Here is a 56,579-nt window from a genome sequence, read left to right on the forward strand (position 1 = left end):
CCCACCCCCTAGATATACACCACAAATACCGGCGGCTGGTTATTTTTTTTAAATTACACCGCTGCTGACGCCCTGCGTGGCGGCCCCCGGGGGGGGGCGGGGGGGCCTCGACCTACTGCTTCACCACGTCACTGTGGGACCGGGGGTCCCACCAGAGGACGCAGGTTCTAGTCGATGTTGGTGCTGACGGGCCCGTTGACGCAGTCGCCCGTGGTCTGCGGCGACAGGATCGGGATGTTGGCACCCACCAGGCCCACGGCCAGCTCGGTGTTGCAGAGCTGAACGGGGACCAGCTGCAGGTTCTGGTTGAACTGCTGGTCACCCCCGTGCGAACCGTGCGAGCCGGCGGAGGCCGGGGAGGCCGCGAGCATGGCGCCCAGGGCGATTCCGGCGATGGCCGTGGCAGTCGCGAACTTACGCAGCATGCTGGCCCCCTGCTAGTCGATGTTGGTGCTGATCGGGCCGTTGACGCAGTCGCCCGTGGTCTGCGGCGACAGGATCGGCACGTTGACGCCCGCCAGGAGACCGACGGCCAGCTCGGTGTTGCAGAGCTGAACGGGGATGGCCTGAAGGTTCTGGTTGTACTGCTGGTCGCCACCGTGCGAACCGTGCGAACCGTGCGAACCGTGCGAGCCGGCGGAGGCCGGGGAGGCCGCGAGCATGGCGCCCAGGGCGATTCCGGCGATGGCCGTGGCAGTCGTGATCTTGCGCAGCATGTCAGGAATCTCCTAGTCGATGTTGGTGCTGATCGGGCCGTTGACGCAGTCGCCCGTGGTCTGCGGCGACAGGATCGGCACGTTGACGCCGACCAGGCCGACGGCAGCGCTGGTGTTGCAGAGCTGAACCGGGACCAGCTGGAGGTTCTGGTTGTACTGCTGGTCGCCACCGTGCGAGCCGTGGGAACCGGAGGCGGAGGCCGGGGAACCGGTGAGGACGACACCGAGAGCCGCACCAGCGATGAGACCGGCAACGCCGAGCTTACGCAGCATTGAATTACCCTTCATTGGAATGTGGAAAATCGTCGCGAGCGGACGAATTACCGGAACTAGCTGATGTTGGTGCCGACAGGGCCGTTCACGCAGTCGCCCGTGGTCTGCGGCGACAGGATCGGCACGGTCACGGCGACCAGACCAACGCTGCCGGTCAGGTTGCAGGACTGGATCGGGACCAGCTGGAGGTTCTGGTTGAACTGCTGGTCACCGCCGTGCGAGGCGTGAGCGGGAGCCCCCATGAGGAGAACGCCCATCGCGGCACCGGCGACCAGGCCAGCAGCGGCCAACTTCTTGATCATGTTTCCCCCGGGAAATCAAACGAGGTGCTGACAGAAAAAGACTCAGGCGCTTGTTGCACCTGTGTCGCGGTGGACTGGGGCAATCATCATCCGGCCCCTGTTTTTTGTCAACGCCGAAACCCCGAAAGCACTTTGTCCATATTGTCGCGAGAATTCTTTTTGTTTCGTTCGCGAATATATCTATTGGCACCTTTTTTGTGCGACACGCACAAACCCCTGACACCCGGACAAGAAGTGGCCGCACCGGCGAAGCGGACACACCCACCGCTAGCACCACATGAGCGACGCGGCCCGAACCCCGGATCGCCCGAGGAGCCAGAGAAACCGCAGTTCAGAGCAGGGAGCACCAAAGAGGGGGCGACCTGCGGACCACCACACGGGGCAAAGAACCAGCGTTACCTCCCCGTGTCCCAAGCGCGACACATTCGCGATCAGCCGAATTTCTGAGTTCCGCGGGCCCTGGTCCACAACACCCGAAACCGCCCCCGGCCCCACCGCGCGTACGCCGCGCGGACGGCAGGGCTCACGAGCGCCGGCCCGCACCGGCACCGGCGGGGTGTGGAGGAGGCGTCGCACGGGTCCGGGCCGGAGGAGCCCGCACCGGCCTCGGGGCCGGACCGTGCGCGCCGACGCGGGGCAGCGTGGCGGACCCCGGGGGCGGGGCGGGCACACCACCGCAAGGGCGCAACGCGACACCGCTGGAGGTTGTGCCAGCGCGTTGAGGGGTTCTGTCGCAGCCCTGCCAGCAGCCCGCACAGGGCAGTGACCAGGCATGGAAGAGGTCCTGTTGGTTCTGTCAGCCCTGTCGGCGCCCCGTTGCCCCGATCGCAACCGCCCGGCGAATCAAGCAGCGGAACCCAGTCACCCATCGCTTCGGGCAAGCCGTCCCAGCCGGATCCGGCAAGCCGGCAAACAGAGAAAACCCGAAGGCCCGATTGGCCAACCGCCCCTCAGGGACCCCACAGGGCACACAAAGCCGCCATGAAGGTCATGAGCTTCACAACGTGCCAAACGCTCCCCAGGGGCCACCTCAGCCCCTCCGTAATCACGCCTGCACGTGCAGACGTGATTACGGAGGGGCTGATCCCCATCCACACCCCCACGGTCGCCCATCGAACCCCGAGCCACCTGTTATGACATGAGTTATTAGTTACTTTTGTTATCGTTTGTCGGATTTTCCATACAGTGGAACTGGCCACATTAGGGCAGCCCCCACCCCGGCATTTCGGCCATCGACAGCAAGAGCACCAAGGCGTCAGCCAGGGCCAAAAACCGCACCCATGCCCCCAGGTAGTGGACTCGTTACTATGGGTGAGATTTTGGCTGTTGACCATGCACCTTTAGGACTTGTTATCTCTGCGTCGAGGTATATGATCCGTTTTGTCTTTCGGAGGCGCACGACGCCCCAGCAACACCAGGCCAAAATCTCACTGAGCACACATCCAGTGGCTTACAGTGATGATGTGATGCGGGGAGTAGTTGAGCGTTCCCATGCGAGGCGAAGGCTTTGCCCGTAGGCTGAACAGGGTTCGAGTGCAACGGCCTCAAACTGCCTCAAATGGTCAATTCTGCCAATTTGCAGTTTCAAGCAAGGGGGTTTCGGACACTTGTCCTATGCATCCCTTGCAAGAGCACATCCCTGAAAGCTCCGGCGATGCCCGGTCGAGCATTGCTCCAACACGGACATCGCCGGATAAGGCGGCTCCGGTCAGTCAGCTACACCTGTGCGTCTACCTGCAAGTAATCTGCACATGGGCCGGCTGGTCGGGGCCCCGCTCTTCCCTCGGGGACTCGGCTGGCGTCTGGATCGTGTAGGCGAGCGCCAGGCCGGCAACGATCAACGCACCGGCTGCCGATACACCCTGCACCGCGCTCCAGATACTCGGACTGCAGACTTCGCCGGGCCGCTCGTCCTCTCGCCCCTCCGGGGGAGGAACTTCCGGCCTGATCTGCATCGCGCGCCAGAGTTTCCGAAGGAATCTCATTACCCTCACTGCTGCTCCCTCTGAGTGAACCTGTCCCACAAAGACAGGAAGGGTCGATCGCAAGAATCTCGCGATCGAGGAGCCTGACCAGAGTTCAGTGGCTGGCTCTGACCAGGGGCTTGGTGAAGGAGCACCAGCTGAAGCCCAATGTACAGGAGCCCTTTACCTCGTGTCTCGCCATGTGGGCGCGTCGGCATGCGGAAGTCTTCGCCACCCGTTGTGAATTATTGTTTTGGCAGCTCAGGTACGTCGCAGATGCTCCCAGTGGCGCGGATCACGAAGCAACTGGCGTGCGCTGCCTGCAACTCTTCCGGATTAGACGGACATCCGAGCTTTTCCCAGGAAGATAAATAATGGACCCTTGGCCCCATCCTGGGATGAATCCCCCACCCGAGCGCACGGCACGCCCTCAACCTCACAGCTGGAAGAAGGCATTCCAGACCAACTTGACCGGGAATGGCCCGAGCGCCGCGAGAGTCACACACTGTGCCGATCCAGGCATTCTTGGTAACCAAGCCGGTAGGCCGCTCACGGCCGCCTCCCACCCCAGGCCTCCGGCAGAACTCCAGCGTCTTGCGCTCGTGCGCCAGTCGGACTCGCAGAAAAGGTTCACGAGCCCCGCTGAAAGAAATGCGAAAGTAGATCTCGCCCTGCTGGTACAACCCCCGAACGCAAGGTTCTCTCAGCACCAGAAAAAGATAATCAATTTCTTTCCCAGCGGCCCGAGGACGGCACGAGACAAGGAACAGGACCTTCTTCGGTCCTGTGAACCAATTAACACAAGTGGACCTGAGAACCGGACTGGGGCACCTGTTTCCGGCATGTTTTCGGTAACGGCGTCGCTCGCCCACGAGGTACAGGCACTCCGCCCTACCTGGCCTGTTGGCCTGGCCGAACACTGCCGTGCCCACCACCTTCGCCACCTCGACAAAGGTTTTCAAGTCGCCTTCCAAAGCCGGTGGACGTCCTTCCTCACACCCCCTGGAGACGTTCTCCCGGAGGGAGCATGATCCGATGCATCCGCTTCGCGCACGAACACGCCGCGGCCCCGCTGGAAGATCACCAGGCCCTCATCCTGCAGAAGGCAGAGAGCCCGCTGCGCGGTCATTCGTGCGAAGCCGTCGGTCTCGGCGAGCTTCGCTCCAGGGGCAGCCGCTCGCCCGGTTCCCGTTCCATATGCTCCGCCTCACCGCGAAGCAGCTGAGGACGGAGTTGCTGGCAGGGCCTGCGACCCTCGTGGCGCGGGTACCTCGCTGGGCCTCGACGCCGGGGGGCCGGTGCCCGTCCTCGCGGAGAGAGCGGGGCACGGTCCGGCCGTCCTGACGACCGCCTGCGCCGGATGCCCCGAGGGCCGGGACCAGCTCTGGAACGAGCGCCTGGGGGACGCGTTCGGCGCCACCTACCCGGAACCCGGATCGACGGGTGACACACCCGAGATCGAGGACTGAGGGCGTTCCACAGCTGTCCCGGGGACCGTCGTGGACAGCCGTGAACGACCGGGAACGCGAAAGACCCCGGTGACCAGCGTCGTAGCTGGTCACCGGGGTCTCTTCCCAGGGTGGCAGGTGAAGGATTCGAACCTTCGAAGGCTAAGCCGACGGATTTACAGTCCGCTCCCATTGGCCGCTCGGGCAACCTGCCTGGGCTGCGGCGACGGTGTTCGTCGCTGCGCATGAACGAGAATAGCGGATGATCCGCCCGAACCTGTAATCGATAACCGGGGGCGCGTCCCGAGCAGGCCCTTCGGGCACCCTGAGCAGGTCGAGGCTAAGCTCTGAAGCCTGTTCGCGCCGGGATTCCGGCACGGGCGGACGTGTACCCACGCGGGCGTCCACCGGGCGCCCGTGACCCATGAGACCAAGCGGGGTGTGAGCGAACGTGGCCGCCGAATCCAGTTTCGACGTCGTGTCCAAACTCGACCGTCAGGAGGTCGACAACTCCCTGAACCAGACGGGCAAGGAGCTGGCCCAGCGGTTCGACTTCAAGGGGACCGGGACCACCATCGCCTGGCAGGGCGAGGACGGGATCGAGATCAGGAGCACCTCGGAGGAGCGGGCGAACGCCGCCCTGGAGGTGTTCAAGGAGAAGCTGATCAAGCGCAAGCTCTCCCTGAAGATCCTCGACCCCGCCGAGGAGCCCAAGATCTCCGGCAAGGAGTACCGCCTTCCGATCGGGCTCAAGGAGGGCATCACCTCCGAGGACGCCAAGAAGATCTCCAAGCTGATCCGCGACGAGGGCCCCAAGGGCGTCAAGGCGCAGATCCAGGGCGACGAGCTGCGCATCAGCTCCAAGAAGAGGGACGACCTCCAGGCCGCCCAGAACCTGATCAAGGAGAAGGACTTCGACCTGGCGCTCCAGTTCGTCAACTACCGGTAACCGGCGGTCGACGGCACCGGCAGCGGAACGGCCGCCCCCCGTCGCGGGGAGGGCGGCCGCCGCCGTGCCGGAGTCGGTCCCTACCGGCCCATGTCCCATTGGCGGCGCAGGTCGCGCAACCGCCGGACGCGCTCGTCCGTGGGGGGGTGGGCGGCGAACAGCCGCCCCACACCGGTCGGGAACGGGTTGGTCGTCATCACGTGCGCCGACGCCAGCAGGCTGCGGTCGCGGGGCAGCGGGTACCGCTGCGCCCCCTCCTCCAGTTTGAGCAGCGCCTCGGCCAGCGCGACCGGGTCCCCGGTCAGTCGGGCGGCCTGTTCGTCGGCACGGAACTCGCGGCGGCGGCCCACCCCGCAGTGGACGACCAGGGCGGCGAGTGGTGCCAGCAGCGCCATCATCAGACCGCCCAGCAGGTTAGGCATATCCGTCTCCTCCGACTCCCCCAGTGGGAGCAGGAACGTCACCAGCGTCATCGCGGTGATGACAGCGGTCAGGGTCGCCGCCACCGAGCTGATCAGGGTGTCGTGCGAGCGGATGTGCGCGAGTTCGTGGGCGATGACGCCGCGCAGCTCCCGTTCGTCGAGGGTGCGCAGCAGACCCGTGGTGCAGCAGAGCGCGGCGCGGCGCGGGCTGCTCCCGGTGGCGAAGGCGTTGGGTGAGCGGATCGGCGACAGGTACAGCCTGGGCATGGGCTGCCGGGCGGCGGTGGCCAGCTCCCGGACGATCCGGTAGAGCTCGGGCCGCTCGATCTCGCTGACCGGGTGGGCGCGCATGGCCCGCAGTGCCAGCGACTCGCCGAACAGGTAGACGAGCACCCCGGCGCAGAGCACCAGGGTCACCGAGAACTGGGCCCCCTTCTCGGAGCCGCACAGCCAGCCGACGGCGACGACGAGGACGGCGGCTCCGACGAACAGACCGACCGCGCGGGCCACGTTGACGTGCACGCCGCCACCTCCTCGTTCAGCCGCTCCCCGACCATGAATGCGTACATGGTGACAAACGTGCGGGTCGGCGTCTTGCGTTCCCCATGTGACGGGCTGTCGGTCACATCCCGGTTGCGGATGTCCTTCCGCCGCCCCCGGAGTCCGAGTGTGACAATCGCCACCCGACCGCTGCCCCGCCGCCCACAACGACCTATAGTGCGAACGTGGCCCTTATCACTCCGAACACCAGGCCGACGCGGCGCCGCCCCGTCATGATCCCGGCGTTCGGGGAGCCGTGTCGTTGAAGGCAGGCCCCTTCACGACCCGGCAGTCGCGGTGTGACCGCGCCGTGCGAGTCCGGGTTGGCGCACCCGGCGAGCGCGAGGGCCGCGAACGCTGTCCCATGCCCCCGAGCCGGGCGCCCGCCACGCGGCGGTGTGCCCCGGACGGGGGATGACACCCGAGCGCCGCCGCCCGTCACGACCGGCGGCTCACCAAGGAGGTCGTCGATCTCAGTGGCCAAACAGATCGAACAGCTCGACCGCGTCATCATCCGCTTCGCCGGTGACTCCGGCGACGGCATGCAGCTGACCGGAGACCGCTTCACCCAGGAGACCGCGTCGTTCGGCAACGACCTGTCGACCCTTCCGAACTTCCCCGCGGAGATCCGCGCACCCGCCGGCACCCTTCCGGGGGTGTCCAGCTTCCAGCTGCACTTCGCCGACCACGACATCATGACCCCGGGCGACGCCCCCGACGTCCTCGTGGCCATGAACCCCGCCGCCCTCAAGGCGAACCTGGGCGACCTGCCCAGGGGCGCGACCGTGATCGTCAACACCGACGAGTTCTCCGGGCGCAGCCTGGCCAAGGTCGGTTTCGCCGGGGACCCGCTCACCGACGGCACCCTGGACGGCTTCAAGGTGAGCGCGGTGGCGCTGACCTCCATGACGGTGCAGGCCCTGGCCGGTTCCGACCTGTCCAAGAAGGACGCGCAGCGTGCCAAGAACATGTTCGCCCTGGGTCTGCTGTCGTGGATGTACAACCGGCCGACGGAGGGGACGACTTCCTTCCTGAAGTCCAAGTTCGCCGGCAAGCCGGACATCCTGGCGGCGAACCTGACGGCGTTCCAGGCGGGGTGGAACTTCGGGGAGACCACCGAGGACTTCGCCGTCTCCTACGAGGTCAAACCCGCCCGGCTCCCCTCGGGCACCTACCGGAACATCACGGGGAACCTGGCGCTGGCCTACGGGCTGATCGCGGGTTCCACGCAGTCGGGCCTGCCGCTGTTCCTGGGCTCGTACCCGATCACCCCGGCGTCGGACATCCTGCACGAGCTGTCCAGGCACAAGCGGTTCGGGGTTCGCACGTTCCAGGCCGAGGACGAGATCGCCGGCGTGGGGGCGGCCCTGGGCGCGGCCTTCGGCGGATCGCTGGGGGTGACCACCACCTCCGGGCCGGGCATGGTGCTCAAGCAGGAGGCGGTCGGGCTCGCGGTGATGACCGAACTGCCGCTGCTGATCGTCGACGTGCAGCGGGCGGGGCCGAGTACCGGCATGCCGACCAAGACGGAGCAGACCGACCTGCTGATGGCCCTGTACGGGCGCAACGGCGAGTCACCGGTGCCGGTGGTGGCACCGTCCTCCCCCGCCGACTGCTTCGACGCGGCGGTGGAGGCGACCAGGTTGGCGGTCACGTACCGCACACCGGTGATCATCCTCTCGGACGGGTACCTGGCGAACGGGTCGGAGCCGTGGCGGCTGCCGGAGGTCTGCGACCTGCCGGTGATCGAACCGGGGTTCGCGACCGCGCCGAACGGGCCCGACGGCTCGTTCCTGCCGTACAAGCGCGACGAGGAGACGCTCGCACGCCCGTGGGCGGTTCCGGGCACGGCCGGGCTGGAGCACCGGATCGGCGGTATCGAGAAGCACGCCGAGTCCGGTGACATCTCGTACACGCCCGCCAACCACGACCTGATGGTGCGGACCCGCCAGGCCAAGATCGACGCCATCGCCCGGGACATCCCCGCGTTGGCGGTGGACGACCCCGACGGCGCGGCCGACGTGCTGGTGCTCGGCTGGGGCGGCACGTACGGGTCGATCACGGCTGCGGTGCGCCGCGTGCGGCGCGCGGGCGGCCGGGTGGCGCAGGCGCACCTGCGCCACCTCAACCCGTTCCCGGCCAACCTGGGCGAGGTGCTGGCCCGGTACGGGCGGGTGGTGGTGCCGGAGATCAACCTGGGCCAGCTGGCCCTGCTGCTGCGCGGCAGGTTCCTGGTCGACATCATCGGTTACAACAGGGTCCGCGGCCTGCCGTTCAAGGCCGAGGAGCTCGCGGACGTGCTTCAGGAGGTCATCGACCGTGACTGAGAACGCGAACGGCCCGGCGGGCGGTCTCGGCGGGCTGAGGCTGGTCCCGAAGACGGACACCGCCTACAGGATGAAGGACTTCAAGTCCGACCAGGACGTGCGCTGGTGCCCGGGGTGCGGCGACTACGCGATCCTGGCCGCCTTCCAGTCCTTCCTTCCCGAGCTGGGTGTGCCCCGCGAGAACATCGTGATGGTGTCGGGGATCGGCTGCTCCTCCCGCTTCCCCTACTACCTGAGCACCTACGGCATGCACTCGATCCACGGGCGCGCCCCGGCGATCGCGACCGGCCTGGCGTCCAGCCGCCCGGACCTGTCGGTGTGGGTGGTGACCGGTGACGGCGACGGGCTGTCCATCGGAGGCAACCACCTGATCCACGCGCTGCGCCGCAACGTCAACATCAACATCCTGCTGTTCAACAACCGGATCTACGGCCTGACCAAGGGGCAGTACTCCCCCACCTCGGAGGCGGGGAAGATCACCAAGTCCTCGCCGGTGGGCTCGCTGGACCACCCCTTCAACCCGGTGTCGCTGGCACTGGGCGCGGAGGCCTCGTTCGTGGCCCGGACCGTCGACTCCGACCGCAAGCACCTCACGTCGGTGCTGCGGGCGGCGGCCGACCACCCGGGGACGTCGTTCGTGGAGATCTACCAGAACTGTCCGATCTTCAACGACGACGCGTTCGAGCCGCTGAAGGACCCGGCCGCGCGGGACACGCGGCTGCTGCGCATGGAGCACGGCGAGCCGCTGCGGCTCGGCCCCGACCGGGGCGTGGTCGCCGGCGGGTTCGGCGGGCTGCAGGTGGTGGACGTGGACGCGGTGGGCGAGGACCGGCTGATCCGGCACGACGCGCACCGCGAGGACCCGGGGTACGCGTTCGCGCTGTCCAGGCTGGACCAGCCCGCGTTCGAGCACGTGCCGATCGGGGTGTTCCGGGATGTGCGCCGCCCCGTCTACGACGACCTGCTGAACGAGCAGGTGGCGGAGGCCCGGGCGGAACGCGGCGACGGCGAGCTGGCCGCGCTGCTGGCAGGCGGGGACACCTGGACCGTCGGGTAGGGGTCCGAGCACGGGCCCCTCCCGGGTTCCGCGCGGACTCGCGCGCGGAGCCCGGGGGTCCCGGGAGGGGAAGGGCATACGCTTCCCCCATGCGTATCGTCATCGCCGGGGGACACGGGAAGATCGCACTGCTGCTGGCCAGGAAACTGGCCGACCGCGGGGACGAGCCCGTCGCCCTCATCCGCAATCCCGACCACTCACAGGATGTCGTCGACGCCGGTGCCGAACCGGTCGTGGTCGACCTGGAGACGGCCACCGTCACCGAGCTGACCGAGAAGATCATGAACGCCGACGGCGTCGTGTTCGCCGCGGGGGCCGGTCCGGGCAGCGGCCCCGCCCGCAAGGAGACGGTGGACCACAAGGCGGCGGTGCTGACCGCCGATGCGGCCTCGCTCGCTGGGGTGCGGCGCCTGGTCCAGGTCTCGGCCATCGGGGTGGACGACCCGCTGCCCGCGGGCACGAACCCCGACGAGTCGTGGGCCGCCTATGTGGAGGCCAAGCGCGCCGCCGACGCCGACCTGCGAGAACGCGGCCTGGAGCTGGACTGGACGATCCTGCGTCCGGGTGGGCTGACCGACGAGCCCGGCACCGGGAGGGTGTCGCTCGGCGCTGAGGTCGAACGCGACTCGGTGACGCGTGAGGACGTGGCCTCGGTGATCGTGGCCGTCCTGGACGAACCAGGGACCGTCGGGAGGGTTCTCAACCTGGTGAACGGTGAGACGCCCGTCGTCGAGGCCGTCCGCGCCGCCACGTCCTGAACCGCCTCCCCGTCGGCCGCCGGCGGGGAGGGGTTCCCGGTCGGCGGCCGCTTCGGGCCTCCTGTGGCCAGACTGGTCCGCAGGAGGCATGATGGGAGCGGAGCCCGGCGGAGTCCCGTGGACGCGGATGACCGGGTAGCACCCCGACGGGTACGGCAAGCTCCACGCTGAGCAGATGGGTACGGTTATTCATGAGCGTCACGCAGGTCGTGAGGGACAGCACGGTCGTCGAACACGCCAAGGTCGCGGCGCAGCAGAAGCGCCGGATGTTCATCATCCAGCTGGAGGTGAACGCCTACGACGAGCCCTCCAGCAAGCTGCGTCCCGGGCTGACCCGCATCCTGGAGGGGATCGAGGAGGCCGGTTGGCGGCTGGACCTGATCACCCCGGGCGACGAGGGCGACAAGCCCGCGCGCCTGTTCATCTTCCGTCCGGACCCTGACAGCAGGAAGAAGGACGAGGCGGACAGGGCCGAGGCCCAGCACCAGCCCTCCGGCCAGCAGCAGTCGTACCAGCACCCGCCGACGGGCGCGCAGCAGCCGGACCCGTACGCGGGTTACGGACAGCAGCCCGGCTACGGGCAGCCCCAGTACCCGGGGTACGACCAGCAGCAGTACCCGGGCTACGGCCAGCAGCAGCCGGGGTACGGGCAGCAGCCGGGCTACGGCCAGCAGTACCCGGGATACGGGCAGCAGCAGGGCTGGTAGCGCTCGCGGCGCGCGTCGGGGGGCGACGCCCACGAGGTTCGGGGCCCGCGTGGTGGACACACCGCGCGGGCCCTTTTTCGTGCCCGATATCTGGACACTGTGTGATTCCGATGCATTCGTGAGGAGCGAGATTCGGCCGTGCTTTCGGTTCAGTAACGCAACGGCTACATCTCAAGGCGACATGTCCGCCATGTCAGTACTGAAGCCGAAGAAAGTCCGAGGAAACTCTGGATTCTTCCTGTGAAGTACGCCGCGCATGCGGATAGCTACGCTAAGTTATTTCCGGCGGCTACCGCCACCGCGTTATGAACTTCCGAAAGGCATCAGCCATGTCCCGAATCGCCAAGGTTTCCGGCTTCGTCCTGGCCGCCGGCCTCGCCTTCGGTGCCTTCACCGGCACCGCTGCCGCGGACAACAACGCCGACGTCCAGAACGTCACGATCCCGATCTGCATCGACGTCCTGAAGGCCTCGGGCGTCAGCGGACCCAACTGCAACGTCGTCAGCTGGGACTCCACCAGCGGCATCGCCATCGACGACTAGCAGTACCCCGTCGCACACACGCCGGGAAACGCGGGGCCCCGAAACCCCGTCAGCACCAACCAACACACCGCGAACCGAAAAGGACCTACACCATGAAGCGCATCGCCACCTTCTCCGGCCTCTTCCTCGCCACCGGCCTCGCCCTGGGCGCCATGACCGGCACCGCCGCCGCGGACAACAACGCGAACATCCAGAACGTGACCGTGCCGATCTGCGCCGAGGTCCTCGCCTTCTCCGGCTTCGACCTGGGCGGCTGCAACGTGATCTCCAAGACCTCCACCTCCGGTATCTCCATCCACGACTAGTCACGTACCCCGGTTCACCGGGTACGGGACCTCCGGGACTCTCCGTCCCCCGGAGCCATCCGGAAGTCCCCCGACACCCGGACCATGGGGGTGGACGCGGGGCGCGGCACCATCCGCGCCCCGCGTCCCGTCTTTTCCGCGGGCGTTCGCACGCGGCCTCGAACCGGGGCACGCGCCGGAAGGCATGTCACGCCGCGGGGGGAGTGATACGTCTACCTGACATGACGACCGATGTCTTCGAAGAGCACCGCTCCCTCCTGGCCGGTGTCGCCTACAGGGTCCTCGGCAGCGCCTCCGACGCGGAGGACGTGGTCCAGGAGGCCTGGTTGCGCTGGTCCGCCGTCGATCCGGGGAAGGTCGACGACGCGCGCGCCTACCTCGTCACCGTCACCTCACGCCTGTCCATCGACCGGCTGCGCAGCGCCCGGTCCCGCCGCGAGTCCTACGTCGGCGAGTGGCTGCCCGAACCCGTCAGCGACCTCCCGGACGGCGCCGAACGGGCCGAGTTGGCGGACTCGGTCGAGTTCGCCCTCCTCGTGGTCCTGGAGAGCCTGACCCCCCTCGAACGGGCCGTCTTCGTACTGCGCGAGGCCTTCCAGTTCCCCTACGCGGAGATCGCCCGGGTCATCGGGCGGGAGGAGGCCGCCACACGGCAGCTGGCCCGTCGGGCCCGCGACCACGTCCAGGAGCGAAGGCCGCGGTTCGAGGCCGACCGGGCCACCCGACGGCGGATCACCGAGCGGTTCCTCGGCGCCTGTATGGAGGGTGACCTCGCGGGCCTGACCGGGCTGCTCGCCGAGGACGCCACCCTGGTCGGGGACGGCGGGGGCAAGGCCAAGGCCCCTCTGCGGGTCCTGAAGGGCGCGTCGAAGGTGGGCCGGTTCCTGGCCGCCCTGCCGGGCAACGCGGACAGGTTCTTCGCGTCGCTCGGGCTCGACCCCGCGGAGTCCTGGAACGACATCCGTTCCGAGGTCACCGAGGTCAACGGCGGCCCCGCGGCGGTCATCTCGGTCGGTGGCCGGACGGTGACGCTGGTCGTGCTGGAGGTGGTCGACGACCGGGTCCAGCACGTGTACCTGGTGGCCAACCCCGACAAGATGTCACGCCTGCGGACACCGGATCCGTCGTAGGGGTATGGATATCACCGTTGTGGGCGGTGGCCTCGCCGGACTGACCGCGGCCATCGCCTGCGCCGAGAGGGGCGCGAACGTCACCCTGCTGGAGGCGCACCGGACCCTGGGCGGGCGTGCCCGGGCCACCGAGCCTCCGTACGTCGCCAACGAGGGTCCCCACGTCCTGTACGGCGACGGGACCCCCTACCGGTGGCTGGCCGGGCGCGGCCTGCTCCCGCCGCACCTGCGCCTTCCCGCGCGGGCCGTGTCGGGGGTCCGGTTCCGCCACCGGGGGCGGCTCGGCATGCCGCCGGTCGGGCTCCTGCGCGCCGCCGCCAGGCGCGGGTTGCGGGCCCCCTGCGAGCGGGACTTCGGGTCGTGGGGGCGGGAGCGGTTCGGTGCGCAGACCACCGGGACGATCGCGAGCATGATGGGGGTGGCGCTCTTCGACGCGGACCCGTCCAGGCTGTCGGCGGAGTTCGTCTGGGACAGGTTCCTGCGGGTGACCACCCCGGCCTGGCCCGCCCCCCGCTACGTGGTGGGCGGCTGGACGTCGCTGGTGGAGTGGATGGCCGCGCGCGCCCGCGAGCGCGGGGTACTGATCGCGACGGGTGCCAGGGTGGACTCCCTGGACTCGCTCCCCGCCGGCCCGGTCATCGTCGCGACGTCGCTGCCGGCGGCCCGCGCACTCCTCGGCGACGACTCCCTGGAACGGGAGAGCGGGCACGCCCTGATGGTGGACCTGGGGCTGCGCCGGGGGCGGGATCCGTTCATCGTCTTCGACGGCGACGAGTGCGGGTTCCTGGAGCGCTACACGGAGGTGGACCGCACGCTCGCGCCGGAGGGCGAGGAGCTGGTGCAGGCCCAGCTGCCGGTGCGCCCCGGCGAGTCCCGGACGGAGTCCGCGCAACGGCTGGAGCGGCTGCTGGACCTGTCCCTGCCGCGGTGGCGGGACCGGGTGACGTGGCGGCGGGACCAGGTCGCGCGGGGGCGCACCGGGGCACTGGACCTGCCGGGACACACCTGGCGTGACCGTCCCGCGGTCGACCGGGGGGACGGCGTCTACCTGGCCGGTGACTCGGTGGCCGCGCCGGGCCTGCTCGGGGAGGTGGCGTTCACCAGCGCCGTGGCCGCCGCCGGCGCGGCGACAGCGGGGAGCGGGGACGGAAGGCCCTGAGCCCGGGAGGGGCAGCCCGCCCGCCCCCGGGGCCACCCGGACGGTGTGGCGGGCCTCCTTCATGAGAATCTGCCGTCCTCCTTCGGGCTTCTTCTGTGAAACCCGCCGGTAACAGCGCGTGAGACCGGATACTGGCGGTCATGAACACGAGGAGGCAGTATGTCTGTCATGACTACCAGGCATCCGGAAGTACCCGAACGAGGCCTGACCGTGGAGGACCTGGCGCACACACCGGACGACGGACGCCGGTACGAGCTGGTGGACGGGCGGCTTGACGTGTCACCGGCTCCCAAACCCCTGCACAGCGTCGTCGACACACGGCTGACCGTCCACCTGGGCAACAGCGCTCCCGACGAGTTCCTCGTCCTGACCGGTCCTGGGATCAATCTCAACGGTGACGGGACCCTCCACCGCATCCCCGATCTCGCGGTCTTCGACCACGAGCCTCCGGAGGAGGGCTACTTCGCGGTTCCGCCGGTGCTCGCCGTTGAGATCGTCTCCCCCGAGAGCGTGCTCCGGGACAACCACTCCAAGCGGCACGAGTACGCGGCCTTCGGGATTGCGGCCTACTGGATCATCAACCCGCTTCCGGACAAGGTCGGACTCATCGAGTTGCGGCTGGAGAACGGCGTCTACCAGGAGGCCGCGCAGGTCTACGGCGAGGAGGTCTTCGAGACGAACCTTCCCTTCCCGATCAGGCTCGTGCCGCACTGGCTCACGGCCAAGGGCCCGTGGCGCGGGAACATCGGCGGCGACACACCTGAGGAGGGTCAGGCGACCCAGCGGTAGAGGTGTTCCGGACGGCCCGCCGACCCGTAGCGCATACGCAGCTCGGCGCGGCCGTCCGCGCACAGGTGCTCCAGGTAGCGGCGCGCCGTCACCCGGGACACTCCGGCCCGCTCGGCGACCTCCGAGGCCGACACCTCCTCCGACGCGTCGCGCAGCACCCCCGCGACCAGGTCGACGGTGGCCGAGGTCAGCCCCTTGGGCAGCGACCGGGCCGCAGGCGGGCGCAACAGCCCGAACAGCCGGTCCACGTCCTGCTGGGTGGCCTCCCCGAAGGCGTCCATCTGCCGCCGCGCCACCGCGTACCGCTCCAGTTGGTCGCGCAGCGCGCTCAACGGGAACGGCTTGAGCAGGTAGTGCACGGCCCCGCCGTGCAGGGCCGACCGCACCTGGGCGATGTCGCGCACCGCGGTGATCATCAGGAAGTCGGTCTGCTGGGGCGCCGGGCCGGCCACCGACGCGCGCAGGGCCCGCATCACCGAGATCCCGGAGGCGTCGGGCAGGTGCAGGTCGAGCAGGACCAGGTCGGGCCGGTGGCCGTGGATCTGGGTGAGTGCGGCCGCTGCGGTGTGCGCGACCCCCACCACGGAGAAACCGGGCAGCGACTCCACCAGCTCCTGGTGGTTGCGGGCCACGCGTACGTCGTCGTCGACGACCAGCACGCGGATCACGACGGCACCACCGCCGTCACCGGCACGGGCAGGCAGGCGGTGAACACCGCGCCCTCGTCGGCGTCGGGCGCCTCCATCTCGACACTTCCCCCTCTGCTCTCGCACACCTGTTTGACGAGCGCGAGTCCGAGCCCGCGCGTCCCGCCGTCCCGGGAGGCCTTGGTGGTGAACCCGAGCCGGAAGATCTCCTCCGCGACGTCGTCGGCCACCCCCTGTCCGGAGTCGGTCACCCGGATCTCCAGCAGGTCGTGGGGCAGTCCGCTGCCGGCGGTGTGCAGGCGCACCATCAGTTCCACCCACCCGTGGGGGGTGGACGCCACCGCGTCGAGCGCGTTGTCGACCAGGTTCCCGAGGACGAGCAGTGCGTCGGAGCGTACCTCCCTGTCGAGCGCGGGGACGCTCGTCATCGGGGACAGCCGCAGGTCGACGCCCATCTCGGAGGCCTGTGCCGACTTGGCGATGGTGAGTGCGGCCACGCCGGAGTCGCGGACGTGCTCGGAGATGTCCGTGCTGGTGCGGGTGTGCGTCGCGGACAGGTCGGCCAGGTAGGACCGGGCCTCGTCGTAGGCCCCGAGTTCGAGCAGGCCCGCGGCGGTGTGCACCCGGTTCGCGAACTCGTGGGTCTGGGCGCGCAGCCCCCGGGTGACGGTGCGGGCGCCGTCGAGTTCGCCGGTGAGCCGGTCCAGTTCGGTGCGGTCCCGGAGCGTGACGACCGCGCCCGCGTCCTCGCCGCGCACCCGGACCGGCATCCGGTTGGCGACCAGGATGCGGTTCCCCGCGAGCAGGAGGCGGTCGTCCCCGGGGTCGTCGCCGGAGACGATGTCGCGGACCCGCTCGGACAGTCCGAGTTCGTCGAGGTGGTGGCCCTCGGCGTCGTCGGGCAGGCCGAGCATGTCCCGCGCCGGCGGGTTGGCCAGGACGAGGCGGTCGGAGCCGTCCACGGCGAGGACCCCCTCGCGGACCGCGTAGAGCAGGGCCTCCCGGCTCTCCAGGAGTGCGGTGATGTCGGCGGGTTCGAGCCCGTGGGTCTTGGTCCGGACCTGGCGGGAGAGCACCCATGCCCCGCCCACGCCGAGGACCAGGACGACGGCGACCATGCCGAGGATCGCCGGGACGGATTCTCGGGCTTCGGTGGCCGCGCTGGAGGTCAGTATGCCGAGGGAGACGTAGCCGACCACCTCGCCGCTGGCGTCGCCGCCGTTGACCGATCCGCCCCCGGAGAACACGGGGACCTTGGCGCGGACGGTGCGCCCCTGGGTTCCCTCCTCCACCCCTGTCCACTCCTCTCCCTGCGCCGCCGGGCCGGGCGGGGTGGACACCGTATGGCCGATGAGGTCCTTGTCGGGGTGGGTGTGCCGGGTGCCGTCGGGCGAGGCGATGACCACGAAGTCGGCGTCGGTGGCGGCGCAGACGCGGTCGGCGAGCGGGTCCAGGACGGTGCTGGGTTCGACGGACTGGAGGCCGTCGACGACCTGGGGCATGACGGCGACGGAGCGGGCCACGGTGAGGACCCGTTCGGAGTACTGGCGGTCCGTGGCCCGGTCGAGGTGGACCGCCCAGAGGGTGCCGACGGCGGCCAGGGCCACCGTGAGCAGGAGCACGTAGCCGATGAACAGGGAGCCTGTGAGCGAGAGACGGCCGCGCGCGGTGTGCGTGGTCATGTGTCCTCCAGTCGCCTTCGCCGGGGTGCGGAAGGCCCGGCCGGGCAAACGCCCAGGTGGGCGTGTCACGAACAATACGACCAATATGACTCCAGTTTTAACAAAGATCTGACATGGGCGTGCCCCGGGTCACACTGTGGCCTGGATCTCCTCGACGCCAGGGCGCCGGGGAGGCGTGTGAGGCCCTGGACGACGGAAGAGGAGAGCACCCATGCGCGATCGCGGCGTGCTGTTCCGCGTGGGAGGCGGGTTGTGCGCCCTCCTCCTCGTGGGGACGGCGCTGTTCGACGTGCGCCAGAGCGCGGCTTCGGGCAACGGCGAGCAGGAGAAACTCCTGCTCATCGCCCCCGCCGGCCCTGGCGGAGGCTGGGACACGCTGGCCCGGGAGATGCAGAACGGGCTGCGCGAGGAGGACCTGCGCTTCAACGTCGAGGTACGCAACGCGGAGGGCGCGGGCGGCACCATCGGCCTGGCGCAGACCGCGGGCCGCGAGGGCCAGGCCGACGTCCTCACCATGACGGGCCTGGGCATGGTCGGCGCGGTGGAGACCACCGGTTCGCTGTACACGATGGAGGACTCGACCCCCATCGCCCAGCTCGCCTCGGAGTACCTGGCCGTGGTCGTGCCCGCCGACTCCCCGTACGAGTCGCTGGACGACCTGGCCGAGGACTGGCGCGGGCGGTCCGGGACCCTGGCGGTCTCGGGCGGTTCGATGGGCGGCGTGGACCAGATCTTCGCCGCGCAGGTGGCGCAGTCCATGGACATCACCCCCGGCGAGATCAACTACCTGCCGTACTCGGGCGGTGGCGAGGTACTGACCTCGCTGCTGTCGGGCACCTCGGAGGTCGGTTTCGGAACGCTGGGCGACTTCAGCGACCAGGTGGAGGAGGGCGGCCCGCTCCGCGCGATCGCGGTCTCCTCCCCCGAACGGCTGGAGGGGGTGGACGTCCCCACCATCGTCGAGCAGGGCTACGGCGTGGAGATGTCGAACTGGCGCGGGGTCATCGCCCCTCCCGGGCTCACCGAGGAGGAGGCCGACCGCCTGGAGGGCCTGGTCCGGGACCTGCTGGCCACGGAGACCTGGGCGGACACCCTGGAACGCAACCGGTGGACCGACACCTTCCAGTCGCGTGAGGAGTTCGAGGAATTCCTCGACGCGGAGGTGTCCCTGACGCAGGAGACCGTAGAGGAGTTGGGGCTGTGACGGCCAACAGCGAGCAGTCGGTCTCCGGGGCGCCCGGGGACCGGGAACCGGGCTCCGCGCCCGGTGCCGAGGAGACGACCGGGGCCGTGACCGCAGGAAACGCGGCCACCGGGGTGGAGGGGGCCACGGCGGCGCCCGGAACGCCGGAGGGCGTGGCGGACGGGCAGGACACCGGGGCTCCGGCGGTCGAGGAGGCCATGGACCCGGAGACCACGCCGTGGAGCGGCCCGGCCATGTGGGTCGTCCCCGTCCTGGTCGCGCTCGTGGGCGCGGTCTGCGTGTGGGGTGCGTTCACCATCGAGGCCCCGCCCAACGCCACCCGGCCGGGGCCGGGGGCCTTCCCCGGAGCGGTCGGCGGCCTGCTGCTGGCGGTCGCCGCGTGCCTGGCCGTGGTCAACGTGCGCTTCCTCCGGTCGGGCAGTTCCAGCGGAAACGCCCTGGCGTGGTTCGAGGGACGCCCGGTGCTGATCGTCCTGGCAGGTCTGGTGGTGCACGTCGCCCTGCTGGAGTTCGTGGGCTGGCTGCTGGCGGGGGCCCTGCTGTTCTGGGTGGTGGCCTACGCGTTCGGCGCCCGCGCCTACCTGCGTGACGCCGTGGTAGCGCTGTCGATGTCCGCGGCCGTACAGGTCGGTTTCTCGCTCGGTCTCGGGCTGAGCCTGCCCGGCGGTTTCCTGGAGATGGTGCTCTGATGGATGCTCTCCCCCTCCTCTTCGACGGGTTGGTCTCGGCACTGACCCCGCAGAACCTCATGTGGGCCTTCCTCGGGGTGCTGCTCGGCACCGCCGTGGGGGTGCTGCCGGGTCTGGGCTCGGCGATGGCGGTGGCGCTGCTGCTGCCCGTGACGTTCCGACTCGACCCGACGAGCGCCCTGATCCTGTTCGCGGGCGTGTACTACGGCGGCATGTTCGGCGGGGCGACCACGTCGATCCTGCTGAACACCCCCGGCCAGGCGTCGTCGATCGCCACCGCCTACGAGGGCCACAAGATGGCTCTCAAGGGCCGGGCGGCCCAGGCGCTGGGCACCGCGGTCATCGGCTCGTTCGTGGCCAGTGTCATCGGCACGCTGGTGGTGGCCCTGTTCGCCCCGGTCATGGTGTCCCTGGCACTGAACTTCGGGCCGGGCGAGTACTTCGCGCTGACCGTGTTCTCGTTCGTGGCGGTCGCCGCGGTCGTGTCCGGCTCGGTGCTGCGCGGGGTGGCCTCGCTGCTCATCGGCCTGGCGATCGGCATGGTCGGCATCGACAGCCAGAGCGGTACCGCGCGTTTCGACTTCGGTTCGTCGACCCTGTTGGACGGGATCGACATCGTCATCGTCACCGTCGGCCTGCTCGCCCTGGGCGAGGTGCTGTACGTGGCGGCGCGCGGCAGGACCGGAGCCGACCTCTCCGGGATCCGCACCGGTCGCGCATGGCTGAGCCGCAAGGACTGGGCCCGGTCGTGGAAGCCGTGGCTGCGCGGCACCGCGCTGGGCAGCGCCTTCGGCCCGATCCCGGGCAGCGGCGCGGAGATCCCGACCTTCCTGTCCCTGGGTCTGGAGCGCAAGCTCGCCGCGCGCCGTGAGAAGCGCAGGGGCGTGCGGAACGAGTTCGGCGAGGGCGCGATCGAGGGTGTGGCCGGTCCGGAGGCCGCGAACAACTCCAGCGCGGCGGGCACGATGGTGCCGCTGCTGGGGCTGGGTCTGCCGACGTCGGCGACGGCCGCGATCATGCTGGCCGCCTTCCAGCAGTACGGCCTCCAGCCGGGGCCGGTGCTGTTCGACCGCAACGCGGACCTGGTGTGGACCCTCCTGGCGAGCCTGCTGATCGGCAGCGTCCTGCTGCTGGTCATCAACCTGCCGTTCGCGCCGCTGTGGGCGAAGCTGCTGAAGCTGCCCAAGCCGTACCTGTACGCGGGCATCACGCTGTTCTCCGTGCTGGCGGTGTACGCGATCAACACGTCGGTGGTGCACTTGGTGATGCTGCTGACCGTGGCGCTGCTCGGCCTGGCCATGCGGACGTTCGGCGTCCCGGTGGCGCCCGCGCTCATCGGCGTCGTGCTCGGCCCGATCGCGGAGACCGAGTTCCGCCGCGCGCTGGCCGCCTCCTCGGGCGACCCGTCGATCCTGGTCGGCAGCGGCATCTCGGTCACCCTGTACGTGCTGGTGCTGCTGGCCGCCGTGATCCCGCTGATCGCCCACCTGCGGCGCCGCCGGGCCGCGCGCAAGCTGGCGGCCACGGTCGGGCGGGACACCGCCGACCTCGGCTGACCCCTCCCGCCGCGCCCCTCCCTACGCGGCCCCCGGCACCGTCCGCCGGGGGCCGCCCTCGTCCGGTTCCGGACGGGACCCTCGACCCGTACCCGCCGGATCGACCGGCGTGAGGGGCGCGAGGGGCGCGAGGGGCGCGACCGTCAGGCGAGCACCTTCGCGACGAACGCCGCCAACCGCCCCTCCAGCCGTTCCGGCGGGGTCCCCTCCCCGTCGGCCAGGTACTCCACCAGGTCGGCGCGGACGGCGGCCAGGAGCGCGTGCGCGGTGAAGTCGGCGTCGGGTGCGCCGGGGATCTCCCGCACGGCGTCCCGCAGGAGCGCGTGCCACCACGTGTAGTGCCCCGCCCGGTAGGGGCTGTTCCCGCCGCCCGACTCCAGCGCCAGCGCCAGGTGGCGGTTGTCGAGCTTGAAGCGCAGCAGTGCGGCCATGAGCGCCGGGACGCGCTCGCGCGCGGGTGTGCGCGGACCGAGCGGCGGGGGTCCCTCGGTGACGGCCTCGCGCAGGGGGGCGGCCCTTTTCTCCATGAGTGCCCGGACCAGGCCGTCGCGGTCGCCGAACCTGCGGAAGAGCGTGCCCTTGCCCACGCCCGCGGCCGTCGCGACATCGTCCATCGAGACACTGCCGGGGGCCGTGCTCCCGGCGAAGAGCCGGTCCGCGGCGGCGAGCACCGCCTCCCTGTTGCGCTGCGCGTCGGCGCGCTCCCTGCGTGGGTTCACTTCCACTCCCCTTGCAAAACGGACTGGCGGTCCGTATTGTTAAACGGACCGGTAGTCCACATTCTAGAGGAAGGCGCACGCCCATGCCCGACACCCCGGCCGCGGACCCGTTCCGCCACGCCCCGCAACCGCCCTCCGAGAGCTGGAACCCCCTCGCGCTGCCCGCGTCCCCGGGCAGGGCCGGGTCCGCCTCGCCGATCAACGAGGCGGCCGCGTGACCGCCCCCGCCCCCGTCCTCGTCGTCGGTGCCACGGGCACGACCGGCTCCCGGGTGGTGTCCCGACTGGCCGCGCTCGGCCAGGACGTGCGGGCCGCCAGCCGGCGTGCGCCCGACCAGCCGGGCGCACGGGCGGTGCGCTTCGACTGGTACGACCCGCAGACCTTCACGGACGCGCTCCGGGAAGTGGACCGGATGTACCTCGTGCCCCCGGTCGGCGCCATGGACCCCGCGACCGTCATGGCCCCGTTCCTGGAACGTGCCGTGTCGGCGGGGGTCCGCCGGGCCGTCCTCCTGAGCTCTTCGGCGATACCCCGGGGCGGCCCCGGTGTCGGACTGGCGCACACCGCCGTGGCGGAGGCCTTCGACGAGTGGGCGGTCCTGCGGCCGTCCTGGTTCATGCAGAACCTCACCGGCGACCACCTCCACGGCGCCAGCATCCGCGAGGAGGGGGTCATCGTGACGGCGACCGGCCGGGGCCGTGTCGGCTTCGTCGACGCGGACGACATCGCCGCGGTGGCCGCCGAGGTCCTGACCCGCGCGGAGCCGCCCGGCACGGACCTCGTCCTCACGGGTCCGGAGGCGCTGGGCTACGACGACGTCGCCGCGGTCGTCGCACGGTACGCGGGCAGGCCGATCCGGCACCGGCCCGTCGGTTACGAGGCCATGCGCGACCGTCTGGCGACCGTGGTGCCGGCGGAGTACGCGGCGGTCCTGGCCCGCCTGGACCTCGCGATCGCCGACGGGGCCGAGGACCGGACCACGCCCACCGTGGAGGAGGTCACCGGGCGGCCTCCTCGGAGCCTCGCCGCGTTCGCCGCCGCGCAGACCTGGTAGGCCGGTTCCGGCGGGCGGCGGGACCCCGGAGCGGCGCGGGTCAGTCGGCCGGTCGGGGGTCCGTGGCCGTGCCGGTCTCCAGGGCGTGGAGCCGCGTGTAGGCGTACTCCGGCACGGAACCTCCGCCCCGCCCCTCCGTGCCGGGCGCGTCCCCGTGTCCCTCCCCCGGACCTCCGAGGTCGGCCCCGGACACAGGAAGGGCCGCGGCCAGGCGGCGGTGGCCGGGCTCGCCCGGCGCGGTCAGCAGGAAGACCTGCCGCCGTCCCCCGTCCCCGCCGTCCCCCAGCGAGGCCTCGACCACCTCCGCGATCCTGCGGTCCCACGGGTCCCGGGTGCGGCGCAGTCGGATCGCACCGCGTTCGGTCCACTCCACGTGGTCCCTACGCAGGAGGACCCTGGGGAGTTCCGGGGCGATCTCCCCGTCCACGCGGAAGGCCAGGTGCTCGACCCCGGCGAAGGCCCGGCCGGCCCGGGTGACGTGGGCGCGGCCCCGTTCGTAGAGGGCCGACGCGCCGGGGTCGGACACCACCAGTGTGTCGTCGAGCGTGACGGGGCGGCGGGCGTACACGTCCGCGGTCCGGCTGCGGCGTTCGAGCCAGCGTCCCGCCGCGGGGTCGACGAACCCCGCGAGCGTGGCGATCCGGCGGACCTCGAACGGGAAGTCGACGTTGAGCACCGAGTCGTGGTGGGCGATCCTGTTGCGGAACCGGCGGACCCCCTCCGCGGTGGCCGCCACCTCCGACCGCCTCCCCGACGACCCGGGGAAGGCGCGGTGCAGGCAGGACCGCCACAGCTCCTCGTACCCGGGCCCGAGCATGCCGGACCAGAACCCGAAGCTCATCGCGGCGACGATCTGGTCCCGTGTCTCCCGCCCCTCCTGGCGGAGGCGCTCACGGACGTAGCCCGACGCCTCGACCGCGTACTCGACGCCCGCTGCGGGGCTCAGGAACCACGGGATGCCGCGCTCCGCCTCCCGGAAGTGGGACCGGAGCGCCGCGTCCATGCTCCCTCTGAACAGGACCTCCAGGTGGGCGACGTCCTCGAAGGCAGCGGCGGAGACGCGCGCGCCCCACTCGTACAGCGAGAGAGCCCGGCCCGGGTCTCCCCCGGTCAGCGCCAGGTAGGGCGCGAGGCGCGGGGCGGGGATCAGGTTCAGGACGGCGTCGGTGTCTGCTTCGACGGAGGACATTGGCCGATGCTACTGTCCGGGGGAACGCCCCAGTGCCGCCTCTGCTGACACGCGCCTGGGGCTTTTCCCTTTCCAGGTCGGGGCGGCCCCGCCCGACCGCCCGGAGCCGCCGCCCCGCCCCCGGTGCAGCCCCGGCGATCAGGGTGTGGCCCGGGGCAGGGTGATCGCCACACGGGTCCCGGAGGGCCCGCTGTCGATCCCCACCCGCCCCCCCTGTGCCCCGACCAGGGAGCTCACGACCGCCAGCCCCAGGCCGGAGATGCGCCCCGCGCCCTCGGGCCGCGAGGTGACGAACGGCTCGAACACGTGCGGCAGCAGGTGGGGGTCGATGCCCGGCCCGTCGTCGGACACGGTGAGGACGAGGGAGTCGCCCTCACCCCGTGCGGACACGGTGGCTCGCGTGCCCTCCGGGTTGTGGTCGACCGCGTTCGCGACCAGGTTGGCCAGGCACTGCTCCAGCCGTGCCTGGTCCCCCAGCAGGACGTCCGGCGGCGGCTCCTCCACGGTGGCCGCGCAGGCGTAGGGCAGGGCGTCCAGCCGCGCGCGCACGGCGTGGAACAGGTCGGGCAGGAACACGGCCTCCACGCGGACGTCGATCTCGTCGCCGCCCCGGGCGACGGCCATGAGGTCCTCCAGGACCCGGCGCAGGCGGTCGAGTTCGGCGCGCACGACCGCGGCGTCGGCGGTCCCCAGAAGCTCCAGGTGCCCCTCGGCGACGGCGAGGGGTGTGCGCACCTCGTGCGAGATCGCGGCCAGGTAGCGTCGCCGGTTGGTGTCGGCCTGCTCGATGCGCACCAGCATCTGGTTGATCTCGGTGGCGAGTTCGGCGATCTCGTCGCGGGTGGCGGGCACCGGTACGCGGGTGTCCAGGTCGGCGGGGGAGATGGCCTTGGCGGCGTCGGAGACCTCCCGCACGGGCGACAGGGTGCGCCGCACCACCAGCCACAGCACGATGCCGCCCCCGATGACGCCGACGGTTCCGGCGAGCGCGGCGAGCAGCAGGACCGTGGCCGCCGTCTCGCGGGTGGAGTCGAGCGGGGCGACGACGGTGACGACGGCGAGGGCGTCCCCGGCGTCGTCGACGACCGCGGCGTCGAGGACCCGGACCGGCCCCGCGTCGGTGTCGAGGGTGCGGATCGTCCCCGGTTCGGGTGTCGGCGCGTCGCCGCCGCGCATCAGCCCGGCGACGCGCGTGGGGCCACCGGTGCTCTGCAGGCGCGCACCGTCGGCGGTCACCAGCGTCACGTGGCGGGCGCCGCTGGGGCGCACGGCGAGTGCCTGCCTCGCGGCGCGCTCCGCCTCGGGGCCCGAGAGCACCCCGTCGAGTCCGGCCGCCGCGGGGACCTGGTCGGCGAGGGCGTCGCCCACCAGCGCCGACTCCTCCCGCAGGAGGCGGTCGATGTCGGTCAGGCCCGACACGCGGACGAGTTCGTAGGTGAGGAGGGCGACGCCGCCGATCACGAGGGCCATGACGAGCAGGGAACGCAGCACGACGCGTCCGGTGAGGCTCACCGGGTACCGCCCACGAGCCGGTAGCCCGCTCCGCGAACCGTCTCGATGCGTCCGGGGCCGAGTTTGCGGCGCAGCTGGCTGACGTAGACCTCGACCACGTTGGAGGCCCCGTCGAAGTCGTAGCCCCAGACCCGGTCCAGCAGCTGGGGTTGGGAGAACACCTGTGCGGGGTGGCGGATGAGCACTTCCAGGAGGCCGAACTCGCGGGCCGACAGGTTGACGGTGCGTCCCTCGACCGAGGCGGTACGGGCTCCGAGGTCGAGCACGACGCCGCCGGCAGCCAGCACGTCGCCGCGTTCCTGGCCGCCGGTGCGCAGGCGTGCCCGTACCCGGGCCAGGAGTTCGCTCACGCTGAAGGGCTTGACCATGTAGTCGTCGGCCCCGGCGTCGAGGTTGGCGACCCGGTCGCTGACGGCGTCCTTGGCGGTGAGCACGATCACCGGCACCGAGGGGCGGCGCTGCCGCAGCCGGCGCAGCACCTCCTCCCCGGGGATGCCCGGCAGCCCGAGGTCCAGGACGACGAGGTCGACGTCGGGAGACAGGGCCATCGTCAGCCCGTCGATCCCGTCCCCGGCCGCGAGTACCCGGTACCCGGCCGTCTCCAGGCCGCGCCGCACGAAGGAGACGATGCCCTCCTCGTCCTCCACCACCAGAATCGCCAACGTCGTGTCCTCTCCGCCCCGTGGTCCCCCCTTACCGTGGCAGGGACCGCTGAACCGTTCCTGAGCGCCACATGAAGACGTTCTTCAGGTGGCTTTCAGGCCGCCATCATCTCGCCGTCGGATGCTGGAGGCAGTAGAGACCTTCGAGCAAGGGAACACCGATGCAGAGCACGACCGTCATCATCCTCTCCTCCGCCGCCGCCGGACTGCTGGCGGTCGGCACGATCGGCTACCTGGTGGTGGACGACCCCGACCAGCAGGTCGACTCGATCGAACTCACCGGTGTGACCAGCGGTGCCGCCCCCGGTGCGAACGGGGCGGCCTCGTCGGAGAAGAACCCGGCCTCCACCCAGTCGGTCGACGGGCTGGAGCAGCTCGTGGGCGAGCTGCGCGCCGACGACGGTGACGGCGACGATCCCGACGACTGGTCGGTGTCCGGGGTCGAGGTCGACTTCGGCCCCGAGGAGTGGCTGCTCACCGCACCGGAGCTGGAGGACTTCGACGGCAACGGCACCGTGGAGCCGCTCCTGGACGAACTGCGCGGGCTGGAGGGCGGCGAGGTGACGCTCGGCGTGCGCTACGAGGCCGACGACGACCGCGACGACGCCGACGTGTACACCGTCAACGGCCTGGCCTTCCGGGACACCGACAGCGGCCCCGCCCCCTGGCAGAGCACCGGCGACCAGACCGAGGCCGACCGTGACACGGTGTCCGCGAACGCCGCCGAGGCGGTCGGTGAGGGCGCCCGCACCGTCGAGGTCGAGCGCCAGGACGAGGACGGCTGGGACGGCTGGGACGCCGAGGTGCTCGACGCCGGCGGCCAGGAGTACGAGGTGATCCTCGACGCGGCCGGTGAGGTCGTCGACGTGCGCGCCGAGGACTGACGGCCGGGGACCCCGCGCGGCCGTTCCCCGACCTCCCCTCAAGCAGGCCGGAGGGGTCGGGGTACCCTCGTCGGGCCAGTTGAACTCCACTTCGTGGGGCAGGGAACCCGGTGGGACTCCGGGACTGACGCGCAGCGGTGAGGATGACGGGCGGGCACGTCCGGGGGCACCCCCGGGACAGCCACTGGAGCACGGCTCCGGGAAGGCGCTCCGCACCGGTCGACTCCGAGTCCGAAGACCTGCTGGCACCGGCGGTCACGGTCCGCCGAGTCATCCGCGGGCTCCGCGAACGAGCCCCTGACCCGAAAGACGTGCATGTCCCCGACCGGTCCTCCCTCCTCCGCGCGCCGTACGCGTCGCGACCGCTGCCCCGGCGTGCTGAGGCCCTGGCCTGCCGAAGACGGTCTGCTGGTCCGGCTCCGCCTCATCGGCGGCCGGGTCGGCTCCTCCTCGCTGCGCGCCCTGGCCGCGGTGGCCGACCGGTACGGTGCCGGTCGTATCCACGTCACGGGCCGCGCGAACCTGCAACTACGCGCCCTGCCGGGAAACGCGGGACGGTTGGGGCCCGAGGTGCTCCAGGCCCTGGCGGAGACCGGCCTGCTGCCCTCCGCCGGCCACGAGCTCGTGCGCAACGTGATGGTCTCCCCGGGCACGGGGCCGACGGACGCGGCTGCCCCCGCCGGGACCGTGCCGGGCGGCCGGGCCGACCTGCGCCCCGTCGCCTCGGACCTGGACACGATGCTGTGCTCCGTCCCGCGCCGCGCCGACCTGCCCGGGCGTTTCCTGTTCGTCCTGGACGACGGACGCGGCGACCTGGTCGGTCACTCCTGTGATCTGGGGCTCGTCGCCCTCGACGAGCGCGTCGCCCAGCTGAGGCTGGGCGAGCACTGGGGCCCGCTGGTGCCGATCGACGAGGCACCCGCCGCGCTCCTGCGTCTGGCGGACGCGTTCCTGGAACGCCGCGGGGAGGGGCCCACCGCGCCGTGGCACGTCGCCGAACTCCCGGCACCGCTGGCCGAACCGGCGGCACCGGACCCGCGGCTCCCCGTTGCCGCCCCGCCGCTGCCGTACGGCCCGCTGCCCGGAGGCGCGCGGCATGTGCGCGTACCCGACGGGGGCCTGGACCGCACGGCCGCCGAAGCACTCGCCGAAGAGGCGCTCGCCGCCGGTCCCGGCGAACTCGTCATCACGCCCTGGCGCGGTGTTCTGGTTCCAGGAAAGCCCAGCTCCGCCCCCGGGGAGGCGCAGTGACCGTCCCACGCCGACCGAACCGGCACTACGACTACGTCGACGACGGGCCCGCGATCTACGCGGACTCCTTCGCCATCATCCGCGAGGAGGCCGAGCTGGGGCACCTGCCCGCCAACGCGGAACGGCTCGCCGTGCGGATGATCCACGGCACCGGCCAGGTCGACCTCGCCGAGGACCTGGTGGTCCACCCCGACCTGGTGCCCGCGGCGCGCTCCGCCCTGCGGGCCGGAGCACCGATCCTGTGCGACGCACGCATGGTGGCCAGCGGTGTGACCGCGAACCGCCTTCCGTGCGGCAACGAGGTGCTCTGCTTCCTGGGCGACGAACGCGTCCCCGGCCTCGCCCGTGCGTGGGGCACCACCCGCACCGCCGCCGCGGTGTCCCTGTGGGAACCGCTCCTGGAGGGTGCCGTGGTCGCCATCGGCAACGCGCCCACCGCCCTCTTCCACCTGTTGGAGATGCTGGCCGACGGGGCACCGCGCCCGGCCGCGATCGTCGGCTGCCCCGTCGGTTTCGTGGGGGCGGCCGAGTCCAAGCAGGCACTGGCGGAGTTCGGCGGCCGGTCGGGCCCCGACATCCCCTACGTGACCACCCGCGGCCGCCGCGGGGGCTCCGCGATGACCTGCTCCGCTCTCAACGCACTCGCCAAGGAGGAGGAGTGACCGGACGTTTCCACGGTGTGGGTGTCGGCCCCGGCGACCCCGGGCTGATCACCCTCAAGGCTGCCGGGCTCATCGCCGCGGCCGACGTCGTCGCCTACCACGCCGGTGTCGGCAAGGCCTCCAACGCCCGCCGCATCGCCGCGTCGCTGATCCCGGGTTCGGCGGTCGAGGAACAGCTCACCTACCCGGTCACCACCGGCGCGACCGACCACCCGGGCGGGTACGCGGGGGCGCTGGCCGACTTCTACGAGGAGTCCGCCGCCCGGCTGGCCGTGCACCTGGACGCCGGCCGCGACGTCGTGCTCCTGTCCGAGGGCGACCCGCTGTTCTACGGCTCGTACATGTACATGCACGACCGGCTGTCCGAGCGGTACGAGACGGAGATCGTGCCGGGGGTCCCGGCGTTCGCCGCGGCCACGGCGGTGGCGGCGGCCCCGCTGGCCCGGCAGACCGACGTGCTCACCGTGTTGCCCGGCACCCTGCCCGAGCCGGAGCTGGCCCGCCGCCTGGCCGACACCGACGCGGCGGTGATCATGAAGCTGGGCCGGACCTTCCCGGCGGTGTGCCGAGCGCTGGAGTCCGCCGGGCGGCTGGAGCACGCCGTGTACGTGGAGCGCGCCTCCATGGACGGGGAGCGGCGGCTGCCCGTCGCCGAGGTCGATCCGGCGACGGTGCCGTACTTCTCCCTGATCCTGGTCACCGGGGACAGCCGCAACGGCAGGAGGTCCCGGGACCAGGCGGTGCCGGAGCCCCAGGCCGTGGAGTCCGCCGGTCCGGCCGCCGAGCTGCTGGTCATCGGCCTGGGCCCCGGCCCCGGCCACTGGCTCACCCCCGAGGCCTCCGCCGCGCTGGCCGAGGTGGACCACGTGGTGGGTTACGGCCCCTACGTCGACCGCGTCCCGCAGCGCCCCGGCCTGACCAGGCACGCCTCCGGCAACACCGTCGAGATCGACCGCGCCCGCCTCGCCCTGGACCTGGCCCGCGAAGGTGAGCGGGTGGCCGTGGTCTCGGGCGGGGACGCCGGGGTGTTCGGCATGGCCACCGCCGTGTTCGAGGCGGCCGAGGACCCCGCCTACGCGGGCGTTCCGGTCCGGGTGCTGCCGGGTGTCAGCGCCGTGCAGGCGGTCGCGGCCCGGGCGGGCGCACCGGTCGGCGGTGACTTCGCGGTGATGAGCCTGTCGGACCGGCTCAAGCCCTGGGAGGTGATCGAACGCCGCCTGCGCGCCGTCGCCGAGGCCGACATGGCGCTGGCGATCTACAACCCGGCCTCGCGCTCGCGGACCGAACAGGTCGCCACCGCCCGCGAGGTCCTGCTGGAGCACCGCAAACCCGACACCGTGGTCGTGGTCGGCCGCAGCGTCGGCAGGCAGGGCGAGTCCCTGACGGTGACCACGCTCGGGGAACTCGACCCCGCCGGCATCGACATGCGCTGCCTGCTCATCGTCGGCGCCTCCGGCACCCGCCTCTCCGGGGCGGGCCGGGTCTGGACACCGAGGTGGGTGCAGCCGTGACCGTGCACTTCGTGGGGGCGGGGCCCGGCGCCGCCGACCTGCTCACCGTCCGCGCCACGCGCATGCTCAACGCGGCCGACGTCGTCCTCTACCCCGGTACGTACCTGGACCCGGAGGTCCTCGCCCACTGCGCGCCCGGCGCGGAACTGGTCGACACCCAGGGCCTTGACCTGGACCGCATCACCCAACACCTGGTCGCCGCGCACGCCGCGGGCCGGGACGTCGTGCGGCTGACCTCCGGGGACCCCTCGCTGTACTCGGCGCTGGCCGAGCAGACCCGAAGGCTCGACGCGCACGGGGTCCCGTGGGACGTCACCCCTGGGGTGCCCGCCTACGCGGCCGCCTCGGCGCTGGTGGGCCGGGAGCTGACCGTGCCGCTGGTGGCCCAGTCGGTGGTGCTGACCCGCACCAGCGCCCGGTCGACGGCGATGCCGGACACCGAGTCGCTGGGCGCGTTCGCGGCGACCCGGGCCACGCTGGTGCTGCACCTGGCGATCCGGCGGGTGCGCGAACTCATGGCCGAGATCGTCTCCGAGTACGGCGCGGACTGTCCCGTGGTGGTCGTGTACCGGGCCAGCCAGCCGGAGGAGTCGGTGCTGCGCGGGACGGTCGCCACCATCGCCGACCTGGTGGAGGAGGCGGGGCTGCGGCAGGCCGCGGTGGTCCTGGTCGGGCGGGCACTCGATCCCGGGGGTGGCGGCGAGTCCTACCTGTACGACCCGGCCCGGCCCCGCTGACCCGCTCGGGGCCACGAACCGGGGGCGGCCACGTCAGCGGGTGAAGCGCTTGAGCCCCGCGGTGTCCAGGGTGATTCCGGTCCCGGGGACCGGAACGGCCTCACCGTAGGGGTGGGTGCTGCGGTCCAGGTACTCGCCACGGACAGGACGGCTGTGCACCACCACGGCGTTGGCGTCCCGGTCCACCAGCAGGTGGACGCCGATACCGGTCGCCGCGTAGGCGGCGGGCTTCTCGACACGGTCGCGGGCATGGGTGTCGGCGTCCCAGGAGGTGATCTCGACGACGGCCAGGACGCCGCCCGGGTCGGCCCATTCCCCCGTCTGGTCGAACTGGCCGATCGGAGCGAGGACACCGTCGGGGCGGGCACGACCGTTGCGGTAGGTGTCGACCTTGATTCCCAGCCCGCTGGTGAGGAGGTCGAGGTCGGGGCGGTGGGCCATGAACTCACGCATCAGCTAGGTGAGGATCCCCGCGTGGGCTCCGTCGGTCACCTTGTGGACCCAGACCTTCCCGTTGAACATCTCCATACGAACGCGGTCGGCCTCGAAGGCCTGTTCCGCGAGGTGCTCGAACAGGTCGGTCCCCATGGGGAACGTCGGCATTTCGGGCGGCGGGTGATGCTCTGCAATGGTCATGCGGCCCCTGGGTGGTGCCGGTGGCGGGTGGTGATGACACGGACACGATCTCCGACATGGGCGTTCGGTGGCTCGTCAGGAAAAGCCGAGCGCAGTGGTCCGGTCCCCTGCACATGGCCAGGGTAACGCCGAGGAGGGACCTCGGACATGCCCATAGTGGAAATTCCAAGATCCGAGATCGCTCAGGACAAGGGACACTCCGCACATCACCGAGCGGGCACGGTCAGGCACCACTGGGTGACGGTGCGGGCGGGGGTCCAGCCGGTGAACGTGCCGATGGGCGCGGTGGTCTCCACGGCGATGCGGGTCAGCTCCCCGCCGTGGCGCCGGTAGGCGTCCGCGAGCAGCTGCTCGGTCTCCAGCGTCACCCCGTGCGCCACGAGTCGGCCGCCCGGGCCCAGCGCGTCCAGGCAGGTGTCGAGTACGCCCGGCCGGGTCGCGCCGCCGCCGACGAACACCGCGTCGGGGGCGTCCAGCCCGGCAAGCGCCTCCGGCGCCCTGCCGGTGACCACGCGCAGGCCCGGGACGCCGAGCCGGTCCGCGTTGCGGCCGATCCGCCCGGCGCGCCCGGTGTCGGCCTCCACCGCCGTGGCCGTGCACGAGGGGTGGGCGCGCATCCACTCGATGCCCACCGAACCCGCGCCCGCGCCCACGTCCCACAGGTGCTGCCCCGGCGAGGGCGCCAGCCGGGCCAGCGCCGAGGCGCGCAGGTCCCGCTTGGTGAGCTGGCCGTCGTGCTCGAACGCCTCGTCGGGCAGCCCCGTGACCAGCCCGTACCCCGCCGGCCCGGCGAGTTCCAACGCGAGCACGTGCAGCTGGGGCACCTCCTCGGGCGGGGTGCCGAACCAGTCGCGCGCCGTGCTCTCCAAGCGCGACTCCGCGTCCGCCCCCAGGTCACCGAGGACGGTCATCCGGCTGGCACCGTAACCGGCGCCGACCAGCAGGGCGGCGACCGTCCCGGGGGTGGTGGCGTCCGAGGAGAGCACCAGGACACGGTGGCCGGGGGCCAGGTCGCGCATCAGCAGGTGCGGATCGCGCCCGACCAGGGTCAGCACCGCGCACCCCTGCGCCGGCCACCCCATCCGGGCGCGGGCCAGGGCGACCGAGGAGACGGCCGGTTCCACGCGCACCGCGTCCGCTCCGAGCAGTTCGACCAGCGTGCCGCCGATCCCCGACACCAACGGGTCACCGGAGGCCAGCACGACGACGCCGCGGCCTTCGAGGGAGGCGAGCAGTCCGGGCAGGCCCTCGCGCAGCGGGGAGGGCCAGGCCTGACGCCGCTGGCCGGGCACCTGCGGCAGCATGGCCAGGTGCCTGCGCCCGCCCAGTACCGCGTCGGCCGCCAGGACCAGCCCGCGCAGCCTCTCGGGCACGCCTGACCAGCCGTCGGCGCCGACGCCGACGACGGTGATTCGGGGAGGGGAGGTCTCGACCTTCATGGGCAGGACGCTATCGTGGCGGCCGAAGGTGCGAGGTGCCCCGGCTGCCCACCCATCGGAAACGGTGGGGACGGCGTCCGGGGAGAATCTGGGAAGCCCGGTGAGACTCCGGCACAGGCCCGCTGCGGTGAACCGAGCCTCCGAACAGGAGGACTCGGTCAGTCCGAAGACCGGCCCCGCACCCGCCCATGACCGATGGCGCAACGAGCGGGAGCCTCACATGCCATTGCGGACGTCCCACTATCCCTTCTCGGCGATCGTCGGCTGCGACGCCGAACCACTCGACGACCTCGGCCTGTCCCTCGCCTTGGCCAGCGTCTCCCCCGAGATCGGCGGCGTCCTGGTCCGCGGCCAGAAGGGCACCGCCAAGTCCACCGCGGTGCGGGCCCTGGCCTCCCTCCTGCCCCCGGTCGAGGTCTACCGGGGTGATCGCTTCTCCGTCGACCCGGCCGACCCCGCGCAGGAGTCCCCGGACGGGCCCTTCCCCCCCGGCACGGCCGTGGAGGGCCGCCCGGTGCGCCTGGTCGAACTTCCGGTGGGCGCCACCGAGGACCGCGTCCTGGGCTCGCTGCACCTGGAGCAGGCGCTCACTCACGGCCAGGTCGCCTACGAACCCGGTCTGCTGGCGCGCAGCCACCGCGGCCTCCTCTACGTGGACGAGGTCAACCTGCTCCACGACCACCTGGTCGACCTCCTCCTGGACGCCGCCGCGACCGGCCGGGTGACCGTGGAGCGCGACGGGTTCTCCGTGGAGCACGCCGCACGGTTCCTGCTCATCGGGACGATGAACCCCGAGGAGGGCGAGCTGCGCCCGCAGCTCCTGGACCGGTTCGGGCTGACCGTCGAGGTCGCCGCGCCCTCCGACCCCGCCGCCCGCGTCGAGGTGGTCCGCAGGCGGATGGCCTACGACTCCGACCCCGCCGCCTTCTCCGATCGCTACGACCAGGCCGAGAAGGCCCTCGCTGAGCGCATCGCGACGGCCCGGGAGACGGCCCGGCGTGGCCGGCTGTCCGACGCCGCGCTGCTGAAGATCGCGCAGGTGTGCGCGGCGTTCGAGGTCGACGGCCTGCGCGCCGACATCGTGACCGCGCGCACGGCCCTGGCGCATGCCGCCTGGCAGGGCAGGACCTCGGTCACCCTGGCCGACATCCGCCGCGCGGCCCTGCTGGCCCTGCCGCACCGGCGCCGACGCAACCCCTTTGACGCGCCGGGTCTGGACGAGGAGCTCCTGGACCGGATCCTGGGGGACGAGGAGCCGCCGCCGGACGACCCCGAACCGCCGGGCGGCTCCCACGACCCCGCCGACTCCGGTGACCCCGCCGCCCCCGGCGAGGACGGCGCCCCCGACACCGACGGCCAGGAGGAGGGCCCCTCCCAGGCACCGGACACCGGGGCCGACGGACCGGAGCAGCCCCCCGCTCCGCCCCAGGGGCCGGAGGGCTCCCAGGGGCCGGAAGCGTCCGAGCGGACGGAGGAGCCGGAGGGGGACGAGGCCGGGCCCCGGCCCACGGCGGGCACCACGGTCAGGGCGAGCGCCCCCTACCGCCCCCGGACGTTCACCGCGCGGGGCACGGGGGTCGGCGCCGACGGCCGGCGCAGCCGCGCCATCGGCACCCGGGGCCGCCGGATCGGGGCCGAACCGCCCGGCGGGGGTTCGGGCAGCTCGCTGCACCTGGTGGAGACCGTCAAGGCCGCGGCCTCCCGCCCGCACGGCGGCGGCCGGGTCAGCCTGCGCCCCCGCGACCTGCGCGTCGCGGTGCGCGAGGGCCAGGAGAGCAACCTGGTGCTGTTCTGCGTGGACGCCTCCGGCTCCATGGCGGCGCGCAAGCGCATGGGCGAGGTCAAGACCGCCATCCTGTCACTGCTCCTGGACGCCTACCGGCGCCGCGACAAGGTCGGCCTCGTGACCTTCCGGGGCACGAAGGCCGAACTGGTGCTGCCCCCGACCCGTTCGGTGGACGCCGCCGCCGCCCGCCTGGACGAACTACCCGCCGGGGGGCGCACCCCGCTCGCCGAGGGCCTGCTGGAGGCCGCCCGGGTCCTGCGGCGCGAGCGCCTGCGCGACCCGAGGCAGCGCCCGCTGCTCGTTCTGGTGACCGACGGGCGGGCCACCGGCGGCCGGGGTTCGGTCGGCCGCTCGCTGGAGGCCGCCGACCACGTCGCCGCACTGGGTGTGGCCACCGTCGTCGTGGACGGCGAGTCCGGCCCGCTGCGCCTGGGCCTGGCCGCCGCCCTCGCCACCCGCATGGGTGCCGAACACCTCCCCGTCAGCGAGGTCAGCGCCGACGCGCTGGGCAACGCCGTGAGAGAAAGGGCCGCCTGATGCCACAGGGCAAACCGCTCGTCGTCCCCGACGACGGGCTCACCACCCGGCAGCGCCGCAACCAGCCCGTGCTCGCCGTGCACACCGGGGACGGCAAGGGCAAGTCGACCGCCGCGTTCGGGCTCGCGCTGCGCGGCTGGAACCAGGGCTGGCGGATCGGGGTGTTCCAGTTCGTGAAGTCGGCGAAGTGGCGCATCGGCGAGCAGACCGTGCTCGAACGCCTGGGAGAGCTGCACGAGGAGACCGGCGAGGGCGGCCCGGTGGAGTGGCACAAGATGGGCTCGGGCTGGTCCTGGAGCCGCCGCCAGGGCAGCACCGAGGACCACGCCGCGGACGCGGCCGAGGGCTGGGCGGAGATCAAGCGCAGGCTCGCCGACGAACGGCACGACCTGCTCATCCTCGACGAGTTCACCTACCCGATCCACTGGGGCTGGGTGGACGTCGACGACGTCGTGGCCGCCCTGCGCGACCGTCCGGGCCGCCAGCACGTGATCGTCACCGGCCGCCGCGCCGCCCCCGAGCTGCTGGAGGCGGCGGACCTGGTCACCGAGATGACCAAGGTCAAGCACCCGATGGACGCGGGCCGCAAGGGCCAGCGGGGGATCGAGTGGTGAAGGCCCCGGCGGCTCCCGGGCCGACGGAGCCGTCTCGACCGGCGCCGCCACCCCGCCCGGCCACCCTGCCGAGGCTGATGGTCGCCGCCCCCATGACCGGGCAGGGCAAGACCACGGTCGCCACCGGGCTGATGGCCGCCCTCGGCGGCGCCGGGCTCGCGGTCAGCGGCCACAAGGTCGGCCCGGACTACATCGACCCCGGCTACCACGCGCTGGCCACCGGCCGCCCCGGCCGCAACCTCGACCCGCACCTGGTCGGTGAGGGGCGGGTGGCTCCGCTGCTCCTGCACGGGGCCCGGGGCGCGGACGCGGCCGTCGTCGAGGGCGTGATGGGGCTGCACGACGGGCGGATCGGCACCGACGGCTTCGCCTCCTCCGCGCACGTGGCGGCCCTGACCCGCACCCCGGTGGTGCTGGTCGTGGACGTGTCCCGGATGTCCCGGTCGGTGGGCGCGCTGGTGGCGGGCATGGCCGCCTACGACCCGGCGGTCGAGGTCGCCGGCGTGATCCTGAACAAGGCCGGTTCGGCGCGCAACGTCGCCGAGATCATCCGCTCGGTCCACCTGCCGGTCCTCGGTGTGGTCCCCCGTGACGAGCGCATCGCCAGCCCGTCCCGCCACCTCGGGCTCGTCCCGGCGTCGGAGCGGGAGGGCGCGGCGCGGGTGGTCGAACGGCTCGGTGAGCACGTCGCGAACCATGTCGACCTGGACGCCCTGCTGGAGGTGGCCCGCTCGGCGCCCGCGCTGGACGCCCGCCCCTGGGACCCGGCCGAGGAGGTGACGGCCCCGGGCACGGGCCCGCGCCCGGTGGTCGCCGTGGCAGGGGGCCGGACCTTCACCTTCCGCTACGCCGAGACCGAGGAACTGCTCACCGCCGCCGGATGCGAGGTCGTCGCGTTCGACCCCCTGGAGGACACCGAACTGCCGACCGGTACCCGGGGCGTCTACCTGGGCGGCGGCTTCCCCGAGGTGTACGCGGGTGAGCTCGCCGCGAACCGGAGTCTGCTGGCCGAGCTGCGCGAGGCGGTCCGCGGCGGGGTCCCGACCGTCGCCGAGTGCGCGGGCCTGCTCTACCTCGCCGATGCGCTCGACGGCCACACCATGGCGGGTGCCGTCCCGGCCGACGCCCGGATGACGGAGCGGCTCACCCTGCGCTACCCCGAGGCTGTCTCGCCCGGGGACACACTGCTGACCCGGGCCGGGGAGAGGGTCACCGGCCACGAGTTCCACCGCACGGCCCTGACACCCGGGCACGGAGACCAGCCGGCTTGGGAGGTCGACGGTACGCCGGAGGGTTTCGCCTCCCCGACCCTGCACGCCTCCTACCTGCACGTGCACTGGGCCGGGCACCCGAGGCTCGCCGCGAGGTTCGCCGGGGCCGTGCACAGCGCTCCGGCCATCGCCCCGGCTCCGGCGGCCGAGCCGTCCCCCGCCGCCAGGACGGCTGCCCCCGGCAGCGAACCGGTGGCCGATCCGCTGCGCCACCACGGCGACGTGGAGGCGCGCGGCGGCATGCTCGACTTCGCCGTCAACGTCTACCCGGGGCAGCGGCCCGCCTGGCTCGACCGGGCCCTGCGCGAGAGCCTGGACCACGCCGGCGTCTACCCCGATCCCGAACCCGCGCGCGGGGCCGTCGCGCGTCGGCACGCCCGGCGGCCCGCCGAGGTCCTGCCGACGTCGGGCGCGGCCGAGGCCTTCACCCTGGTCGCCCGGCTGCGGCCGTGGCGTCGCCCCGTCGTCGTGCACCCGCAGTTCACCGAGCCGCACGCCGCCCTGGAGCAGGCCGGGCTCATTGTCACCACCGTGCTCTGCGCGGAGGGCGGCGGTTTCGCCCTCGATGCCGACGCGGTCCCCGAGGACGCGGACCTGGTGATGGTCGGCAACCCCACCAACCCCACCGGTGTCCTGCACCCGGCGGTGGCGCTGCGCGGGCTGTGCCGGCCCGGGCGGCTGGTCGTGGTGGACGAGGCGTTCATGGACGCCCTGCCCGGGGAACCGGAGTCCCTGGCCGGTGAGCGGATCGAGGGCCTGGTGGTGCTGCGCAGCCTCACCAAGCACTGGTCGGTCCCGGGTATCCGCGCCGGATACGTGGTCGGTGACGAGCCCGTGGTGCGCGAGCTGGCCCGTGTGCAGACGCCCTGGTCGGTGTCCGCACCCGCGATCGCCGCCACCGTCGCCTGTATGAGCGACGAAGCGAGCGCGGAGGCGGAGCGCCGCGCGAGGGAGTTCGACGGCTGGCGCGCCGACCTGGAGGCCGGACTGCGCGAGGCGGGGATCGGGTTCGTGCCCTCCCGGGCACCGTTCGTACTGGTGAAGGCGGGCGAGGGGGTCCACGCACGGCTGCGTGGCCAGGGCATCGCCCTACGCCGGGCCGACACCTTCCCGGGGCTGGACGCCGCCTGGGTGCGCGTGGCCGTGCGCCCGCCGGAGACCACGCGCAAGCTGCTCGCCGCCCTGTCGTCGCCCTGAGCCCGAGCCGGGCGGGCCTCCGGCTGCGGCCCCGTCTGCGACTTTCGGCTGATCCGCCGGAAGGACCGCCCGGCTAGCCTGTAGCCGTGCACGGTTTCCTCCGTTCCCTGTGGGACGAACCCCGCCCTCCCGGCATGCGGGGGCCCGCGTGGTGGGACGGGGTCCTCGTCGTGGTGTGCGCGTCGGCGGCACTGGCCGAGGGGGCCCTGCGGCCGGGCCTGCCCTGGCTGTTCCTGACCGTCGCGGTGGTCACCGGCCTCGCCCCCGCCCTGCTGTGGCGCCGGACCCATCCGCTGGCCGTGGTCGCGGCGGTCTTCGGCGGTGCGGCCGCGCTCACCCTGGTGACGGGCGGAGAGGCCGGGGAGATGTACACGACGGTGTACTTCCTGGCGCTGCCGTACGCGCTGGTGCGGTGGGGGTCCGGACGACAGATCGTCGCGGGGTCCGCGATCGTGCTCCTGTCGTCCTCCGTCGACCTGGTCCTCGGCGCACCGGAGGCCGCGGACCTGGTCGGAGGCGTCGCCGTCCTGTTCGCCACCGGCGCCCTCGGCGCCGCGCTGCGGTACCGGGGCAGGGCCAGGGCACGTGAGATCGACCGCGCCAGACTGCTCGAACGCGAACACATCGCCCGCGAACTGCACGACACCATCGCCCACCACGTCTCGGCCATGGCGATCCGGGCCCAGGCCGGACAGGCGGTCGCGCAGACCAGACCGGAGGCCGCCGTCGAGGCCCTCGAAGTGATCGAGTCCGAGGCCTCGCGCGCCCTGGGCGAGATGCGCACCATGGTGCGCGCCCTGCGCCGGGACGGACCCGCCGAGCGGGCACCCAGCCCTCACATCGGCGAACTGGAGGAGCTCGCCTGCCGGTCCGGGCCGGGCCCGGTCGTGGAGGTGGAGATCGACGGCGAACTCGACGAGCTCGCACCGGCGGTCACGGCCGCGCTCCACCGTCTGGCCCGGGAGTCGGTCACCAACGCCAGGCGCCATGCCCGCGACGTCGGCCTCATCAGGGTTCGTGTCGACGCCGACGACACGTCGGTACGCCTGCGTGTGGGCGACGACGGCGCCGGCGGCCTCCTGCGGCCGTCCGCTCCACCGGGGTACGGGCTCATCGGCATGGCGGAGCGCGCCGAACTGCTCGGGGGCACCTGCGAAGCGGCCCCGAACCCCGACGGGGGTTGGACCGTGACCGCCGTGCTGCCCCGTTCGGGGGCGCCCGCGTGAGCATCCGGGTGGTCGTGGCCGACGACCAGGAGATCGTGCGCACCGGCCTGTCCATGATCTTGGACGCCCAACCCGGCATCGAGGTGGTCGGCCAGGCCGCCGACGGACGCGAGGCCGTGGAACTGGGGCGGCGGCTGCGCCCGGACGTGTGCCTGTTCGACATCCGGATGCCCGTCGTCGACGGCGTGGAGGCGACCCGCGCCCTCGCCGGACCCGAGGTCGAGAACCCCCTCGCCGTCGTCGTCATCACCGTCTTCGACCTCGACGAGTACGTCTACGCCGCCCTCAGAGCGGGGGCCCGGGGGTTCCTGCTCAAGGACGCCGGAACCGATCTGCTCACCAGGGCCGTGCACGCCGCCGCCGCGGGCGAGGCGCTCATCGCCCCGAGTGTGACGGCCCGGCTGCTCGACGCCTTCGCCGGTTCCGGGCCCGCGGGTCCCCCGGTCCAACCCCTCCAACCCCTGACCGGCCGGGAGGAACAGATCCTCTCCGCCGTGGCGCGCGGTCGGACCAACACCGAGATCGCCGGGGAGTCCCACATCGCGCTGAGCACCGTCAAGACCCACATCGCGAGCCTGATGGCCAAGCTCGGGGCCCGCAACCGTGTCGAGATCGCCATGTGGGCCTACGAGACCGGCCGCGTGCGAGGGCGGCGGGGCCGGTAGTACGAGAGGGCTCCCGTACTTTCGGCCGAGCGGGTTGGGGCCCATCTTCCGATGCCCGGCTCCCCTCTCGGCGGCCACGATCGGGGCATGACCACCACCGTGAAACCCCCGGCCCGAGCCGGGTGGACCGTGCCCGCCCTGCTGATCCTGTTGAGCGTCGTACCCCTCGTCGCCGGGGCCTTCCGCGTCGGCGAGCTGGCCTCCGGGGCACCGGTCACCGCCGACAACGCCCGTTTCTTCGCCGCGCCCCTGCCCGTGGTCCTGCACATCCTCGCCGCGAGCCCCTACTGCGTACTGGGAGCCCTCCAGTTCTCCCCCGGTCTGCGCCGACGCCGACCCCGCTGGCACAGGGCCTCCGGTCGGCTACTCGTCCTCCTGGGGCTGGCCACCGCGCTGACGGGGCTGTGGATGACGCTGTTCTATTCGATTCCGGCGATCGACACGGGCTTCGTCACCGTGCAGCGGCTGGTGTTCGGTTCGGCCATGGCCGTCGCCCTGGTCCTCGGTTTCGTGGCGGCGCGGCGCCGGGAGATCGCCCGGCACCGCGCCTGGATGATCCGCGCCTACGCGATCGGGCAGGGAGCCGGGACGCAGGTGCTGACCCACCTGCCCTGGATGATCCTGGTCGGTGAGTACACCGAACTCAGCAGGGCGCTGCTCATGGGTGCCGGGTGGGTGATCAACCTGGCCGTGGCCGAGTGGTTCATCCGCAGGGGCCAACGCCCGCGCAGCGTCCAGCGCGCTCGGGAGCACTCACCCGGGTGAAGGCGGAGACCGCCTTTTCGGAGGCGGGCACCTCCGGCGGGCACCGGGGAGTGCCGGGGGTGCCGCACCGCGACGCTGCCCGGACGTGGTCAGGCTGCGGCGAGGACGCGAATGCCACCCGTGTTCCGGGCCGGGAGGCGGCCTGCGGGCGGGTCGGTGCGCGGGCGCAGTTCCAGCAGTAGGGCGTCGAGGTCAGGGGCCTCCTCCGGGCCGGCGGGGCGGCGGCCCAGAACGACCGGGTGGCCTCCCCCACCAGATGACCAGGGAGCGTGGTGGGCCTGGACACCGACGGGCTGAAGAAGCGGTTCGCCCGCTAACAGCTACGGGACACGAACCGACGGTCTTCGCTCACCCCAGTTCGGTCACCCAGTCGAACGCCTCCGCCACACCGTTGACGGCGGGCACGCCCGGCGGGCCCGGTGGACGCCGCACCACCACGACCGGAACACCCAACCGCCCGGCGACCTCCATCTTCGGCCAGGTGTAGGTGCCGCCGGAGTCCTTGGTGATGAGCACGTCGGAGCGGTGCCCGGCCATCAGCTCCAGCTCGCCGTCGCGACGGTACGGGCCCCGGCTGGTCACCAGCCGCCAGGCGGCGGGGAGTTCGAGCTCGGGCACGTCCACCACCCGGGCCAGGACCGCGCGCTCGCCCAGGGCCGACACGAAGCGGGCCAGCTCCTGGCGGCCGACCGTCACGAACGGCCGCTCTCCGAGCCCGGCCGCCAGCTTCGCCGCCTCCTCGTGGGTGTCGGCGTAGTGCCAGGCCGGGTCCGGCTCCCACCCCGGCCGCTCCAGCCGCAGCAGCGGCAGGTCCGTGCAGGCGGCGGCCGCGTTGGCGCTCATCCCGAGCGCGAAGGGGTGGGTGGCGTCCACGACCGCGTCGTAGTCGGCCAGGGCCGCGCGCAGTCCGGGCACGCCCCCGAACCCGCCGATCCGCACCCCGCCCACCGGCAGGCGCGGCCGGGCCACCCGTCCGGCCAGCGAGGTGGTCACGTCCACGCCCGCCCCGACCAGCAGGGCGGCCAGTTCACGGGCCTCGGACGTACCCCCCAGAAGCAGGAGTCTCATCGGGCACGCTCCTGACCGAGCAGGGGAAGTTCGGCGGGAGCCCCCTCGCGGGCCAGCCCCAGCAGTGCGTCGACGTCCAGGTACCGCTCCGCGAGGTCGGCGAGCAGGTCCATGCGCCGCTCGCGCGCGGCGGAGAAGTCCGTCCCGGACGGCCCGTACCCCAGCGCCCGGGCGAGGAAGGCCGCCCGGAAGGCGTCACCCTCCAAGCTGCCGTGCCACATGGTCCCGAAGACGTTGCCCGATCGCGCTCCGCCCAGGAACTCCTCCGCGCCCCCGCCCACGGTGATCCGGCCGTGGTGGATCTCGTAGCCGCCCGCGGGCGCGCCCAGCGCCTCGCCCTCGGGCAGGCGGAGGGTCTTGTCCGCGATGAAGTCGGTGCGCACGTCGAGGAGGCCCAGCCCCTGCGCGGACGAACCCGGCGCGGCCTCGACCCCGTCGGGGTCGGTGACGGTCCGCCCGAGCATCTGGAAGCCGCCGCAGACGCCGAGTAGCGGCCGCCCCCGTCGGACGTGTCCGGTGATCGCCTCGTCCAGTCCGCGCGTGCGCAGCCAGGCCAGGTCGGCGAGGGTGGAGCGGGTACCGGGCAGCACCACGAGGTCGGCGTCGGCGATGTCGCGCGGTCCGGAGGCGAAGACCACGTCGAGCCCGGGTTCCAGGCCGAGCGCGTCCACGTCGGTGAAGTTGCTGATGCGGGGCAGGCGCACCACCGCCACCCGCAGCGTCGCTTCCCCGTCGGCCCGCCGCCCCTCCAGGTCGAGGGCGTCCTCGGAGTCCAGCCACAGCCCGGGGTCCCACGGCAGGGTTCCGAACACCCGGCGGCCGGTGATCCGTTCGAGGTCGTCCAGACCCGGCTGGAGCAGGGCGTGGTCGCCGCGGAACTTGTTGACCACGAAACCGGCGATCAGGGCCTGGTCGGCGGGTTCCAGCAGGGCCACGGTCCCGTACATGGCGGCGAACACCCCGCCCCGGTCGATGTCGCCGACCACGACCACGGGCATCCCCGCGTGCCGGGCCAGGCCCATGTTCACGTAGTCGCCCGCGCGCAGGTTGATCTCGGCGGGGCTGCCCGCCCCCTCGGCGACGACGACGTCGTAGCGGGCGGACAGGTCGTCGAAGGCGGCGTGTGCGGCCTCGGCCAGGTGGCGGCGCCCCGCCTCCCAGTCGGAGGAGGACACCTCCCCGGCGGGGTGGCCGAGCAGCACGGCGTGGCTGCGCCGGTCGCTGCCCGGTTTGAGCAGCACCGGGTTCATCGCGGGCTCGGGAACGGCGCGGGCGGCCAGCGCCTGCACCCACTGGGCGCGGCCGATCTCCGCCGGGCGCCCGTCCGGGCCGTGGCAGACCATCGAGTTGTTGGACATGTTCTGCGCCTTGTACGGCGCCACCCGCACGCCCCGGCGGGCGAAGGCCCGGCACAGGGCGGTGGTGACCACGCTCTTGCCCGCGTCGGAGGTCGTCCCGGCGACCAGGACCCCTGTCACTCCTGCACCCCTGTCACTCCTGCACCCCTGTCACTCAGGCCTCCTCAACAGCGCGGTGTCCATCACCCAGCCGGCCTTGGCCCTGGCCCGCCGGCGCGCGGCCTCGATCTCGGGCAGCACCTCGCCCACCCGTCCGGCGACCAGTTCCTCGGAGCCGGTGCCCAGGTTGGCGCCCCACCAGAGGGACCAGTCCTCCAGGCCCTCGAACCCGTGCCGTCCGCCGAGCATGACGACGATGTTGTCCTGCCCCGCTTCGACAGCCTCGCGCAGCCGCCGCGCCGGGGTCACGTGCACCGGACGACCGACCTCGTGCAGCACGATCCGGTGCCGCGCGGCCAGGATCTGGGGCGCGCTGATCCCGGGGAGCACGTCGTAGTCCAGCGCGACGTTCCCGCGCTCGGCGATCCGCGCCGCGATGCGCAGGGTGGAGTCGTACAGGGAGGGGTCGCCCCAGACCAGGAGGGCCGCGGTGCCGCCGCGCTCGCCGAGCACCCGCTCGAAGGCGGCCGCACGGGCCTCGTGCCAGTCGGCGACCGCCGCCGGGTAGTCGGCGGGGTCGTCGCGGTCGCGTTCGGGGTCGGCCACGGCGACCAGCGGGATCCCGTAGGCGTCACAGACCTCCTGCCGCAGGGCGAACAGGCCGTCGTCGTCCCTCTTTCGGACGGCCACCGCGTAGTCGCAGCCGCGCAGGGCCTCGGCGACCTCCCCGGTGACGTGCTGGGGACCCATACCGATCCCCAGGATCCGCACCCTCACTCGGACCGCTCCTCCAGATCCCCCTCGACCTCCAGGTAGACCTCGGTGAGGGCCTCCAGCGTGGCCGGGTCCGGCTCCGCCCACAGACCGCGCCGGGCGGCCTCGTGCAGCCTCTCGACGATGCCGTGCAGCGCCCAGGGGTTGGAGCGGCGCAGGAACTCCTGGGTCTCGGCGTCCAGCACGTACTCGGCGGCGAGCTTCTCGTACATCCAGTCGTGCACGACCCCGGCCGTGGCGTCGAACCCGAACAGGTAGTCGACGGTCGCGGCCAGCTCGAAGGCGCCCTTGTAGCCGTGCCGCCGCATGGCCGCGATCCAGCGGGGGTTGACCACGCGGGCGCGGAACACCCGGGCGGTCTCGTCGGCCAGGGGCCGGGTGCGTACCGCGTCGGGCGAGGTGGAGTCGCCTACGTAGGCCTTGGGGTCGGCCCCGCTGAGGGCGCGTACGGTGGCGATCATGCCGCCGTGGTACTGGAAGTAGTCGTCGGAGTCGGCGATGTCGTGTTCGGCGCTGTCGATGTTCTTGGCGGCGACCTTGATCCGGCGGTAGTTGGCCCGCATGTCGTCGGCGGCGGGCACACCGTTGAGGTCGCGCCCGTAGGCGAAGCCGCCCCAGGCCGTGTAGACCTCGGCGAGGTCGCGGTCGTCGCGCCAGTTGCCGGACTCCACGACCTGGAGGATGCCCGCACCGTAGGAGCCCGGGGCGGAGCCGAAGATCCGGGTGGTGGCGCGGCGCTGGTCGCCGTGCTCGGCCAGGTCGGCGTTCGTGTGGGCGCGCACGTAGTTCTGCTCGTCGGGCTCGTCGAGTCCGGCGACGAGGGTGACCGCGTCGTCCAGCATCGCGACCACGTGCGGGAAGGCGTCGCGGAAGAAACCGGAAATGCGCACCGTGACGTCGATGCGCGGGCGCCCCAGCTCCTCCAACGGCACCACATGGAGCCGGCCGACCCGGCGGGAGGCCTCGTCCCACTCGGGGCGGACCCCGAGCAGGGCCAGCACCTCGGCGATGTCGTCGCCGGAGGTACGCATGGCGGAGGTGCCCCACACCGACAGTCCGACCGACTCCGGGTAGGTACCGGTGTCCTCCATGTGGCGGCGCAGCAGGGACTCGGCCATGGCCTGGCCGGTCTGCCAGGCGAGCCGGGAGGGGACCGCGCGCGGGTCGACGGTGTAGAAGTTGCGGCCGGTCGGCAGCACGTTGACCAGTCCGCGCAGCGGGGAGCCGGACGGGCCCGCCGGGATGAAACCGCCGTTCAGGGCGTGCAGGACGTGGTCGACCTCGTCGGTGGTGCGGGCCAGCCGGGGCACCACCTGCTCGGCGGCGAACTCCAGGACGCGGCACACCTCCGGGTCGTCGTGCAGGCCCTCCGCGGCGGCCGGGACCCACCCGGCGGCCTCCATCCGCTCGACGAGGCCGCGGGCCAGCGCCTCCACCCCGTCGACCTCGTGGGTGGGCGCGTCCTCCTTCAGACCGAGGGCGGCCCGCAGGCCGGGCACCGCTCCACCAACGCCTCCCCAGACCTGGGCGGCGCGCAGCACGGACAGGACCAGGTTCACCCGGGCCCCGCCCTCGGGGGCCTCGCCCAGCACGTGCAGTCCGTCGCGGATCTGGGAGTCCTTGATCTCGCACAGCCAGCCGTCGACGTGCAGCAGGAAGTCGTCGAACTCCTCGTCGCCCGGCCGCTCGTCCAGACCGAGGTCGCGGTGCATCTCGGCGGCGCGCATCAGGGCCCAGATCTCGCCGCGGACCGCGGGCAGCTTGGCCGGGTCCATGGCCGCGATGTTGGCGTGCTCGTCGAGGAGCTGCTCCAGGCGCGCGATGTCGCCGTAGCTCTCCGCGCGGGCCATCGGGGGGATGAGGTGGTCGACGACCGTGGCGTGGGCGCGGCGTTTGGCCTGGGCCCCCTCCCCCGGGTCGTTGACCAGGAACGGGTAGATCAGCGGGAGGTCGCCCAGGGCCGCGTCGGTGGCGCAGGCGGCGGAGAGCGCGGCGTTCTTCCCGGGCAGCCACTCCAGGGAGCCGTGCTTGCCCAGGTGCACGACGGCGTGCGCGCCGAACCCGTGCTCCAGCCAGCGGTAGGCCGCCAGGTAGTGGTGGCTGGGGGCCAGGTCGGGGTCGTGGTAGATCGCGATCGGGTTCTCACCGAAACCGCGCGGCGGCTGGACCAGCACGACGACGTTGCCCGCCCGCAGAGCGGCCAGTACGAGTTCGCCCTGTTCGTTGACGTACAGCTTGCCGGGCGCGGCGCCCCACGCCTCGGTCATCGCCTCCTTCAGTGCCGGGTCCAGGTCCCGGGTCCAGGCGGCGTACTGCTCGGGGGTGATGCGGACGTGGGCCTCGGTGAGCTGCACGGAGGTCAGCCAGTCCTCGTCCTGGCCGCCCGCCTCGATCAGGGCGTGGATCAGGGCGTCGCCCGCCTCCGTCTCGTCGGGCAGGTCCAACCCGGGCAGGGCGTCGGGGTCGCCCAGATCGTAGCCCTCCTGGCGCAGGCGGCGCAGAAGACGCACCAGGGACCGGGGGGTGTCGAGCCCGACGGCGTTGCCGATGCGCGCGTGTTTGGTGGGGTAGGCGGACAGGACCACGGCGATCCGCTTCTCGGCGGGCGGCACGTACCGGAGCCGGGCGTGGGCGACGGCGGTCCCGGCCAGGCGGGTGCAGCGCTCGGGGTCGGCGACGTACCGGGGCAGGCCGTCGCTGTCGATCTCCTTGAAGGAGAACGGCACCGTGATGATGCGGCCGTCGAACTCGGGGATGGCGATCTGGGTGGCCGAGTCGAGCGGGGTGACCCCGTCGTCGGACTCCTCCCAGTCCGCACGCGAGCTGGTCAGGCACAGGCCCTGGAGGACGGGGACGTCCAGGGCGGCCATACGCTCCACGTCCCAGGCCTCGTCGTCACCGCCCGCGCTCGCCGACGCGGGCACGCTGCCACCCGCCGCGAGGACCGTGACCACCAGGGCGTCGAAACCGCCGAGCGCCTCGTAGAGGTCGTCGGGGGCCGAGCGCAGCGACCCGGCGAACACGGGGACGCCCACGGCCCGGCCGGTCGCGTCGACGGCGTCGGCCAGGGCGTGCGCGAAGGCGGTGTTGCCGCCCGCTTCGTGGGCCCGGTAGTAGAGGATGCCCACCTTGGGCAGCTGCGGGTCGTGCGGGCGCTCGCGTTCGGCGAAACCCCACGGAGGCAGGGCCGACGGGGGCTCGAAGCCCTCTCCGGTCAGCAGCACGGTGTCCGACAGGAAGTCGTGCAGGCGGCCGAGGTTGGCCGGGCCGCCCTCGGCGAGGTAGCGGTGGGCCTCGGTCGCCAGCCCGATGGGCACGGTGGAGTGTTCCATGAGCTCGGCACTGGGCTGCTGCTCGCCGCTGAGGACCACCAGGGGCGTGCCCCTCTCACGGACGGCCGCCAGACCGGGCCACAGGTCGTGCGAGGAGCCCAGCAGGCGCACCACCACGAGGTCGGCGCGCTCGACGGCGCCGGTGAGTTCGGCGTCGGAGGTACGGGACGGGTTGGCCCACAGGTAGGCGGCGCCGCTGGCCCGCGCGGACAGCAGGTCGGTGTCGGACGTGGACAGCAGAGCGATCCGGACCGTCATGGCCGGGCTCCTCCCTCGGGGTTCTCGCCCCGTCAGCGGTCGGACTTGCCCGAGGCCAGTGTCTGGCTGCACCCCTGGATCGGGGTGTCACAGTGGCGGAACCGCCCCGGACTCGCACCGGGTTCCTGTACCACGAGCAAAGGATTCACACTGTAGCCGGGACGGCCCCCTCCGGCCCCGGCGGGGATGTCAGGAAGGGCCGGCCTGTGCCGGGGGGACGGCCCCCCGGCGCAGGAAGCGGACCACCGGGCCGCCGGGCCCCGGGGTGACCTCGACCGGGACCCCGTACACGTCCCCGATGAGGGCGGGGGTCAGGACCTGGGAGGGTGTGCCCTCGGCGACCGCCCGGCCGTCTCGGAGCACGACCAGGCGGTCGCAGTACATCGCCGCCAGGTTGAGGTCGTGCAGGGCGATCACGGTGGTCACCGGCAGGCCCGTGACCAGTTCCAGCAGGTCGAGCTGGTACTGGATGTCGAGGTGGTTGGTGGGTTCGTCGAGCAGGAGCTCACCGGGTTCCTGGGCCAGGGCCCGCGCGATCTGGGTGCGCTGGCGTTCGCCGCCGGACAGGGTGTGCCAGGACTGGTCGGCCCGGTCCGTCAGTCCGGTGCGTTCCAGCGCCCGCGCCACGGCCTCCAGGTCGGCCGGGGTCATGGGCGTCCAGGACCGGCGGTGCGGGATGCGTCCCAGGGCCACCACGTCGCGGACCGTCAACTCGGTCTGGGTGTGCGCGTGCTGCTGGACGGTGGCCACGCGCCGTGCCACGGCCCGGCGGCCGACCCGGTCCAGCGGTCGCCCGTCCAGGGTGACCACGCCGGCGGAGGGGCCGAGCACCCCGGCGAGGAGCCTCAGCAGGGTGGACTTGCCCGAACCGTTGGGGCCCAGCAGGCCGATGGTCTCCCCTGGCCGGGGGGCGAGGGTGACCCCGTCGAGCACGAGCCGACCGCCGATCCCGAGGCTGACCCGGTCGGCGCGCAGCCCCTCCCCCGGGGCCTGGACGGAGTGGTTCACGTCTTCCTCCTCACTCGGTACAGCACGGCGACGAAGGCGGGCACCCCGATGAGGGAGGTGACCACCCCCACCGGGATCTCCTGCGGGTCCAGCGCGGTCCGCGCGACCGTGTCCACCCACACCAGGAAGACCGCCCCCGCCAGTGCGGTGACCGGCAGCAGCCGGGCGTGGGAGGAGCCGGTCAGTGCCCGTGCGGCGTGCGGCAGGACCAGGCCCACGAAACCGATCGCGCCCGCGGAGCTGACCAGCACCGCGGTGAGCAGCGCGGTGACGCTCAGCAGCACAACACGGGTCCGGCCCACGTGGACGCCCAGGTTCGCCGCGGCCTCCTCACCGAAGGCGAAGGCGTCCAGGGTGGTGGTGTTGGCGAGGCAGACGGCGAGCACCAGGCACAGCACCGCGGTGCACAGGAGCACGTCGGTCCATCCGGCGCCGCCGAGGGAGCCCAGCAGCCAGAACAGCACCGAGCGCGTGGTGTCGGCGTCCGCCGCGGTCAGCACGATGAACGAGGTCAGTGCCGAGAACAGCTGCATGGCCGCGACCCCGGACAGCACGACGCGGTCCATGCTCCCGCCGAGGCTGTGGCTGAGCAGCATCACCATGCCGAAGGAGAGCAGGGCGCCCACGAAGGCCCCCGCCGGGAGCGAGACCACTCCGACGCCCCAGCCGAGCACGACCACCACGACCGCCCCGGTGGAGGCACCGGAGGAGACCCCGAGCACGAAGGGGTCCGCCAGCGGGTTGCGGAGCAGGGACTGCATGACCGCACCGCACACGGCCAGACCGGCCCCGCACACCGCTGCGAGCAGGGTGCGGGGCATGCGCAGGTTCCACACGATGCCCTCACGCAACTGCGTCAGAGGGCTCCCGCCCCACCCGAACCGGGCGGCGGCCGACCTCCAGACCTCGGCCGGGGAGATGTCGGCGGGGCCGATGGTGACGGCGACCGAGACCGACAGGGCCAGGAGCAGCAGGCCGGAGGTGATGAGCAGCGCCAGACGCGCACCGCTCACCGGGCGTACCCGAGCTCACGCAGGCCGTGGGCGACCAGCTCGATGCCCTCGACCGTGCGGATCGAGGGGTTCATCGCCTGACCGCTGAGCAGGACGTACCGTTCCTCCCGCACGGCGGTGAGGTTGCGGGTGGCCGGGTTGTCCTCCAGGAACTCGATCTTGGCCGCCGCGGTCTCCGCGGTCTGCGACTCGCGGGTCAGGTCACCGAGCACGATGACGTCGGGGTCGCGGTCCGCGACGGTCTCCCAGTTGATCTGGGGCCACTCGGCATGGGTGTCGTCGAAGGCGTTCTGAGCACCGATCGCGCTGGTGATGGCGCCGGGGGCACCGCAGCAGCCGGCGAGGTAGGGCGACTGGGAGTTGGCGAACCAGTACATGAGGGAGACGTCCTCGACCTCCAGGTCCTCGGTCGCGGTGTCCACCCGGAGCTGGAGTTCGGTGACCAGTTCCTCCCCGCGCTCCTCCACCCCGAAGACCTCGGCCAGGTCGTGGATCTCACCGTAGACGGCGTCCAGGGTGAGGGGCTCGCTCCGGGAGCCGTCCCCGCCGCCCTCGTTGTCCTTGCCCGCGGCGCAGTCGGTCGGGGAGACGTACGCGGGCACGCCCAGCTCCTCGAACTGCTCACGGGCGGCGACGCCGCCGGTGCCGAGTGTGGAGACGAACGACGAGGTCACGAGGTCGGGTTCGGCCTCCAGGACCCGCTCGAAGGAGGGGTTGTTCTCGGCCAGCCGCGGGATGTCCGCGTTGGCCTCCTCCAGACCCTCCATGATCGGGTCGGTCCAGGTGGCCGTGCCGACCACCCTGTCCTCCAGCCCCAGGGACAGGAGGATCTCGGTGGAGCCCTGGTTGAGGGAGACCGCCCGCTGCGGAGGCGCGTCGAGGGTGATCTCGTGGCCGCAGTTGTCAATGGTGCGGGGGTACCCGGACCCGGCAGCCGCTTCGGTGCTGTCGCCGCCCTGGTCACCCGGCTGACCGCAGGCGGTGAGGACGAGGACGGAAACGAGCGGGAGGGCAAGGCAGGGGAGGGCGGAGGACGTGAGCGCGTGGCGCGACATGGGGATGCCTCAGGTGTCGGGACTCGAACGCGGAGCCTGGCATGGATGCTCCTCCGCGCACTCGACGCGGAGGGGCCAGCAGGTCTTCGGACTCGGGTTCCTCCGAACGGGGTGCCTTCCCAGGTCGGTGCCGCGTAGGCGTTTGCCGTCCGCGCGCGTGTCCCAGTGGCTCGTGTACCCCGCCCGTCCCCCACACCGCTGCGCGTCAGCTCCGGATTCGCACCGGATTCCCTGACCACCTACGTGGTACGACTGGCCCCGGAAGGGTACCAAGGGCCTCGCGTGCCCTCCGGGGCGGGCGGGGCGGCAGGAGTACGCGGCGCCGGGAGGGCATCGCTGCACGGGTTCACCCTGCACACGGTGAACCACCGCGAGTTCCGCGCCACCCCCTTCCAGGACTGTCGCCAGTAGTACTTCGTCGACTCGTGTCGGGTGAGTACAGCCGTGCGAGGGGCCGAGGATCAGGTGTGGCACACGCGCCGCTCCCGGGGCCGGGTCACTCGTCGAGGAAGCGAAGCAGCTCCGCGGTGACGAACCCGGGGTTCTCCTCGACGAGCCAGTGCCCCGCACCCGGCACCTCCACCGCGCGCACGATGTCGGTCATGCGCGTGTCCACGGTGGCCCGGACCGGGTCGAGTTGTCCCTGGGCGGTCATGATCAGGGCCGGGACATCGACCGGTTCCGCCTCCACGGTGTCGCGGACGTCCTCGTCGAGGGTGCGGTAGAGGTCGAAACCGCCGGCGAGGGCCTCGGGCCTGGCGTAGGTCCGCGCGTACTCGTCGATCTCGGCGTCGGTGAACGGGGACTGATCCGAGGTGCCCCCGAACGCCGTTCCGTTGAAGGAGACCTGGGGGTAGAACAGCGCCAGGTAGTCGCGAACGTCGTCGCCGACCACTGTCTCGGGGACCTCGGGCTGGGAGTGGAAGGCGATGTGCCAGCTCATCGAGCGGTAGGCGGACGCGTCGATCCCGGGCCCGGGGAGCGGCAGGTCGAGGTAGCCGAGGCGTTCGGTGTCGTCGGGGAACTGGGCGGCGTACTGGAAGGCCACCGCGGCTCCGAGGTCGTGCCCGACGACTCCGGCGTCGACCACCCCGAGCTCGTCGGCGATCAGGGTGTGTACGTACCTGGCCAGAGTGGCTTTGTCGTAACCGGTCGGCGAACCGGTGCTGTCGCCCAGTCCGGGAAGGTCGACGGCGTAGACGGTGTGGTGCTCGGCGAGTTCCGGCATGATCGACCACCAGCCGTACCAGGTCTGCGGCCAGCCGTGGATCAGCACCAGCGGCGTGCCGCTGCCGCCGGTCACATAGTGCATGCGGACTCCGTCGACGTCGGCGAACTCGTGCCGGAACGTGCCCTCGAACTCGGGGTCGCCCTGGGTGGCGGCCGCGTAGGGGGGAACCTCCTCCTCGGGGGCCGACGTGGCGCAGGCCGCGACGCCGGCCATGAGCAGGAGGGCGAGCAGGAGGGTCGCCGTCGCCCGCACGGATCGGAGGAGGCCGCGCGGGGACGGCCGTGGGGCGGTTGTCGCTCCGGGGGCGTGGACGCCGTCCCCGAACGTGGTCGCTTGGTCGGTGCTCATGGGGGCTCTTTCTGTCGAGGTGCGCCCAGTCTCGACAGGATCTCCACTTATGGCACTAAAAATTGCTGTTCCGGCAAGTTGCCCCCAGGGGCGTGGGCAGGGGCGTGCCCGACGCTGTGGGAGGCGGCCGCGCGCGGGACGGCGGGCGTGCGCGGTCCCGGGCCGACCGCACCGCCGTGGCCCCGCGGACCGCACCGCACACCTCTACCGCGAGACCCCTTCCGCCGCCGCTGACGGGCGGACGGCCCGCTGATCTGATCGCGGTACTCCGTCGGGCACGCGGGGCGGGCCTTAGGTACTGAAATATTCGCTTTAAATAACAAAGTACTTAAAAGCGGACATTCGCCCGCCGAACCGAATCAGCTTCGCTTCCTTCCTTCGCACATCCCTTTCGTTATCACTCGCGCCCTCCACGGGCCCCTCATCGGCGCGACAAGGCCTCGTGATCGGTGGAGAACCTCTCGGAATCGGCAACGGTGCAGGCATGGCGGATCGCCCAGCCTGCCGGAATCTGAGAGAGCGCTCTCTTGACATGCCAAAGAACGCTATATAACCTGCGAAAACGCCTGAGCAAGCCATCTCTTATTAAGTTTTCATCAAACCCCCCCATATAGGAGTGAACGTGCTTCTCTTTCAACGAAAGGGCACAATCGCGGCGGTTTCGGGACTGACTGTCGCTGCCCTGGTGCTCACCGGTTGCAGCGGTGCAGACAACGAGCCGGCCAGTGCCGACAACCCCCTAGAGCTGACCGTGACGACCTTCGGAACCTTCGGGTACGACGACCTGTACGCCGAGTACGAGGAAGCCAACCCGGGGATCACCATCAACGCGACGAACGTCGACAACAGCGGCAACGCGCGCACCGATGTCTACACCAAGCTCGCGGCCGGCTCGGGGCTCAGCGACGTGGTCGCGATCGAGGAGGGCTGGTTGGGCTCGATCATGGACGTCTCGGACAACTTCGTCGACCTCAACGACCACGGCGCCGCTGACATCGCGGACAACTGGGTCGACTGGAAGTTCGAGCAGGGCACGGACGCCAACGGTCGAGTGATCGGGTACGGCACCGACATCGGCCCGCAGGGCCTCTGCTACAACGGCGCGCTCCTCGACGAGGCCGGGATGGAGAGCGACCGCGACGCGGTCGCCGAGATGCTCGGGGGCGACGGCGCCACCTGGGAGCAGTACTTCGACACGGGCCGGGAGTACCACGAGGCAACGGGAAGTGCCTGGTACGACCAGTCGGGCTTCATCTGGAACTCCATGGTGAACCAGATGGAGGAGGGCTACTACACCGCTGACGGTGAGCTCAACGTGAAGGGCAACGCCGCGCTCAAGGAGAACTTCATGCTCCTCGCGGCCGCGACCGGTGACGGGCTGTCCGCCGCTCAGGAGGCCCACGACTGGGGCAACGGCAGGGCCTTCGTGGACGGGTCCTTCGCGACCCTCGTCTGCCCGGGCTGGATGCTCGGCAAGGTGCGCGAGCAGCTCGACTCCGCCGGTGGCGGTCCGGAGAGCGGCTGGGACTTCGCCGACGTGTTCCCCGGTGGCGCCGCGAACTGGGGAGGAGCCTTCCTCTCCGTCCCGCAGACCTCCGAGCACCAGGAGGAGGCAGCCGCCCTCGCCGCGTGGCTGACCCACCCGGAGCAGCAGATCACGGTGTCGGAGACCATCGGCAACTTCCCGAGCACGCTTGAGGCCCAGGAGCACGTCGCCGAGCAGGCCACACCGAACGAGGTGCTCAACGACGCCCCGACCGGGGCGATCCTCGCCTCGCGCGCGGAGGGCGTCGTCGCCCAGTTCAAGGGACCTGACGACTCCGTCATCCAGGAGAACGTGTTCGGGCCCGCGCTGCAGCTCCTCGACGACGACGCGGCCACGGCCGACGAGGCGTGGGACGAGGCCATGCAGCTCTTCGACGAGCTCATCGACGAGAACTGACGATGCCGGAGCGGGGGCCGCCGGCTACGCGCCGTCGGCCCCCGGCGGGGATATGAGACTGACATGAAAACCACAGTGGACCGGCCCAAAGAGACCGTGCCGCCCCAGACAAGACCCAAGCCATCCCTGAGGGACCGGCTGAGTGTCTTCGACATGAAGGCCTCGCCGTACCTGTACATCGCGCCGTTCTTCGTCCTGTTCGCCCTCGTCGGGCTCTTCCCGCTGGTCTACACCTTCGTGGTCTCGCTCTACGACTGGCACCTGCTCCGCGGTCAGGGAGACTTCGTCGGCCTGCAGAACTTCGCCGAGGTGCTGCAGGACCGCTTCTTCTGGAACTCGCTGCTCAACACCGTCAGCATCTTCCTGTGGTCGACGATCCCGCAGGTGGCCATGGCCACCTGCATCGCGGCGATCCTGGACCAGAACCTGCGCGCCAAGACGTTCTGGCGCATGTCGATCCTGGTGCCGTACGTCGTCACCCCGGTCGCCGTGGCCATCATCTTCACGAACATGTTCGGCGAGCAGTACGGGCTCATCAACAACCTGCTCACCAACATCGGACTCGACCCGATCGGGTGGAAGAGCGAGGTCGTCCCCAGCCACATCGCGATCGCGTCGATGGTCAACTGGCGGTGGACGGGCTACAACGCGCTGATCCTGCTCGCTGCCATGCAGGCCGTCCCGCGCGACATCTACGAGTCGGCGTCGATCGACGGGGCCGGTGCCGTGCGCCGGTTCTTCAGCATCACGTTGCCCAGCATCCGGCTGACGATGGCCTTCGTCGTGATCACGGCGACCATCGGCGGACTCCAGATCTTCACCGAGCCGCGCCTGTTCGACCCGGCCACGCCGGGCGGTCCCCAGCGCCAGTTCCAGACGACGGTGCTCTACCTCTGGGAGATGGCCTTCCAGCGGCAGGACTTCGGCAAGGCCGCCACCATCGCGTGGCTGCTGTTCCTGATCATCGTGCTTTTCGCCTCGGCCAACTACCTCTTCTCCCGCAGGATCCCCTCCGCGGATGCCACCGAGCCCCGGAAGGGTTGGCGCGCGCGTCGAGCCGCGGCCTCCGCAGCCCGGCGTTCCGCGGATGCTGCCGAGGGCGTGGACCGCGCCGACGGCACCACCGGCCCGCGGGTGTCACCCCCTGTCGACAGGAGCTCCAGTGAGCGCTGATCTGGAAACCCGTCCCCACCGCGCGGCCACGAGTCCGAGACGCCCGTGGCGCCGGGGGAGGCTGCGGGGTGGCAGCGGCCGCCCCGGATTCCTGACCTACGGACTGCTCACCGCTCTCCTGGTCAGCTCGGTCTACCCGCTGTGGTGGTCGACGGTCATCGCCAGCCGGTCCAACGCCGCCCTCGGGCTGGACTGGCCCCCGCTCTTCCCCGGTGGCAACTTCTGGACGAACGTCGGCCGGGTCTTCGACACCATCCCGTTCTGGCTCGCCCTGGGCAACAGCATCCTCATCTCGAGCATCATCACGGTCTCCGTCGTCACCTTCTCGACCCTGGCCGGGTTCTCGTTCGCGAAACTGAAGTTCAAGGGACGCGACGGCCTCATGGTCAGCGTGGTCGTGACCATGGCCATCCCGACCCAGCTGGGGATCATCCCCT

50 protein-coding genes, 1 tRNA gene, 2 pseudogenes and 4 riboswitches (1 of these 57 running past the window's edge) are annotated in these 56,579 nt (G+C 71.8%); of the genes and pseudogenes, 30 read left to right on the plus strand and 23 right to left on the minus strand.

The genetic code is table 11. From position 1 onward, the window contains the following. Positions 1–167 precede the first annotated feature (167 nt). The 5 genes and pseudogenes from ACFWTE_RS12275 to ACFWTE_RS12295 form a co-directional block, all read right to left on the minus strand. Positions 168–425 carry a hypothetical protein gene (locus ACFWTE_RS12275; protein ID WP_378779406.1) on the minus strand — a complete coding sequence of 86 codons (258 nt, stop codon included), beginning with the start codon at positions 423–425 and terminating at the stop codon, positions 168–170. A 12-nt stretch (positions 426–437) separates the two neighbouring features. Then, a complete protein-coding gene (locus ACFWTE_RS12280) occupies positions 438–716 on the minus strand; it encodes a hypothetical protein (protein ID WP_378779407.1) in 279 nt (92 codons plus the stop codon). 12 nt (positions 717–728) lie between these two features. Further along, the gene (locus ACFWTE_RS12285) at positions 729–989 is read right to left on the minus strand and encodes a hypothetical protein (RefSeq protein WP_378779408.1); all 261 of its coding nucleotides are present in this window, start codon (positions 987–989) and stop codon (positions 729–731) included. Between the two features lie 56 nt (positions 990–1,045). Continuing rightward, complete coding sequence (locus ACFWTE_RS12290; RefSeq protein ID WP_330089916.1) at positions 1,046–1,291, minus strand: hypothetical protein; 246 nt, start codon at positions 1,289–1,291, stop codon at positions 1,046–1,048. 2,922 nt (positions 1,292–4,213) lie between these two features. Further along, positions 4,214–4,402, minus strand: a pseudogene (locus ACFWTE_RS12295) (hypothetical protein); the annotation flags it as partial. 151 nt (positions 4,403–4,553) lie between these two features. Between ACFWTE_RS12295 and ACFWTE_RS12300 the strand changes: the two are divergent. Next, positions 4,554–4,724 carry a hypothetical protein gene (locus ACFWTE_RS12300; protein ID WP_378779410.1) on the plus strand — a complete coding sequence of 57 codons (171 nt, stop codon included), beginning with the start codon at positions 4,554–4,556 and terminating at the stop codon, positions 4,722–4,724. 111 nt (positions 4,725–4,835) lie between these two features. Here the strand turns inward: ACFWTE_RS12300 and ACFWTE_RS12305 are convergent. Continuing rightward, positions 4,836–4,917: transfer RNA gene (locus tag ACFWTE_RS12305), tRNA-Tyr, on the minus strand. A gap of 237 nt (positions 4,918–5,154) precedes the next feature. On the opposite strand from ACFWTE_RS12305, the gene ACFWTE_RS12310 reads away from it, so the two are divergent. Next, positions 5,155–5,652, plus strand: a complete 498-nt coding sequence (locus ACFWTE_RS12310) for a YajQ family cyclic di-GMP-binding protein (RefSeq protein ID WP_378779411.1) — start codon at positions 5,155–5,157, stop codon at positions 5,650–5,652. 80 nt (positions 5,653–5,732) lie between these two features. Here ACFWTE_RS12310 and ACFWTE_RS12315 read toward each other — a convergent pair whose 3' ends face one another. Next, positions 5,733–6,596 (minus strand): M48 family metalloprotease, encoded by an 864-nt coding sequence (locus ACFWTE_RS12315; RefSeq protein ID WP_378779412.1) that lies wholly within the window; start codon positions 6,594–6,596, stop codon positions 5,733–5,735. Between the two features lie 494 nt (positions 6,597–7,090). Here ACFWTE_RS12315 and ACFWTE_RS12320 point away from each other — a divergent pair, with 494 nt between their 5' ends. The 9 genes from ACFWTE_RS12320 (at position 7,091) to ACFWTE_RS12360 (ending at position 15,388) form a co-directional block, all read left to right on the plus strand. Further along, complete coding sequence (locus tag ACFWTE_RS12320; protein WP_378779413.1) at positions 7,091–8,941, plus strand: 2-oxoacid:acceptor oxidoreductase subunit alpha; 1,851 nt, start codon at positions 7,091–7,093, stop codon at positions 8,939–8,941. A 70-nt stretch (positions 8,942–9,011) separates the two neighbouring features. Continuing rightward, on the plus strand, positions 9,012–9,998 hold the full coding sequence (locus ACFWTE_RS12325; RefSeq protein ID WP_378779461.1) for a 2-oxoacid:ferredoxin oxidoreductase subunit beta: 987 nt from the start codon (positions 9,012–9,014) through the stop codon (positions 9,996–9,998). 89 nt (positions 9,999–10,087) lie between these two features. Then, a complete protein-coding gene (locus ACFWTE_RS12330) occupies positions 10,088–10,756 on the plus strand; it encodes an SDR family oxidoreductase (RefSeq protein ID WP_378779414.1) in 669 nt (222 codons plus the stop codon). Positions 10,757–10,947: 191 nt separating this feature from the next. Next, positions 10,948–11,463, plus strand: coding sequence for a hypothetical protein (locus ACFWTE_RS12335; RefSeq protein ID WP_378779415.1), 516 nt, complete (start codon positions 10,948–10,950; stop codon positions 11,461–11,463). Between the two features lie 329 nt (positions 11,464–11,792). Then, positions 11,793–12,005 carry a hypothetical protein gene (locus ACFWTE_RS12340; RefSeq protein WP_378779416.1) on the plus strand — a complete coding sequence of 71 codons (213 nt, stop codon included), beginning with the start codon at positions 11,793–11,795 and terminating at the stop codon, positions 12,003–12,005. A 92-nt stretch (positions 12,006–12,097) separates the two neighbouring features. Next, positions 12,098–12,310, plus strand: a complete 213-nt coding sequence (locus ACFWTE_RS12345) for a hypothetical protein (RefSeq protein WP_378779417.1) — start codon at positions 12,098–12,100, stop codon at positions 12,308–12,310. A gap of 221 nt (positions 12,311–12,531) precedes the next feature. Continuing rightward, positions 12,532–13,440 carry an RNA polymerase sigma-70 factor gene (locus ACFWTE_RS12350; protein ID WP_378779418.1) on the plus strand — a complete coding sequence of 303 codons (909 nt, stop codon included), beginning with the start codon at positions 12,532–12,534 and terminating at the stop codon, positions 13,438–13,440. A 4-nt stretch (positions 13,441–13,444) separates the two neighbouring features. Further along, positions 13,445–14,599 (plus strand): FAD-dependent oxidoreductase, encoded by a 1,155-nt coding sequence (locus tag ACFWTE_RS12355; protein WP_378779419.1) that lies wholly within the window; start codon positions 13,445–13,447, stop codon positions 14,597–14,599. 168 nt (positions 14,600–14,767) lie between these two features. Next, entirely contained in the window at positions 14,768–15,388 is a 621-nt protein-coding gene (locus tag ACFWTE_RS12360) for a Uma2 family endonuclease (protein WP_378779462.1), read from the plus strand. On the opposite strand, the gene ACFWTE_RS12365 is transcribed toward ACFWTE_RS12360, so the two are convergent. Both ACFWTE_RS12365 and ACFWTE_RS12370 read right to left on the minus strand, forming a co-directional pair. Beyond that, positions 15,370–16,056, minus strand: coding sequence for a response regulator (locus ACFWTE_RS12365; protein ID WP_378779420.1), 687 nt, complete (start codon positions 16,054–16,056; stop codon positions 15,370–15,372). The two genes, ACFWTE_RS12360 and ACFWTE_RS12365, sit on opposite strands and share 19 nt — an antisense overlap. Beyond that, positions 16,053–17,717 (minus strand): ATP-binding protein, encoded by a 1,665-nt coding sequence (locus tag ACFWTE_RS12370; RefSeq protein ID WP_378779421.1) that lies wholly within the window; start codon positions 17,715–17,717, stop codon positions 16,053–16,055. The genes ACFWTE_RS12365 and ACFWTE_RS12370 overlap by 4 nt, the downstream gene beginning before the upstream one ends. 211 nt (positions 17,718–17,928) lie before the next feature. On the opposite strand from ACFWTE_RS12370, the gene ACFWTE_RS12375 reads away from it, so the two are divergent. The 3 genes from ACFWTE_RS12375 to ACFWTE_RS12385 all read left to right on the plus strand — a co-directional run bounded on the left by ACFWTE_RS12375 (position 17,929) and on the right by ACFWTE_RS12385 (position 21,166). Next, positions 17,929–18,921 (plus strand): Bug family tripartite tricarboxylate transporter substrate binding protein, encoded by a 993-nt coding sequence (locus ACFWTE_RS12375; RefSeq protein ID WP_378779422.1) that lies wholly within the window; start codon positions 17,929–17,931, stop codon positions 18,919–18,921. 152 nt (positions 18,922–19,073) lie between these two features. Beyond that, a complete protein-coding gene (locus ACFWTE_RS12380; protein WP_378779463.1) occupies positions 19,074–19,610 on the plus strand; it encodes a tripartite tricarboxylate transporter TctB family protein in 537 nt (178 codons plus the stop codon). Then, complete coding sequence (locus ACFWTE_RS12385; RefSeq protein ID WP_378779423.1) at positions 19,610–21,166, plus strand: tripartite tricarboxylate transporter permease; 1,557 nt, start codon at positions 19,610–19,612, stop codon at positions 21,164–21,166. The genes ACFWTE_RS12380 and ACFWTE_RS12385 overlap by 1 nt, the downstream gene beginning before the upstream one ends. A gap of 143 nt (positions 21,167–21,309) precedes the next feature. On the opposite strand, the gene ACFWTE_RS12390 is transcribed toward ACFWTE_RS12385, so the two are convergent. Then, the gene (locus tag ACFWTE_RS12390) at positions 21,310–21,885 is read right to left on the minus strand and encodes a TetR/AcrR family transcriptional regulator (RefSeq protein WP_378779424.1); all 576 of its coding nucleotides are present in this window, start codon (positions 21,883–21,885) and stop codon (positions 21,310–21,312) included. A gap of 83 nt (positions 21,886–21,968) precedes the next feature. Here ACFWTE_RS12390 and ACFWTE_RS12395 point away from each other — a divergent pair, with 83 nt between their 5' ends. Beyond that, positions 21,969–22,103, plus strand: a complete 135-nt coding sequence (locus ACFWTE_RS12395) for a hypothetical protein (RefSeq protein WP_378779425.1) — start codon at positions 21,969–21,971, stop codon at positions 22,101–22,103. After that, positions 22,100–22,939, plus strand: a complete 840-nt coding sequence (locus ACFWTE_RS12400; RefSeq protein ID WP_378779426.1) for an NAD(P)H-binding protein — start codon at positions 22,100–22,102, stop codon at positions 22,937–22,939. The genes ACFWTE_RS12395 and ACFWTE_RS12400 overlap by 4 nt, the downstream gene beginning before the upstream one ends. A 40-nt stretch (positions 22,940–22,979) precedes the next feature. Here ACFWTE_RS12400 and ACFWTE_RS12405 read toward each other — a convergent pair whose 3' ends face one another. The 3 genes from ACFWTE_RS12405 to ACFWTE_RS12415 form a co-directional block, all read right to left on the minus strand. After that, positions 22,980–24,128, minus strand: a complete 1,149-nt coding sequence (locus tag ACFWTE_RS12405; RefSeq protein ID WP_378779427.1) for a hypothetical protein — start codon at positions 24,126–24,128, stop codon at positions 22,980–22,982. A gap of 138 nt (positions 24,129–24,266) precedes the next feature. Beyond that, positions 24,267–25,640, minus strand: coding sequence for an ATP-binding protein (locus ACFWTE_RS12410; RefSeq protein ID WP_378779428.1), 1,374 nt, complete (start codon positions 25,638–25,640; stop codon positions 24,267–24,269). Next, positions 25,637–26,302, minus strand: a complete 666-nt coding sequence (locus ACFWTE_RS12415) for a response regulator transcription factor (protein ID WP_378779429.1) — start codon at positions 26,300–26,302, stop codon at positions 25,637–25,639. The genes ACFWTE_RS12410 and ACFWTE_RS12415 overlap by 4 nt, the downstream gene beginning before the upstream one ends. Before the next feature lie 161 nt (positions 26,303–26,463). Here ACFWTE_RS12415 and ACFWTE_RS12420 point away from each other — a divergent pair, with 161 nt between their 5' ends. The 5 genes from ACFWTE_RS12420 (at position 26,464) to cobM (ending at position 31,347) form a co-directional block, all read left to right on the plus strand. After that, positions 26,464–27,186, plus strand: a complete 723-nt coding sequence (locus ACFWTE_RS12420) for a PepSY domain-containing protein (protein WP_378779430.1) — start codon at positions 26,464–26,466, stop codon at positions 27,184–27,186. Positions 27,187–27,245: 59 nt separating this feature from the next. Continuing rightward, positions 27,246–27,448, plus strand: a riboswitch (cobalamin riboswitch). A 53-nt stretch (positions 27,449–27,501) separates the two neighbouring features. Continuing rightward, positions 27,502–28,437 (plus strand): nitrite reductase, encoded by a 936-nt coding sequence (locus ACFWTE_RS12425; RefSeq protein WP_378779432.1) that lies wholly within the window; start codon positions 27,502–27,504, stop codon positions 28,435–28,437. After that, positions 28,434–29,099 (plus strand): precorrin-8X methylmutase, encoded by a 666-nt coding sequence (locus tag ACFWTE_RS12430; RefSeq protein WP_378779433.1) that lies wholly within the window; start codon positions 28,434–28,436, stop codon positions 29,097–29,099. The genes ACFWTE_RS12425 and ACFWTE_RS12430 overlap by 4 nt, the downstream gene beginning before the upstream one ends. Further along, the gene (locus ACFWTE_RS12435; RefSeq protein WP_378779435.1) at positions 29,096–30,610 is read left to right on the plus strand and encodes a precorrin-2 C(20)-methyltransferase; all 1,515 of its coding nucleotides are present in this window, start codon (positions 29,096–29,098) and stop codon (positions 30,608–30,610) included. Before ACFWTE_RS12430 ends, ACFWTE_RS12435 begins: the two co-directional genes overlap by 4 nt. Continuing rightward, positions 30,595–31,347 (plus strand): precorrin-4 C(11)-methyltransferase, encoded by a 753-nt coding sequence (cobM, locus tag ACFWTE_RS12440; RefSeq protein ID WP_378779436.1) that lies wholly within the window; start codon positions 30,595–30,597, stop codon positions 31,345–31,347. The genes ACFWTE_RS12435 and cobM overlap by 16 nt, the downstream gene beginning before the upstream one ends. Positions 31,348–31,380: 33 nt before the next feature. Here cobM and ACFWTE_RS12445 read toward each other — a convergent pair. Next, positions 31,381–31,983: pseudogene (locus tag ACFWTE_RS12445) on the minus strand (Uma2 family endonuclease). Between the two features lie 206 nt (positions 31,984–32,189). Then, the gene (gene cbiE, locus ACFWTE_RS12450) at positions 32,190–33,422 is read right to left on the minus strand and encodes a precorrin-6y C5,15-methyltransferase (decarboxylating) subunit CbiE (protein ID WP_378779437.1); all 1,233 of its coding nucleotides are present in this window, start codon (positions 33,420–33,422) and stop codon (positions 32,190–32,192) included. A 72-nt stretch (positions 33,423–33,494) separates the two neighbouring features. Beyond that, positions 33,495–33,598: riboswitch (cobalamin riboswitch) on the plus strand. 44 nt (positions 33,599–33,642) lie between these two features. Here cbiE and ACFWTE_RS12455 point away from each other — a divergent pair. The 6 genes from ACFWTE_RS12455 (at position 33,643) to ACFWTE_RS12480 (ending at position 41,483) form a co-directional block, all read left to right on the plus strand. After that, positions 33,643–35,745, plus strand: coding sequence for a VWA domain-containing protein (locus ACFWTE_RS12455; protein WP_378779438.1), 2,103 nt, complete (start codon positions 33,643–33,645; stop codon positions 35,743–35,745). Beyond that, on the plus strand, positions 35,745–36,359 hold the full coding sequence (gene cobO, locus ACFWTE_RS12460) for a cob(I)yrinic acid a,c-diamide adenosyltransferase (protein WP_378779439.1): 615 nt from the start codon (positions 35,745–35,747) through the stop codon (positions 36,357–36,359). The genes ACFWTE_RS12455 and cobO overlap by 1 nt, the downstream gene beginning before the upstream one ends. A gap of 77 nt (positions 36,360–36,436) precedes the next feature. Next, the gene (locus ACFWTE_RS12465; protein WP_378779441.1) at positions 36,437–38,827 is read left to right on the plus strand and encodes a cobyrinate a,c-diamide synthase; all 2,391 of its coding nucleotides are present in this window, start codon (positions 36,437–36,439) and stop codon (positions 38,825–38,827) included. Between the two features lie 86 nt (positions 38,828–38,913). Next, entirely contained in the window at positions 38,914–40,053 is a 1,140-nt protein-coding gene (locus tag ACFWTE_RS12470; RefSeq protein WP_378779442.1) for a sensor histidine kinase, read from the plus strand. Further along, positions 40,050–40,718: a response regulator gene (locus ACFWTE_RS12475; RefSeq protein ID WP_378779443.1), complete on the plus strand. Its 669-nt coding sequence runs from the start codon at positions 40,050–40,052 to the stop codon at positions 40,716–40,718. Before ACFWTE_RS12470 ends, ACFWTE_RS12475 begins: the two co-directional genes overlap by 4 nt. A gap of 87 nt (positions 40,719–40,805) precedes the next feature. Next, entirely contained in the window at positions 40,806–41,483 is a 678-nt protein-coding gene (locus ACFWTE_RS12480; RefSeq protein ID WP_378779444.1) for a DUF2306 domain-containing protein, read from the plus strand. 348 nt (positions 41,484–41,831) lie between these two features. Here the strand turns inward: ACFWTE_RS12480 and ACFWTE_RS12485 are convergent, their stop codons facing one another. The 8 genes from ACFWTE_RS12485 to ACFWTE_RS12520 all read right to left on the minus strand — a co-directional run bounded on the left by ACFWTE_RS12485 (position 41,832) and on the right by ACFWTE_RS12520 (position 53,027). After that, positions 41,832–42,551, minus strand: coding sequence for a cobalt-precorrin-6A reductase (locus ACFWTE_RS12485; protein ID WP_378779445.1), 720 nt, complete (start codon positions 42,549–42,551; stop codon positions 41,832–41,834). Beyond that, positions 42,548–44,029 carry a cobyric acid synthase gene (locus ACFWTE_RS12490; protein WP_378779446.1) on the minus strand — a complete coding sequence of 494 codons (1,482 nt, stop codon included), beginning with the start codon at positions 44,027–44,029 and terminating at the stop codon, positions 42,548–42,550. The genes ACFWTE_RS12485 and ACFWTE_RS12490 overlap by 4 nt, the downstream gene beginning before the upstream one ends. 30 nt (positions 44,030–44,059) lie before the next feature. Beyond that, entirely contained in the window at positions 44,060–44,785 is a 726-nt protein-coding gene (gene cobF / locus ACFWTE_RS12495) for a precorrin-6A synthase (deacetylating) (RefSeq protein WP_378779447.1), read from the minus strand. After that, a complete protein-coding gene (gene cobN, locus ACFWTE_RS12500; protein ID WP_378779448.1) occupies positions 44,782–48,372 on the minus strand; it encodes a cobaltochelatase subunit CobN in 3,591 nt (1,196 codons plus the stop codon). The genes cobF and cobN overlap by 4 nt, the downstream gene beginning before the upstream one ends. A 35-nt stretch (positions 48,373–48,407) precedes the next feature. Beyond that, positions 48,408–48,522, minus strand: a riboswitch (cobalamin riboswitch). 39 nt (positions 48,523–48,561) lie between these two features. Further along, positions 48,562–49,380, minus strand: coding sequence for an ABC transporter ATP-binding protein (locus ACFWTE_RS12505; RefSeq protein ID WP_378779449.1), 819 nt, complete (start codon positions 49,378–49,380; stop codon positions 48,562–48,564). After that, positions 49,377–50,393 carry a FecCD family ABC transporter permease gene (locus tag ACFWTE_RS12510; protein WP_378779450.1) on the minus strand — a complete coding sequence of 339 codons (1,017 nt, stop codon included), beginning with the start codon at positions 50,391–50,393 and terminating at the stop codon, positions 49,377–49,379. Before ACFWTE_RS12510 ends, ACFWTE_RS12505 begins: the two co-directional genes overlap by 4 nt. Next, the gene (locus ACFWTE_RS12515) at positions 50,390–51,448 is read right to left on the minus strand and encodes an ABC transporter substrate-binding protein (RefSeq protein ID WP_378779451.1); all 1,059 of its coding nucleotides are present in this window, start codon (positions 51,446–51,448) and stop codon (positions 50,390–50,392) included. The genes ACFWTE_RS12510 and ACFWTE_RS12515 overlap by 4 nt, the downstream gene beginning before the upstream one ends. A 59-nt stretch (positions 51,449–51,507) precedes the next feature. Further along, positions 51,508–51,720, minus strand: a riboswitch (cobalamin riboswitch). Positions 51,721–51,944: 224 nt separating this feature from the next. After that, on the minus strand, positions 51,945–53,027 hold the full coding sequence (locus ACFWTE_RS12520; protein ID WP_378779452.1) for an alpha/beta fold hydrolase: 1,083 nt from the start codon (positions 53,025–53,027) through the stop codon (positions 51,945–51,947). A 751-nt stretch (positions 53,028–53,778) separates the two neighbouring features. On the opposite strand from ACFWTE_RS12520, the gene ACFWTE_RS12525 reads away from it, so the two are divergent. The 3 genes from ACFWTE_RS12525 to ACFWTE_RS12535 all read left to right on the plus strand — a co-directional run. Further along, a complete protein-coding gene (locus ACFWTE_RS12525; RefSeq protein WP_378779453.1) occupies positions 53,779–54,969 on the plus strand; it encodes an ABC transporter substrate-binding protein in 1,191 nt (396 codons plus the stop codon). Between the two features lie 63 nt (positions 54,970–55,032). Continuing rightward, positions 55,033–56,142 (plus strand): carbohydrate ABC transporter permease, encoded by a 1,110-nt coding sequence (locus ACFWTE_RS12530; protein WP_378779454.1) that lies wholly within the window; start codon positions 55,033–55,035, stop codon positions 56,140–56,142. Then, on the plus strand, positions 56,132–56,579 hold the start of the coding sequence (locus ACFWTE_RS12535) for a carbohydrate ABC transporter permease (protein WP_378779455.1). It continues 452 nt past the right edge of the window; 448 of the gene's 900 nt are visible here — the first part of the coding sequence; it begins with the start codon at positions 56,132–56,134; its stop codon lies off the right edge, out of view. Before ACFWTE_RS12530 ends, ACFWTE_RS12535 begins: the two co-directional genes overlap by 11 nt.

Source organism: Nocardiopsis sp. NPDC058631 (assembly GCF_042716955.1).
GTDB lineage: Bacteria > Actinomycetota > Actinomycetes > Streptosporangiales > Streptosporangiaceae > Nocardiopsis.

Excerpts from the sequence above, each read along its gene's own strand:
- ACFWTE_RS12330 (WP_378779414.1), top strand. The coding sequence starts at position 10,088 with ATGCGTATCGTCATCGCCGGGGGACACGGGAAGATCGCACTGCTGCTG.
- ACFWTE_RS12465 (WP_378779441.1), top strand. The coding sequence starts at position 36,437 with ATGGTCGCCGCCCCCATGACCGGGCAGGGCAAGACCACGGTCGCCACC.
- ACFWTE_RS12480 (WP_378779444.1), top strand. The coding sequence starts at position 40,806 with ATGACCACCACCGTGAAACCCCCGGCCCGAGCCGGGTGGACCGTGCCC.
- ACFWTE_RS12385 (WP_378779423.1), top strand. The coding sequence starts at position 19,610 with ATGGATGCTCTCCCCCTCCTCTTCGACGGGTTGGTCTCGGCACTGACC.
- ACFWTE_RS12370 (WP_378779421.1), bottom strand. The coding sequence starts at position 17,717 with ATGACCACGCACACCGCGCGCGGCCGTCTCTCGCTCACAGGCTCCCTG.
- ACFWTE_RS12395 (WP_378779425.1), top strand. The coding sequence starts at position 21,969 with ATGCCCGACACCCCGGCCGCGGACCCGTTCCGCCACGCCCCGCAACCG.
- ACFWTE_RS12280 (WP_378779407.1), bottom strand. The coding sequence starts at position 716 with ATGCTGCGCAAGATCACGACTGCCACGGCCATCGCCGGAATCGCCCTG.
- ACFWTE_RS12360 (WP_378779462.1), top strand. The coding sequence starts at position 14,768 with ATGACTACCAGGCATCCGGAAGTACCCGAACGAGGCCTGACCGTGGAG.
- ACFWTE_RS12520 (WP_378779452.1), bottom strand. The coding sequence starts at position 53,027 with ATGAGCACCGACCAAGCGACCACGTTCGGGGACGGCGTCCACGCCCCC.
- ACFWTE_RS12345 (WP_378779417.1), top strand. The coding sequence starts at position 12,098 with ATGAAGCGCATCGCCACCTTCTCCGGCCTCTTCCTCGCCACCGGCCTC.
- ACFWTE_RS12405 (WP_378779427.1), bottom strand. The coding sequence starts at position 24,128 with ATGTCCTCCGTCGAAGCAGACACCGACGCCGTCCTGAACCTGATCCCC.
- cobO (WP_378779439.1), top strand. The coding sequence starts at position 35,745 with ATGCCACAGGGCAAACCGCTCGTCGTCCCCGACGACGGGCTCACCACC.
- ACFWTE_RS12350 (WP_378779418.1), top strand. The coding sequence starts at position 12,532 with ATGACGACCGATGTCTTCGAAGAGCACCGCTCCCTCCTGGCCGGTGTC.
- cobN (WP_378779448.1), bottom strand. The coding sequence starts at position 48,372 with ATGACGGTCCGGATCGCTCTGCTGTCCACGTCCGACACCGACCTGCTG.
- ACFWTE_RS12285 (WP_378779408.1), bottom strand. The coding sequence starts at position 989 with ATGCTGCGTAAGCTCGGCGTTGCCGGTCTCATCGCTGGTGCGGCTCTC.
- ACFWTE_RS12420 (WP_378779430.1), top strand. The coding sequence starts at position 26,464 with ATGCAGAGCACGACCGTCATCATCCTCTCCTCCGCCGCCGCCGGACTG.
- ACFWTE_RS12530 (WP_378779454.1), top strand. The coding sequence starts at position 55,033 with ATGAAAACCACAGTGGACCGGCCCAAAGAGACCGTGCCGCCCCAGACA.
- ACFWTE_RS12515 (WP_378779451.1), bottom strand. The coding sequence starts at position 51,448 with ATGTCGCGCCACGCGCTCACGTCCTCCGCCCTCCCCTGCCTTGCCCTC.
- ACFWTE_RS12485 (WP_378779445.1), bottom strand. The coding sequence starts at position 42,551 with ATGAGACTCCTGCTTCTGGGGGGTACGTCCGAGGCCCGTGAACTGGCC.
- ACFWTE_RS12325 (WP_378779461.1), top strand. The coding sequence starts at position 9,012 with ATGAAGGACTTCAAGTCCGACCAGGACGTGCGCTGGTGCCCGGGGTGC.
- ACFWTE_RS12355 (WP_378779419.1), top strand. The coding sequence starts at position 13,445 with ATGGATATCACCGTTGTGGGCGGTGGCCTCGCCGGACTGACCGCGGCC.
- ACFWTE_RS12275 (WP_378779406.1), bottom strand. The coding sequence starts at position 425 with ATGCTGCGTAAGTTCGCGACTGCCACGGCCATCGCCGGAATCGCCCTG.
- ACFWTE_RS12335 (WP_378779415.1), top strand. The coding sequence starts at position 10,948 with ATGAGCGTCACGCAGGTCGTGAGGGACAGCACGGTCGTCGAACACGCC.
- cbiE (WP_378779437.1), bottom strand. The coding sequence starts at position 33,422 with ATGAAGGTCGAGACCTCCCCTCCCCGAATCACCGTCGTCGGCGTCGGC.
- ACFWTE_RS12290 (WP_330089916.1), bottom strand. The coding sequence starts at position 1,291 with ATGATCAAGAAGTTGGCCGCTGCTGGCCTGGTCGCCGGTGCCGCGATG.
- ACFWTE_RS12455 (WP_378779438.1), top strand. The coding sequence starts at position 33,643 with ATGCCATTGCGGACGTCCCACTATCCCTTCTCGGCGATCGTCGGCTGC.
- ACFWTE_RS12425 (WP_378779432.1), top strand. The coding sequence starts at position 27,502 with ATGTCCCCGACCGGTCCTCCCTCCTCCGCGCGCCGTACGCGTCGCGAC.
- ACFWTE_RS12375 (WP_378779422.1), top strand. The coding sequence starts at position 17,929 with ATGCGCGATCGCGGCGTGCTGTTCCGCGTGGGAGGCGGGTTGTGCGCC.
- ACFWTE_RS12340 (WP_378779416.1), top strand. The coding sequence starts at position 11,793 with ATGTCCCGAATCGCCAAGGTTTCCGGCTTCGTCCTGGCCGCCGGCCTC.